The sequence below is a fragment of the Devosia ginsengisoli genome, from assembly GCF_024707105.1.
Classification (GTDB): domain Bacteria; phylum Pseudomonadota; class Alphaproteobacteria; order Rhizobiales; family Devosiaceae; genus Devosia; species Devosia ginsengisoli_A.
In genome coordinates, this window is the sequence record NZ_JANQAJ010000006.1 from 56,301 (window position 1) to 113,794 (window position 57,494).

Here is a 57,494-nt window from a genome sequence, read left to right on the forward strand (position 1 = left end):
GAGCTGTCGGATAGTCGTGGATCGGTCATTTCTTAGCCCTTGAGGCCGGCCAGCATGACGCCGCGCACGATGAAGCGCTGCAGGGCCAGGAAGACGAGAAGCGTGGGGATGGTGCCGATGGCGGCGCCGGTCATGATCAGCTCCCATTGAATGGAAGCCTCGGCCGAGAAGCTCGAAATGCCCACGGGCAGCGTATAGAGCTCCTTGGAGGTGGTGACGATCAGCGGCCAGAAGAAGGCGGTCCAGTTCCCCAGGAAGGTGAAGATGGCGAGCGCCGAGATGGCGGGCACCACCATGGGCATGGCGATCTTCCACCAGATGGTGAATTCGTTGAGCCCGTCGACCCGCGCGGCTTCCAGGAAGTCGTTGGGCACGCCCTCGAAGAACTGCTTCATCAGGAAGGTGCCGAAGGCCGTCATCATGCCGGGGAACATGATGCCCCAGTAGGAATTGAGCCAACCCAGCTGGCTGGACATCAGATACCACGGGATAACAAGCATTTCGGTGGGGATCATCAGCGTCGAGAGGATCGCCAGGAAGATGAAGTAGCGACCGCGGAACTCGAACTTGGCCAGCGTATAGCCCACGAGGCTGTCGAAGAACACGTTGGACGCCGTCACCGTGATGGCAATGAAGGTCGAGTTGAGGAACCACTGCATGAAGCGGCCGTCACCCAGGACCTTGATGTAATTGTCCAGGGTCGGCGCGGCCGGGATGAGCTTGAGGTCATAGACCTGCCCCGCCGTCTTGAGCGAGGTCGAGAACATGAACAGCAGCGGCGTCACCATGATCAGCCCGCCGATCAGCAGCAGGGTCCAGGTGATGATGCGGCCGGGGCGGATGTCGCGGCGGTTAGCCGCCAGCTCGGTAGCCGAGGTGGTGGTGGCGGTCATTTCTTTTCCCTCAGCACATAGAGCTGGAGCAGGGACACGATGAGCAGGATGGTGAAGAGCACCACGGTCTGCGCAGCGGCATAGCCCATCTGGTAGGACGAAAAGGCCGTCTGGTAGATCATGAGCACCAGCGGCTTGGTCGCATTGAGCGGTCCGCCGGGATCATTGGTGGTCATGTTGTAGACCTGATCGAAGATGCGCAGGAAGCCGATGGACGAGAACACGACCAGAAAGACGGTGGTGGGCTTGAGCAGCGGAATGGTGATCTTGCGCAGGATGGCCCAGTCGCCCAGCCCGTCGATGCGGGCAGCCTCGTAGAAGGTGCCGGGAATGGCGCGCAGACCCGCCATGAAAATGATGATCTGGAAGCCGAGCCCGGCCCAGATGGCCGGCACGAGGACGGCTGGCAGAGCCTGTGTCGTCGAGCGCAGGAAGGGCTGCTGCTCGATGCCGATGGTGCTCAGCACGCTATTGATCACGCCGATCGGTACGGGTTGGTAGAACCAGCGCCAGACCCAGCCCATGGCCGCGGCCGTGGTCAGGAAGGGCAAGAAATAGAGCGCGCGGATAAAGCCATGCATGAAGCGGACGCGATCGAGATAATAGGCGATCACGAAGGAGATCAGCAGGCTGAGCGGGGTGCCGACAAGCAGATAGAGAAAGGTGTTCTGGAACACTTTCCAGAAGATCGGATCGGCGAACATCTTCTGATAGTTCGCCAGGCCGATGAACTGGGCCGGACGCAGCAGGTCCCAGTTGGTCAGCGACAGCCAGAAGGCCTGAAATGTCGGATAGAAGCGGATGCCCGTATAAAACAGGATGGGCAGGGCCAGGAAGGTCCAGGCCCAGATGACGCGCTTGGTGCTGATGTTCAGGCGGTCCCAGAAGCGAACCCGTCCCGTTTGCTGATATGCGTGCACTGACGCCATTTTCGCTCCTGCGATTTCAATCGGCCGGTGGCAGAATATCCGCCACCGGCCGCGTCGAGGGAAGGCTTTCGATTACTGACGCGCAGCGTCGATGATGGCCTGCTCGGCTTCAGCAGCCTGCTTCACCGAGTCCTCGATGACCTGACCTTCGAGCAGCACACGGTTGACCATATCGATGGCAACCTGGCGCTGGCCGGCTTCGTCATAGAACTGCGTGGTATGCGCATATTCGAGACCGCTGAGGAAGGGAGCAAGGATCGGATCGGCGAGGTTCGCCTCGGTCAGGGCCACATCGCGGCGAGCCGGGAGCTCACCGACGGTTTCAAGCCAGATTTCCATCGCTTCGGGCGAGGAGATGTAGGCCAGGAACTTCTGGGCGGCTTCCAGCTCTTCGCCTTCGGCAGTGGCGCCGATGGCGTTGGCGAAATAGCTCGAATAGTTCGACTTGACGCCTTCGGCATTGGCCGGAAGCTCGACCACGCCCCATTCGAACGGGTTCGAGGCAAAGGCACCCAGACGGAACGTGCCGTCGATGGTCATCGCCGCCAGGCCAGCGCGGAATGCCGCCTGACCTTCGTCCATGAAGCCCAGCAGGCCGACATTATGCTCGGTCTGGAGGTCGGTATAGAATTTGAGGCCGGCAGCGCCCGCCTCGGAATCGTAGGCCACATTGCCTTCGGCGTCGTAGGGTTCGCCGCCGAACTGGCGCACGAGGTTCTCACGCCACCAGTGGTGGTCCTGCCCGGCCATGTCCATGGTGATACCGGCCGAGGTGATGTTGCCGGCGCCATCGCGCTTGGTGGTGGCTTCGGCCGCGGCAAGCAGCTCGTCCAGAGTGGTCGGCGGCTCGATGCCGGCTTCGGCGAAGATGGCCTTGTTGTAGAACAGGGCCAGCGAGCGCACGGCGGTGGGCAGGCCGTAATAGTCGTCACCGCGCTTCATTGCCGAAACGATGGGGAAGAAGTCCGATTCGATTGCGTCATGCGGGAACACCGCGGGATCGAGCGGCCGGATGAGGCCGCCAGCCACGAACTGGTCGAGCCAGCCGTAGAAAAGCTGGACCACATCGGGGCCCTGGCCGGCAACCTTGGCCGCGACGACGCGGGTCTGGTAGTCCGCATAGGGGAAGGTGGTCTGCTTGACGGTAATGTCAGGATTTGCGGCTTCGAAATTCTCGATCAGCTTGTCCATCGCCTGGACGCGGCTGTCGAACACATACTGCCAGTACTCGATTTCTACGGCCTGGGCGGAACCCAGCGCCAGAAAGCTAATGCCGGCAGCGAGCCCGGCCAACTTTGCCTTGGTGAACATCAATATCCTCCGTTGAGCCGTCGGCTGTCCGACGGCCATATCTGGTGCGAGACGGGCGCACGACCGCCAATCCACGCTTAGCGTCGGATATGTGACGCTGGCTTGTCAATAAAATAATCTACTTGAGTTATTCTGTTCGCTCGCTAGTCTGAGTTGTCCATGTCGTGTAAGCAAATGGATTGGAGGGCCGCCGATCGTGAACAGCCGCAGCAAGCGAATTCTGCGCCAGCGCGTTGCCATCGGCTCCAATCCTGAGCGCAACCGGGCGCACAATCGCCGCGTCGTGCTGGAAGTCATCCGCATGCACGAGCATCTGGGACGCACCGAAATTGCGCGCCGGGCCCATCTGACCCCACAAGCCGTCGCCAACATCGTCGAGGAGCTGCTCGAAGAGGGCCTGCTCATCGAGCTTGGCAGGCTGCGCTCCGGCCGCGGCCAGCCGCCCATCCAGTTTGCCGTCAACCCCAATGGCCCGCTGACGGCAGGCATCGAAGTGGCGGCGGACCATATGGTGACGGTGCTGCTGGATCTGTCCGGCGGCGTAAGGGGCCAGTCGATCGTGTCCCTCGATGAACCCGGGCCGGACGTGGTGCCGGACCTGGCGGCCAGCGAAGTACGCAAGTTGCAGGACGCTCTGGGCGCCGACAGCAGCAAGCTTTTAGGCCTCGGCGTCGTGATGCCCGGTCCGTTCGAGATCGAGGGCATGAGCTCGGTGGGCCCGGCGACCCTGCCGGGCTGGACCGGAGTGGACCCTGCCCCGCTCTTTGCCACGGCGACCGGCCAGCATGTCGTGGTGGAAAACGACGCCACGGCGGCAGTGGTCGGCGAGCGCCTCTACGGTGCCGGCCGGCAATTGGGCAGTTTCTGCTACCTCTATTTCGGCGTCGGCCTGGGCCTGGGCGTGATCCAGGACGGGCGGCCGATGCGGGGGGCTTTCGGCAATGCCGGCGAAATCGGCCATGTCGGCCTGACACCCCGCAAGGGCAAGGGCGTCTATGGCCCCGCCGGAGCGCTCGAACGGTTCGTTTCCGTCTTCGCCCTGCGCGAACGACTGGCCATGGCCGGCATCTATGTCGCGACCGTCGAGGACATCCAGCACCTGCATGATGAGAACAACCAGACCCTCAGGGACTGGATCGCCATGGCCGCCGATTATCTGGCGCCCACCGTGGCCATGCTGGAAAACATCTTCGACCCGGAAACCGTGATTTTCGGAGGCGGCCTGCCTGACTCAGTGCTGGACGCGGTCATCGCCGCACTGGACCCCCTGCCCGTCTCGGTCGCAACCCGTCTGCAGCGCCCGCTACCTCGCGTGCTGCGCGGACAGACCGGGCAATTGACCGCGGCATTGGGTGCGGCCGCCCTGCCCCTGCTCGATACGGTATCGCCTCATCTCAGCGTGGCCGATCCGGCCAGCTGATCTTTCAATTCGATTCGGAAATTTGCCGATGCTTACCACTCGCGAACGGCTGCGCCGCCAGGCCGCCAATCCCCACCTCATCGCCCTGCACAATGCCCTCGGACGGCTCGGCTCCCCGCTGACCGCCATGAATACCGGCGCGCATCCGGATGACGAGCACAATGGCATGTTGGCCACCTTGCGCCACCAATATGGCATGCGCATCGTGGTGGCCTGCTCAACGCGCGGCGAAGGCGGCCAGAACATTCTCGGTCCCGAACGTGGCGGCACCCTAGGCGTGCTGCGCTCGCGCGAGATGGAGGAAGCGGCGCGGGTGATCGACGCCGACATTGCCTGGCTCGGTCATGGCCCTGATGATCCGGTGTATGATTTCGGCTTCTCGAAATCGGGGCCTGATACGCTGGCGCGCTGGGGCGAAGACCGCACGATCGAGCGGCTGGTGCGTGCCTATCGGCAGTTCCGGCCCGATATCGTCATTCCCACCTTTCTCGACGTGCCGGGGCAGCACGGACACCACCGCGCGATGACCCAGGCGGCGGAGGCGGCACTGGCCCTGGCCGCCGATCCGGCTGCCTTCCCCGAACATGGCTCCGAGGGCCTGCTGCCCTGGCGGGTCGCCAAATATTACCTGCCGGCCTGGTCGGGCGGCGGCAATGGCTATTATGACGACGAGGTGCCCCCGCCCGCGGCCACGACAAGCATAGTCGCCAACAGCCTGGACGCTGCGACCGGCCTTGCCTATGACCGGCTGGGCGAAGTGTCCCGCGCCAATCACGCCAGCCAGAACATGGGCCATTGGCGCCATCCCGGTGAACAATCCTGGGCACTACACCTGGTTGGCGGCGCGACCGAGGCCGACATCACGACGGGCCTGCCCACAAGGCTCGCCGACCTGGCCGAGCTCGATGAGCTGGCCCAGGCCGATGCCGCCATGGCGGCGGCCAAAGCGGCCTTCCCCAATGGTCCGGCAGTGCTGAAGCACCTCATCTCCGCCCGCGCCGCCATCCGTGCCGCCGAAGGCCGCCTGACGGAAACCGCTCGAACCCTCCATGGCCATCGCCTCACTCGCAAGCTCGCGGAGATCGACGCCGCCATGGCGCTGGCAGCCAATATCAGCGTGCTGGCCAGCCTCTCTTCCGCCGATGTCGTACCCGGCGCCTCCCTCGACCTGATCGTCGAGGTCGAACCGGGCCTTGCCGACAGCATCGAGGTCGAACCGGTCACCGGCCCAATCCTCGACCCGGTTGCTGCCCGACGCGTGACCGAGGCAAAAACCATCCTGCCCCTGCAGCTCCGCACCAATGCCCCCGCTAGCAATGCCTTCGCCCCCGATTGGCAGACCCTGGGTGGCAATGGCGCCCTGTCCCTGCTCGTGCATGCCGATATTGCCGGCGAGCGCCTGTCGTTTCGGGTCGATACCGAGGAGCCCTTGCAGGTGGCGCCGCCCCATCCGCTGCAACTGACGCCCGAAGCACTCATCCTGCCGCTACCCGCCCATGGCCGGCACAGCATCGCCCTCAAGCCCGAAATCGACCCGGGGCGGCTGGCCATGGCAATGCCACCCGGACTGGCATTGGAGCGAGGCGACTCCGGACTCACGCTGGCAGCAGGCCCCGACCTGAAAGCGGGCCGCCACAGCCTGCCCCTCAGCGTCGATGGCCAGCCGGCCCATATCGTGACGCCGATCGCCTATCCACATATCGGGCGCACCCGCTTCGTGCAGCCCTTGACGCTCGATGTGCTGGCGCTCGACCTGACCCTGCCCACATCCCGTGTCGGCTATATCGGCGGCGGCAGCGATGGCGTGGGGCAGTGGCTGGCGCGCATGGGCGCCGATCCCATCATGCTCGATGCCGAAGCCCTTTCCGGTCCGCTGTCCGGATTGGACACGATCGTGGTCGGCATTTTCGCCTACGGCACCAGGCCCGACCTTGCCGCCGCCAATCCCCGGCTACGCGAATGGGTCGAAGCCGGCGGGCATCTGGTGACGCTCTACCACCGCCCCAGCGATGGCTGGGACCCCGACTCGACGCCGCCGCGTCATCTCGTTATCGGCTCGCCCTCCCTGCGCTGGCGCGTCACAAATCCGGCCGCACCGGTCACCATGCTGCTGCCCGATCACCCGCTGCTCGCCGGTCCGAACCGGATCACGGCAGAAGACTTTTCCGGGTGGGACAAGGAGCGCGGCCTCTATTTCGCCGCCGACTGGGACAAGGCCTATGAACCGCTGCTGTCGATGAGTGATGCAGACGAAACGCCGCTACTCGGCTCGCTCGTCTCGGCCCCTATCGGCAAGGGCCGCCACACCCATACCAGCCTCGTTCTCCACCACCAGCTCGACCGCCTGGTGCCGGGGGCCTTCCGTCTCATGGCCAATCTGCTGCAACCCGCCTGACATGCCTGATAACACCGCGCCTGGTATCGGCATGGCCTGGCTCATGGGAGACATGGTACTGGTCACCGTGATGACCGTGCTGGTCAAGCTCGGCGGGGCCGACTATCCCGCCGTGCAGATGGTGTTCATCCGCTCGCTGGTGGGCCTGGTCAGTGTCCTGCCCCTCGCCTGGCGGCACCGGCAGGCGCTGCGCCAGACCAAGCATTGGGGCCGCCACGCCTTCCGCGTCTTCTGCAATACGGCGGCGCTCAACGCCAATTTCGCCGCCCTGACCGCCCTGCCGCTGGCGCTCGCCAATGCCATCGGCTTCATGCGGCCGCTGGTGGTATTGGCGCTGGCCACATTCATGCTGGGCGAACGATCCGGCCCCTGGCGCTGGGTCGGCGCCGGCATCGGTTTTGCCGGTGTGCTGCTGATGGTTGCGCCGGGCGAAATCGCCTGGAATGCCGGCATCCTGGCCGCCCTGGCGGCCGTCGCCTTCGGCTCGCTGGCCACGGTGCAGACAAGGGCGCTCAAAGGCGAAAACACCACCATTCTCATGGTCTTCTACACTGTCGGGCTCACACTCTTCACCGCGATTCCTGCCGCCATCACCTGGCAGCCCGTCGCCCTGTCCGCCTGGCCGCTGCTGCTCGGCATCGGGGTGCTCGCCCAGATCGGGCAATATTGCTACCTGCGTGCCTATCAGGCGACACCGGCTAATGTGCTGGCGCCACTGGGTTATCTCTCCATCGTGCTGGCCAGCATTGCGGGCTATCTCGCCTTCGGAGAAATACCGGCCTGGACCACCGTGGCAGGCATCGTCATCATCCTCTTCGCCCTCGTCCTCACCGCGCGCCTCGACCGGCGGCATTCATCCAGGGAAGCCCCAGCAAATGCCCCAGACATTTGATGTCGCCGTCATCGGCCTCGGCGCCATGGGCAGCGCCGCGCTGTACCAATTGGCCCGGCGCGGCGCCCGGGTCGTGGGTATCGACCGCTATCATCCCCCGCACAGCCACGGCTCCACCCACGGCGAGACACACATTACCCGCCGCGGCATTGGCGAGGGCGAGGCTTATGTGCCCCTGGCCACCCGCTCGCACGAAATCTGGCGCCAGTTGGAGGCCGAAACCGGACGGGCCCTGTTCCACGAAGTGGGCAGCATCGTCATCTCCGAACATGACGACAATGTCGCCCGCCCCGGCCGCACCGGCTTTATCCGCCGGTCGTTGGCCGCCGCCGAGCGCTATGGCATTCCCCATGAGATTCTCGATGCCGACGAGATCCGCCGCCGCTTCCCCAATCTGGCGCCGGAAGATAGCGAGACCGGCTATTACGAACCGGGCGGCGGTTATCTGGTTCCCGAGAACTGTGTGGCCGCACAGCTCGACCGCGCGGAAAAACTGGGCGCCACAATGCAGCTCGGCCAGACAGTGACCGGCATCGACGCCAGCCCTTCGGGGGCGAGTATTCGCCTCGCTGACGGCTCGACCCTGTTCGCCGGCGAAGTTATCGTGTCGGCCGGCCCTTGGGCTCCTGGTCTGCTCGGCGCACCATTCGACCGCATCCTCAAGCCCACCCGCCAGGTGATGCACTGGTTCGCCCTCGCTCCCGACGCCACCCCCGCCTGGCAGGCTTCACCCGTCTTCATGTGGCCGCATGGCGAAAGCGAAGACGGCTTCTTCTACGGTTTCCCCTCGCTCGACGGGCTTTCCGTCAAGACGGCAGATGAATTCTATGGCGCAGCCAGCGACCCCGACCATATCGAGCGCCAGGTTCCCGAAAGCGACAGCCGCCGCATGTTCGACGCACATCTGCGCGGCCGGCTGGTGGATGTAACGCCCCGCCCAATCCGCACCGCGACCTGCATCTATACGGCCACGCCGGACAGCATGTTCCTCATCGACCGGCATCCGGAACACGGCAATATCCTGGTCGTCTCGCCCTGTTCGGGCCATGGCTTCAAGCATTCGGCCGCCATTGGCGAAAGCGTCGCGCAATGGGCGCTGGACGGAAGCTCGGCCATCGACCTGGGCAGCTTCTCGCTGTCCCGCCTGGTCTGATTCATCGACAAAAAGAAGCCTCCGACCGGGGGCGGTCGGAGGCTCTGCCGCCGTCGATGCGCGGCGCAAGCGGCCCGCGATGGGAGGATCGCGAGCCGGAGGGGTGGATCAGCGCTTGGCTGGCTGGATCAGGTTGGCCATGATCCGGAATGCACCGGGGGTCAGCTTGTCGAGCTGATGGTGCAGCACCAGGCTGGTATGGGTGTGGCGGCCTTCGCCGATCTCGGCCGAGAGCAGTGCCCCGGTCAAAGGCTCCTCGCCCGCATCGCTCATGGCGACCAGGGGCTTATAGACCTCGTCCCATTCCGACGCGAAATAGAGACCGCGTTCCTTGTCCCAATTGGCCCAGTCGTCCTCGGTGATGACGTTGGGATAATTGAACAGCGGGTGGTCGGGCTCCAGCACCGTCACCGGCGCCGCCGCGTCGGTCACGCGATAGCGGATCGAAGGCGAGCCGATCTTGAGATAGGCCAGCGGCACAGTATCGGTGTTCCAGCCATCCGAAGGACGGTGATAGAGCGTCACCAGGTGGCCGCCATTCTTCACCCATTCATGGATGCCCGGCAGCGCCGCGACGAGGTCGGTACGGCGTCCGAAGGCATAGATGCCCACCACCAGCGTATCGAGATCGCGATAGGCACCGGCCTCCATATCCGACGCGCTCAACTCCTTGAGATCGACGCCCAGACGCTTCAGCCAGATGCCGACATTGTCGTTGTTGCCGCCGATATAGCCAATCTTGCCTTCCGGAATGATCGCCCCGACCGACTGCACCGGCACGGCCACTTCCGTGGGCACGACCGAGCGGCCGATATGGGGATAGGAGAAGACATTGATGGCATAGGCCGGTTGGTCGAGCAGCTTGGGTGCGATGGTGATGCGGGCGGTGCCCAGGTCATCGGGCGGTGCCAGCTCGAACGTGCCGGCTTCGGCACCCATCTCGCCCTTTGCCGTCATCGACCAGCCCTCGGGCAGGTTGAAGTCGAGATCGGCGGTGGTTGCCCCCGAAACGACGGCGGTCATTTCCACCGGCACGATGTCCTTTTCGGTGTTGAACACCACCGCATCGGGCTGCAGCTCAAGCGAGGCGTCGGGCAACACGCGCAGAGCGTCCTCAAGGTCGATGTCGAGCACCGCCTTGTAGCCGGAAATATCGGCCGTCAGGCGCACGAAGGCATCGCCATTGCCGCCCAGGGGATCGAACTGCTCGTTGAGCGGGTTGGTGAGATCGGCATCGTCGGCCACGATGACCTTGACCCCGTCTTCGGTCGGCTCGCTGGTAATGCCCTCACGGGACACTACGGCCACGCTATCCACGGTCACGGCGTCGGGCGCATCGACCACGGTCTTGACCACGATATCCTGGCCCGGACGCAGGTCACCACCATCGGTGAAGGCGCGGACCTGCATGCCGGCGGCCGTTGCCAGCGCCAGGTTCACTTCCTTGATCTTGCGATCGAGGCGGTGGCCGGCATCCAGCTCCAGCTCTTCAGGCAGGCTGGCGCGGGCTTCGGCGATGGCCTTGCCGATTTCCACCAGCTTGCCCGAGACCACGGCAGGATCGCCATAGTCGGCAATAGCTTCGTCGATCAGGCCCTGGGCATTGCGCAGGGCATCGGCCGCAGCTGATGGCATGCCGTCGAGTTCGGCAATGTGACCCACCGTGGCGATCAGGCCGTCGCGGATGTCCTCTTCCTGCCTGCCGGCTTCGCCATTGGCGGCCCAGCTCAGGTTCAGTGGCCATTCGGTCTGCGGATCGGGACGCCAGGAACCCATGCCCTGCGTTTGGTGGCACACGCGGGACCATTCGCCCATCTGCGGGAAGGTGGCGCCGGAAATCGGATCGCGCTCGGGCGCGCGGATCACCAGCGTCTGCGGCGGGGGCGGGGTTTCGTCGTCATAGACGCCGCCACCGCCACCCCATGCCGGCTGATAGATCTTGGGAACGCTCCAGGGCTTCAGGCCCGCGGCGATCTGGTTGGGGAATTCTTCCGCATTGCCGGAAATCTCGGCCGTGACGAAGGTAGCGACGTTGGCTGCGCGGTGATGGCCGTGCTGGCCGCCCACATCGAGGAAGCAGTTCATGATCACGTCGGGGCGGTAATAGCGGAACGCCCAGGTCATGCGCTCGATGACGCGATCGCGGCCCCAGCGGTCGATGGTCTGGTTCGGGTCCTTGGAGAAACCGAAATCATGCACCGGATCGTGGTGGCCCTGGCCGCCAAAGGCCAGCGAAGCATCGAGCGCGCGCGAGGCTTCCGTCATTTCGCGCGTGCGCAGCACGCCGAGTACCGAGCCGCGTTCGGGACCGATGGCATTCTGCCCGCCTTCGCCGCGGGTGATGCAATAGAGAACCGGGCGAATGCCGTAGACGTGCCGCAGGGCCGCCAGCATGCCGCTGGGCTCATCGTCCGGATGCGCGCCCGTGGTCATCAGGGTCACCGTCGATGTCAGGCGTTCAAGCTGACGATACAGCTTGACGATGGCGGGCTCGCCCTTCTGGGCCGCGATCAGATCCCGGTCGGCCGCCGGAGCCGCCCAGGCTGGAATCTGCGTGGCCGCCAGCAAGGGCGGAACGGAGGCGATAAAGGTTCGCCGAGTCAAACGAGTCATTGGTCTTTTCCTCTCCAGAGACCGTCCGCAGCCTGACCCTCCACGGCCATTTGCGACAGTCGCATGAAGGACTATGCGAGCCTCATTAACTTAACTCAAGTGTGTTAATCAGATTTTTGCCCGCTTCTGGAAAATCGGTGCAAAATCCGCCGGGCAATGCCACGACGGATTGGCGCCTGGCTCAGAGCCGGCGCTACATAGATGGGAAATTCAGGAGTGGCAGCCGGTTAACGCGCGCGGCACAGATCGGCTATGCCGATAATTCCGGCGTCGCCGCCCAAGGCTGCCGGCCTGATCGCCGGACGCAGATGGTCAGGCTCCAGTAACAGCCTGGCGACCAGGCGGTCGCGAAATTGCGGCAGCATGCCGATGCCGCCACCCAGCACGACGACGTCAGGATCGACCAGTCTTTGCAAGTCGCCCAGCCCCACGGCCAGGTCCTCGATCGCCTTGTCGAGCAGCGCGACAGCCCAGGGCAGGCCATTTTCAACCGCCGCAAAGATCTCATGCGTCGTGGCGGTATGGCCAAGAGCGGAAGCGGAAGCTGCCATGCCGAAACCCGAAGCACGCGTCTCAAGGCGCTCGGCCTTCGGCGCGCCCCTGCTCTGGCCGAGGCTGCCCGCAAGGCCATTGGCGCCCTGTAGCAGCCTGCCCTGCAACACGATCCCGCCGCCGATGCCGGATGACACGGTCACGAACACCATGTCCTGCGCGCGCCCGGCCCCATGGCGATACTCGCCCCAGGCCGCGGCCTGCGCGTCGTTCAGCGCGATGGCCGGCACGCCGAACAGCGCCGTCAGCCGCTGCACCAGCGGCGTGCGATCAGGAATGGCCAGCGTGCGCGGATTGAGCGCCGACCAGTGACCGTCCTGCACGACGCCAGTCACGGCGGCGCCGACGGCGTCGTAGCGCCCCTGCCAGTCGGTGGCCAGCGCGCCGATCGTGGCGAACCACGTATCGGTGCCGACGCCCTGCGGCGTCGGTATCGCCTGCCGTTCGAGAATGCCCCCATTGCGGACCAGCGCCGCCAGCGTCTTGGTCCCGCCCACATCGAGTGCCAGCACCGTGGCGCTGCTGTTTCTGGCCGCATCATCCACCGCGGTGCGGAACCATTCGGTGACATGCTCGGTGCGCGTAATGGCCGAACCGACACAGACAGCAGAGGCGCCCGCCGCGATGGCCGAGGCTGCCGCTGCAGGCGTATTGTAGCGCCCTTCCGCCACAACCACCCCGCCCAGGCGGCGGCAGGCAGCCACGAAGTCGAGGTCGGGCTCGGCCGGAACGGGCCCGCCGGTGTAGCCGGACATGGTGGTGCCGAGAATGTCGAAACCGAGCTGTTTGGCGAGCCTGGCTTCCGCTTCCGTCGCCAGGTCGGCCATGGCCAGGCACCCGGCGGCATGAATGGCGGCCAGCAGGTCGGCGACCGACACCGGGCGGACCCGGTCGGTGCCGTCGACGGCGATCACGGTTGCCCCGGCTGCGGCCAGCGCCTCCACGTCAGCGATGAACGGGGTGATGCGCACCGGACTATCGGGCAGGTCGCGCTTGATGATGCCGATGATCGGCAGGTCGCAGGCCTTGGCCACCGCCGCCACATTGTCCGCCCCTTCGATGCGCAGGGCACGCGCGCCGCCATTGCTTGCGGCCTGGGCGAAGGCGACGATAGCGGGGATGGTGTCGAGCGGCCCGTCATCGACCGGCTGGCAGGAAACGATCAGGCCACCCTGGAGGTCGGTCAGGAATTGGGCATTGTGCGGCACGGATCGCTGTCCTCAGAGAATGTCGTCGCGGATGCAGGCGCGCAGATGCCCCGGCGCCACTTCGCGCAGAGCCGGAACGTCGCCGGCACAGGCCTCGACGGCAAACGGACAGCGGGTGCGGAACACGCAACCGGAGGGCGGATTGGCGGGGCTGGGAATATCGCCGGTCAGGATCTGCCGTTGCGGGCGCGTTGCCGGGTCGGGCGAGGGAATGGCCGAGAGCAGCGCGCGCGTATAGGGGTGGCTGGGTCTGGCATAGAGATCGGCGGCGGGCGCCATCTCCATGATGCGGCCAAGATAGAGCACGATCACCGTGTCGCAGATATATTCCACCACCGCCAGGTCGTGGGAAATGAACAGCATGGTCAGGCCGAGACGCACCTGCAAATCCCGCAGCAGGTTGATGACCTGCGCCTGGATCGACACATCGAGCGCCGATACCGGCTCGTCGGCGACGATGAATTCGGGGTCGAGCGTCAACGCGCGGGCAATGCCGATGCGCTGGCGCTGCCCGCCGGAGAATTCATGGGCGTATCGGTCGAAGGCGTCGACCGGCAGTTCCACCGCGACCAGCGCCTTTTTCCGCGCGGGCACGCCGTTCGGCCCGCGTGCCGATGCCCTGGATATCGAGCCCTTCGGTCAGGACCTGCCCAATGGTCATGCGCGGCGACAGGCTCGCGAACGGGTCCTGGAAAATATATTGCATCTTGCGCCGTTGCCGGCGCAATTGGTCGCCCGAGAGCGTGGTGATATCGACGCCATCCAGCATGATCTCGCCGCTGGTCGGCTCGATCAGGCGCAGCACCGAGCGGCCGATCGTGGTCTTGCCCGAGCCGGATTCCCCGACAAGGCCGACCACCTGGCCGCGGGGAATATCGAAGGAAATATCCTGCAGCGCCTTGACGACCGGCCCGCGGGAAAAGGCGGCCGGCTTGAAATGCTTGGAGAGGTTTCTGACCGATAGGTAGGGCTGTTGCGTCATCAGAGTTCCTGCCAGCGGATGCAGCGGCTTTTCTGCGACGGCGTCGTCTCGACCAAGGCGGGCATGGCGGCGCTGCAGGCGGCGATGGCATAGTCGCAGCGATTGGCGAAGGCGCAGCCCTTGGGCAGATTGCGCAGCGAGGGCACATTTCCGCGAATGGTGGGCAGGGGCGTGCCGGCGCGCTTGAGTTCGACCGCCTGGCCCAGCCTCGGCACCGAGCGCAGCAGGCCCTTGGTATAGGGGTGACGCGGATGGGCGAAGACCTCCGCCACGGGTCCGGACTCGACGATCCGGCCAGCATACATCACCACGACACGGTCGGCGATCTCGGCGACGACACCCAGATTATGGGTGACGAACAGGATGCCCATGCCGCGCTCGCGCTGCAATTTCTGCAACAGGTCGAGAATCTGCGCCTGGATGGTGACATCAAGGGCAGTGGTCGGCTCGTCGGCAATCAGCATGCGCGGGTCACAGGCCAGGGCCATGGCGATGGTCACGCGCTGGCGCATGCCGCCCGAAAGTTCGTGCGGATATTGCTGCGCCCGGCGGGCGGGGTCGGGAATGCCGACATCGGCCAGCAGGCGCACGGCATCGGCGGCGGCGTCACGATGCGACTTGCCCAGATGGATGCGGATCGGCTCGGCGATCTGCTCGCCAACCGTATAGACGGGATTGAGGCTCGTCATCGGCTCCTGGAACACCATGCCGATGTCATTGCCCCGGATCTCGCGCAGGCGTTCGTCAGGCATGGTGGCAAGGTCGACGACCTCACCGCTTTTTCGCGACAGCATGACCTTGCCTGCAGCAATGCGGCCCACCCGCCTGGGCAGCAGGCCCATCACCGACAGGCTGGTCACCGATTTCCCCGAGCCGGACTCGCCGACCAGCGCCACGGTCTCGCCCGCCGCAATGGTCAGTTCCATGTCCTCGACGGCGGCAATTTCGGCGCCGCCGATCCGGAACACGGTACGCAGGCCAGCAATGTCGAGGATCGGGGCGCCCATGGTCAGCCAAGCAATCCGACGGATTTGAGCACTGCATCGACCTTGACGGTTTCCTCGTCATTGAGGTGACGCTGCGGCCGGGCCATGGTGTTGTTGGCAATGATGCCCAGTTGGCGCATCGCCGTCTTGAAGGCGCCGACGCCGGCCGAACCGGCACTGGTGCGGGCCGTCGAAATCCAGACGATTTCGAACAGCTTGCAGAGCCGTTCCTGCTCGGCGCGCGCGCCGGCGAAATCGCCGGCCTGCACCAGGTTCCACAACTTCACATAACCATGCGGATCGACATTGGCGAGGCCCGGCACGACGCCGTGGGCGCCCATGGCCAGCACGCTGTCGACCACGATTTCCGAGCCGGTCATGCCGAAGAAATCGGCATCGTCCTTCATGTCGGCCAGCACATAGCGCAGGTTGCCGTCGTCGCCGCTCGAATCCTTGAGGCCGACGATGGCGCCTTCTTTGGCCAGCGTCACCGTGGTCTTGCGCTCCAGCTTCAGCCCGACGCAGACGGGAATGTCATAGGCGATGACGGGCAGGTCCACCGCATCCCTGATATAGCGGAAGTGGTCCACCGTCTCGGCCTGGTTGGTGCGCGTATAGAAGGGCGCGGTGACCACCACGGCATCGGCGCCGGCCGCCTTGGCGATGCGCGAGTGGTTGATGACGCGGTCGGTAGTGGGGTCGATCGTGCCGACCAGCACCGGCACCCGGCCATTGGTGATCTTGATGGCATGGTCGACAATGGCCTTGCGGGTCTCTGCATCGTGGAACACCACTTCACTGGTCGAGCCGAGCACGAACAGGCCGTGGACACCGGCGTCGATCATGTTTTCGAGCACGCGGGTGAAGGACGCATAGTCCACGGTGAAATCGGCGTGGAGTGGCGTTACGACAGGAGGGACGACGCCGGTAAACAAGGGCATTTCAGAAAACCTTCAGGGTCAGTTGAGAGCGGAGCGAGGGTCGAACGCGTCGCGCAGGCCGTCGCCGATGAAATTGATGGCCAGCACGGTCAGCACCAGCGCCGCGCCGGGGAACATCCATTGCCAGGGATATTGTTCGAGCACGACGGTGGAGCGCGCCAGGTTGAGCATGTTGCCCCAGCTGGCCTCGGGCGGCGCGATACCGAGCCCGAGGAAGGACAGCCCGGCCTCGAGCAGGATGGCATTGGCGACCTGCAAGGTGGCGTAGACCACCAGGATGTCGATGCAATTGGGCAGGCCGTGCTTGAACAGCAGGTGGGGCACGCTGGCGCCCATGCCGCGTGCGGCCACCACGAAATCGCGCTCGCGCAGTTCGAGCAGGCGGGCGCGGACCATGCGCGACAGGGTCGGCCAGGACAGCAGCGAGATCACCAGGATCGTCGGCATGATGCCGGTACCGGCAATCGAGGCGAGCACCAGCAGGAAGATCACTGGCGGCAGGGTCATGGCCAGGTCCACGAGCCGCATGAGCGAGGCATCGACGACCCGGCCGCCAAAGCTGGCAAAGGCGCCGACGAGGAAGCCGATGACGATGGAAATCGCCACCGAGACGACGGCCACGATCAGCGAGACCCGGCCGCCTTGCAGCAGCCGCGCCATCACGTCACGGCCGACGCCGTCGCTGCCCATCCAGTGTGCGGCTGAGGGCCCCTTGTTGAGCGCGCGCAGGTCGATGGCATTGGGCCCCAGCCCCCACCACCAGTCATAGGTGACGATGGCAATAAGAATGGGCACGAAGATCGCCAGCCCGACCAGGGCCGCGCGGTTGCCGAAGAAGCGCTCGATGGAACGGCGGGTCGGACCCTTGGTCCGTTCGATGGGGGCGGTCGCTGCATCACTCATGTCAGGCCACCTGGATGCGCGGATCGACCGCGGCGTAAGTGATGTCGGTCAGCAGGTTCACCGCGATCACGCAGGCGCCGACAATCAGGGTGGCGCACATGATGACGGGGTAGTCGCGCGTGTTGACCGCATTGACCAGCAGCAGGCCCATGCCCGGCCAGTTGAAGACGCTTTCGAGGAAGATGGCGCCGCCCACGGCAATGCCGATGGTTGAGCCGATCAGGGTGACCACGGGCAGCAGGGCATTGCGCGTGGCATGCTTGATGATGACCCAGAATTCTCGGACGCCCTTGGCGCGCGCCGTGCGCACATAGTCCTGGTTGAGCACTTCGAGCAGCGAGGAGCGCATATAGCGCATGATCAGCGCGGCATGGCCGATGGACAGCAGGAAGGCCGGCAGGATGAGATGCGACAGCAGGTCGGCGATCGAGAATGGAGCACCCGGCGTCAGCATGCCGCCCGAAGGGGCCCAGCGCAGCTGCACCGAGAAGAAGTAGAGACCGAGCAGCGCCGTCAGGAAGGCGGGGCTCGATATGCCGATGGAGGAGGTGACGGAGAGCGCAACGTCGGTCACCGAATTGCGCCGCACGGCGCTGATGATGCCGGCGGCGATGCCCAGCACGATGGCGATCAGCATGCCGGTGCCCATCAGCAGCACCGTCGGCCCGATACGCTCGAGCACCAGCGGCAGCACGGATACCCCGGCGCGCTGGGTGGAGAAGCCGAAATCGCCCGATATGGCGGCGCGCAGCCAGCCGAAATATTGCACCGGCAGCGGCTGGTCGAGGCCGAGCCGGGCGCGGAGCGCGGCAAGCTCATCCATCGAGAGCGGCGCGGCAGGATTGATATAGGCGTCGATCGCATCACCCGGCGCCAGGCGCAGCAGCATGAAGACGAGGACGCTGAGGGCAATCAGCATCAACAGTCCAATGCCGATACGGCGTGCGATGTAATTCAACATGGCCAGGTCCGGTGTGGAAGCGGGTGGGCGGCGCGGAGTGACCGCGCCGCCGAAGCGCAGGGGAGAGCCGCGCTTACTTGATATCCCAAAGCTCGGGATGGGCGGCGTAGGGGCCACCGGCCGGCGCCGGCGTCCAGACGAAGTCGACCAGGTTGGCGGATGCCACGCCGTAGCGGTTGGCGACCCACATCGTGGCCCAGGGCAGCTCCTCGTTCATCACCTTGCAGACATCCTGCCAGCGGGCATCGACCTGGCTGGCATCGGTCTCGCCGATGGCCGCGTCGAAGGCGGCGCTCAGATCGTCGAACTCGATGCGCATGATATTGGCACCAGCCGGCGGCAACTGCGACTTGTTGAGGCCGACATTGATACCCGCCGGATTGGGCCCGTTCTGCAGGCCGGCATAGATCAGCGAGAATTCGTTCCAGTCGGGGTTGTTCTCCTGATAGACGGTGCCGTTATAGGTCGGCACGTCGACGACGCGCGGCACGACATTGACGCCGACCTGGGCCAGCATGGCCTGCACGGCGGCCATCACATTGGTGGCCTGGGGCGAGCCGTAATAGGTCAGCCAGGTAATCGGCTTGTCGCCGTTGATGTCGGCCCAGCCGGCTTCGTCGAGCAGCGCCTTGGCCTTTTCCGGGTCATAGGCGTAGTCGTTGAGGCCCTCGGGCACCAGGTGCGGTGCGACATAGCCGCAATTGGCCAGCTTGGCAGCGCCGCCATAGAGGCTTTCGACGATCGCGGCGCGGTCAATGGCATACATGAAGGCCTGGCGAACGCGAACGTCCTTCCACAGATCGACCTTCTGGTTGAAGCCAATATAGTTGACCACATAGGAGTCGCCTTCGATGACCGTGAAGCCATCGTTGCCGGCAAAGGTCGCAGCATCTTCGGGCTCGACATAGGTGAACTGGATTTCACCGGCGCGGAGCGCGGCCACGGCGGCAGCCGGGTTCTCGAAATAGCGGTTGATCAGCCGGTCGACCTTGGGCGCGCCGCGCCGGTAGTCCTCGTCGGCAGCCAGTTCGACATACTGGTCGGTGACATATTTGGTGAACTTGAACGGGCCGGTACCGATGGGCGTGGTCGACCACCAGGTGCTGGTGGCGATGCTCTCGGGCGCGATCGAGGCCAAAGCATGCTCGGGCAGGATCATGACCTGTGCCAGCACCGACAGCAGGCCGCCATCGGCCTCCGAAAGCGTCACGACGACAGTGCGGTCATCGGGCGTCTCGACATTGGCGATCTTGCCCAGGCGGCCGGTAAAGACGCTGCCCGAAGCGGCGTCGCGGATCAGGTCGAGGGTGAACTTGACATCGGCGGAGGTGAAGGCTTCGCCATCATGCCAGGTCTCTTCGGCCAGGTTGAACGTATAGGTCAGCATGTCGTCGCTGACGGTATAGTCGGTGGCCAGATCGCCCTCGATGGCGTTCAGTTCCGCATTGTAGATCACCAGCGGCTCGAAATAGGTGTTGAGCCAGGTAAAGCCACCGGTCGCGGCGAGCGGGTTGAAGTTCTTGGGGAATCCGCCCGGGCCGACGTCGAAGCCGCCGGTAATAGTCTTTACGTCCTGCGCGAAGGCGGGCGTGGTGAGTGCGGTTGCACCCAGCAGCAGGCCGCCAATGGCCAGAGCTCGCGTGATAGTCCTGATATGCATGGTTTTCCTCCCCGGAAAGATCAGGCTTTGGATGGTTCGGTGCGGTTCCTGGCAATGACCTGCTGGATTCCGCGGTAGTGATCGTCCAGGCGCTTGCGCGCCTGCTCTACGTCCTTGCGGGCAACCGCTTCGACGATTTCGTGATGGTCCCGCCACGTATCGAGCGGTTCGGGATTATCGAGATTGTTGAAGTTGGACGCCTTGTTGAAGGCCGTCCAAAAGATGTCGATCAACGCGCTCAACATGTGATTGTTCTGGCAGCGAAACAGCAGCTGGTGGAACCGCTGGTCTTCCTCGGCAAAGCTCTCCTGCCGCTCCGCCCGCACCTTCATCCGCGCCGTGACATCGCGCAAAGCGGCCAGATCCGCCTCGCTGATCATGGCGATGGTCTTGCCGATCAGCCCCGTTTCGAGAACGCGGCGGATTTCGCGCAATTCCTCGACGTCGCGCAGCGAGTCCTGCAGGCCATAGGCCAGGTTGTCGAGCAGCGGCTTGAACGAGAATTCCTTGACGAAGACACCGATGCCGCGCCGCGTCTCGAGGATGCCCAGCGATTCCAGCGCTTTGATCGCCTCGCGCATCGAATTGCGCCCGACGCCCAATTGCTGGGCCAGGAAGGTTTCCGGCGGCAGCGGGTCGCCGGCCTTGAGCTGGTTGGCCTCGATATATTCCTTGAGGCTCTCCTGCACGGTGACATGCAGGAGAGGGGCCCGGCTCAACGGCGTCATCGATTTCAAATTCGACATCGTGGTCCTCGTTTATCTGTTCCAGCTTTTTCTGGGCGGCACAGATCGACACCGTCAACGCTTGTTGTATAGCGACATATGGGATATCCTGCAAGTCGATATTGGACAGGTAACCAAAACATGAAGATTGCGTTGTTCGGAACCAGCCATTGGCACGCGGAAATGCACCTCGATGCGGGGCGTGCAGCCGGCGCGACAGTGGTTGGCGTTTGGGACGAAGATCCGGCCCATGCAGCCGGGTTTGGGGAAAAGCATGGGCTGCCGTCCGCAGCGAGTTTCAGTGACGGACTGGCCCTGGCGCCTGATCTCGTCGTGCTGATGGGGCACCCGTCCACCCTGCCGGCCCGCGCGCAGGCGCTGATCGAAACGGGCATTCCCCTGATTCTGGAAAAGCCCGCCGCCAGCAACACGGCTGTTATCGCGGAGCTGGCGCAACTCGCGCGGAAGCATGGCACCTTCGTCGGCGTGCCACTGCCCAACCGCTTCGGGCCGATCTTCGGCGCTTACGGACAATTGCAGGAAGCCGGTCGCGCCGGCAGGCTCGCCCATGCCAGCTTCCGGCTGGTGAATGGCCCTCCGGAACGCTATCGCCAGGATGCCGTCGGCTGGTTGCTCGATCCCGCCATTGGCGGTGGCGGCGCCTTGCGCAATCTGGGCATTCACGGCGTCGATGCCGTGCTGAGCCTGGCGCAGGGGCCGGTGACCCTGGTCTCAGCCAGCATCGGCAACCGCATCCATGACGAGGCCGTGGACGACCACGCCCTGCTGGTGCTGACCGACGCGGCTGGCACGCTATTCACCGTCGAGGCCGGCTACACCTATGCCTCCATGGCGCCGGGTGGCGAATTCGAATGGCGCATGGTGACGGCAAACGCCACGCTGGTAGATCGCGGCGACAGCGCCAGTTGCGTCACGCTCGACGACGCCAGCACGCGCGCCCTGCCGCCCGAACCGACAGCCACGCGCTATCGCCTCTTCATGGCCGATACGCTGCAGCGCCTCGGCGACGGCCGTCCGCCGGCAATCACTCTCAACGACTATCTCGCGGCGATGACCCTCATCGATGCCGCCTATGCAAAGGCAAGATCATGATTGGAATTGGTATCATCGGGGCCGGACATTTCGGCGCGGTGCATGCGAGGGCAATGGCCGAAGTCGATGGCGTGCAACTGGTCGCCAGTTGCCGCGAGGACCGGGCGGCCGCCGAGCAGTTCGCGCAGGAGCATGGCGGCAGTGCCTATTCCGACTGGCGCCAGCTTCTCGCCGATCCCAAGGTCGATACCGTCGTCATCGCCACGCCGCATCACCTGCATGAGGAAATCGCCATCGGCGCGGCCGAGGCCGGCAAGCATATTCTCCTCGAAAAGCCGATGGCGCCGACCACCCGCGCCTGCGACGCCATCAACGCCGCCGTCGCCAAAGCGGGTGTCCAGCTCATGGTCGGGCATGTGATGCATTTCGCCCTGCCCTGCCTCAAGGCCAAAGAGGTTCTCGATTCCGGCGTGATCGGCAAGCCGGTGCTGGGGTCGAGCTGGATGATCAAGCTGTGGATGGAGAGCAATCGCCGCGACTGGCACAAGAATACCGCCTCGGGCGGCGGCATGCTGATGACAGCCGGCATCCACGCGCTGGACCGGCTGGTCTGGCTGATGGGACAGGATGTGGTGGGCGTCAACGCCCTGGCCGGCACCTTCTTTCATGAGCAGCAGGCCGATGACAGCGCGCTGATCGGACTGCGCTTCGCCAATGGCGGCATCGGCCAGGTGCAGAGCGTCGGCTATCGCAACGGCGCGGTCGGCTTTGCGATGGACCTCGTCTGCGAAAGCGGCACGTTGCGCATCGATTTCGACCATGGTGTTTCGATCGGCCGCGATGCCGTCTGGACGCCGGTGCCGGATTCGATCGAGCCCGACTGGATGCACCACGCCGTGGCGCGCGAATGGCAGGCCATGCGCGACGCCATAACCGGAACGGCGCCGGTGGCCGTCAGCGGCGCCTATGCCCGCCAGATTGTCGGAATCATCGAAGCAGTGCATCAGGCTAATGCCGAAAAACGGGAAATCGAGATAAGCCATGCCTAGCCAGTCGACCGAACAACTCATCCAGGCCTATATCGCCGCCCATCGCGACCCGGTCAAGCCGGTACCGGCCGCCAGCCTGCAGGCGCTCGACGCCGCCGGCGCCATGGCCGTGCAGGGCGAAGTGCTGCGGCAATTGGGCGAGACCGCGTCGGTGGCCAAGGTCGCCGCGCCCGCCAGCGGCTTGGCCCTGGCCGCGCCGATCATCGACAGCTGGGTCACCAAAAGCGGCGGCACGCTGCAGCTGAATGGCCGCAACATGATGGGCCTCGAAATCGAGATCGCCGCCGTCCTCAAAAAGGATCTCACCCCGGAAATCGCCCGCCAGGGCAAGGCGGCCGTGCTCGCGGCGATCGATCATTTCATCGTCGGCCTCGAGCTGATCGGCACGCGCATCGACCAGCACAAGCAGGCCGGCCCGTTCGGCCCGCTTTCCGATTTCATGGTGACTTCAGGCTACGTGACCGGCCTCCAGGCCATCCCCACCCTGCCCGAAGTCGACGGCCTGCCGATCGTGCTGGAAACCGCTGCCGGAACCACCCAACTCGGACCGGCCAAACACCCCTTCGGTGGCGTTCTCGAGCCCATCATCGCCTATGCCAGCGCTCCCTTCGACCATTTCGGTGGCCTGCGCGCCGGCATGGTCGTCACGACAGGCTCCCTCTGCGCCCTCATCGAAGTCCCGCCAGCCGGCACGACAACACTGCGACTGGGCGAGTTCGACCCGGTTTCGCTAACCCTGTCCTGAGCCCCGGCGCAGCAATGGCTGACTGATTCATCCGCCAGGCCTTCATATGGCGGCGATGAGTTGGATCTCGACAGGCGCGTTGTCGGGCAAGGTGGCCACGCCCACGGCGGCGCGGCTGCCGATGCCGATGCCGGCGGCGCCGAGTTCGGATTGCAGAAACTCGGACGCAAAATCGGCCAGCCGCGAATGCGCGGTAAATCCGGCTTCGGCGGCGATATAGACGGTGAGGCTCGGGATGCCGGAAAGGCATTCGCCTTCTGCAAGCTGGGCGCGGGCCGCCGATAGCGCGTTGCGGCAGGCCAGTATGACTGCGTCGCGCCAATCGAGCGGATCCGCATCGGCGGTGACTGGCCCGACAAATTTCAGTACCCCATCCTGGCGTGGCGTCATGCCGGCCGTGAAGATCAGGGTCCCGTGCCGCACGGCCGGCCGGTAGAGACCCTGCGGGATCGGCATTGCCGCATCGACAGGAGCGCCGGTCATGCGCGATATCGCTCGACGAGGGCGACGAGGCGCTCACTCGCCGCCACGGCGGCGGCATGGTCCTGCGAGAAATTCAGCCGGACGCTGTTGCCGGAGAAGGGGCTGAACTCGGTGCCCGGTGTCACGATCACGTCGGCCTGAAGGCGCAGGATTCGGACGAAATCGGTGCCCGATACGACAAGTTCGGGAAGGCCGGGAAAGATGTAGCTTCCTGCCTCGCTCGTGCGCACGCTGATGTCGGCGGTGCCGCGGAACACGTTCAGCAGATCGTCGCGAATGCCCTGATGCTCGCGGATGCGCTGCGCCATCCAGCCTTCGGGTTCATTGAACCAGGTGTGCAGCACTGCCTGACTGTAGCCACCGGCGCGCAAGGACACGATGGCCTGGAGCTTTTCCATGCGGCTGATGATGCTGCGCGAACCGAAGGCGATGCCAAGGCGGTAACCGCTCAGGGACTCCGTCTTGGACGGCCCCATGATGGTGACGACATTTTCCGCGTCCACCGGCTGCGCCCGCAAATGGGTATAGGACGCCCCCGAATAGAGAAGCCGGGAATAGAGCTGGTCGACGATGACCGTTGCGCCATATTCAAGGGCAAGCGCGGCAATGGTCTCGATTTCCGCGCGGGAGTAGATGACGCCAACGGGATTGTTGGGGTTGGAGAAGAGCAGGACCTTGGCGCCGGCCTTGAACGCATCCTCCAATTGCCCGAGATCGAGCCCGGCATGGCCTTCGGCCGCCATATAGTCCAGTCGAACCGGCAGCATTTCCCCTTCGAGGAATTCCACCAGCTTGCGATTGGCAAAATAATCCGGCTGCACGATCGCGACCTTGTCGCCGCGCGAAACTGTCGAGGCAACCGCCAGGAACAAAGCGCCCTGGGTGCCGGGGGTGATGATCATCCCGTCGCGACCATCGACCGGCGCTCCGGTGAAGGTCGCGAGGCGCTCCGCAAGTTCCTCGCGAATGCCCATATCGCCCCGATATTCGGTATAGGCCTGCCTTCCGCCCGCCGCGACACCCGCCGAGAAGGCCTCGAACGATCCAGGGGTGGGCGTGAAGGCGTCGACATCGCCGTGGGAGAAATCGACCGGGCGCCCGGCGAGCTTGTCACCGCGAAGCAAGGTCTCGACACTGCCCGAGGCATGGCGCACCTCCTGCCCGGGCGCGTTATCGGTGCCGAGGCGGCTGAATTTGGTCTGGATGGTCATGGCGGGTTCCTGGTCGGCGCTTTCAGACAGCATTCTGCTTCGCATGATGTTCGGCAATGAAGTCAGCCGAGAACTTGCCGCTTTCGGTGTCCTGCCGCAACAGCTCGGCATCACGCGCCTGTTGCGGCCCATTCTGCGGGGGCAGACGTCATTCGCGAATGCTCGCTTCGAACCAGATGTCGCAGTTCCTTGGGCGACAATACGGCGTCAACGCCGAACCCACAGACCGGTGCAGCGCACGCCCTTGATGACGAACCTCTGTGAAGTGGCTCAGGCGTGCGCTTACAAAAGCGCCTGTTCGTTGCGACCCATGAAGCGGAAGGCGATGTAGACCGCACAGCCACTGAGCAGCAGCAGGATGGTGGACAGAGCCGCCGCGGTGCCGAAATCGCCATCGAGAATGAGCAGGTAAATGCGCACCGGCATGGTCATGGTGCTGCCGACATAGAGTACGAGTGACGACGACAATTCGTTGATGGCGGTTACGAAGCTCAACATGCCCCCGGCGATGATGCCCGGCACGATGAGCGGTACGGTAATGCGCAGGAACGCCTGGAACGGGCTGTAGCCGAGCGAAATCGCCGCCTCCTCCATGCTGGGTGAAATCTGGCGCAGCGAGGAGGCCGTGGTGCGCACCGTATAGGGCAGCCGGCGGATGAAGATCGACAGGATGATGATCATGGCCGTGCCGGTCAGCACGATGGCGCCGGTATTGAAAGCGGCGATGAAAGCGATGCCGATAACGATGCCCGGCATGACATAGGGCACCATGAAGGCGCCATCGAGCAAGGCGGTGTTGAAATTGGTGCGCCGGGCGACCAGCACCCCGACCACCGTGCCGACCATGACGATGAGCACCACTGCGGCGACCGAGAAAGTCAGCGAGTTGCGCACCACATCGCCGAGGTTGAACAGGATGCGCTCATAGCTTTGCAGCGCAAAGCCATCCTGGAACACCGGGCCACTGGTCTTGCGGAAGGAATAGATGACCGAGATGATGACCGGCATCGCCCCGCATAGCCCGATCAGGTAGACGGCGAAATGCGCCAGCCCGTTGCGCCAGCCCTTGAGCTGGATGCGCACCGGCTTGTTGATCATGTTGCCGTGGTAGACGTTGCGACGCGACATGTAGCGCTGCAGCATGACGAAAAACATGGAGACCAGGATCAGGATCACACTGATCGTGGTGGCCATGGACATGTTGGAGCCCACTTCGGCCGAGTAGAGCGTGAAGGCCTCGGTCGCCAGCACGTTGTAGCCGCGGCCCAGCAGGCGCGGCGTGCCGAAATCCGCGATGGCGTGGATCAACGCCAACAGACCGCCTGCCGTCAGTGCCGGGAAGACCATCGGGAAGGAAATCTTGAACGTGCGCTGCCAGGGCGTAAGGCCCAGCCCCTCCGCCGCTTCTTCGAGCGAGCGATTGACGTTACTGAGCGCGCCCGAGACCATGAGATAGACGTAAGGGTAGAACTTCAGCGAGAAGACCATGAGGATGCCGCCCAGCCCGTAAATGGGTGGCATGTTGATGCCCATATCGCGCAGAAAGCCGCGTACGACGCCACCCGCACCAAACAGCACGATCCACGAATAGGCGCCGATAAAGGGCGGCGACACCAGCGCCAGAATGGCCAGCAGCGATACAAAGCGGCCGCCCCGGATGACGAAGCGCGACACGCAGAAGGCCATGATCGAACCCAGCACCAGGGCGCCGAGCAACCCGCCGAAACCGACGACCAGCGTATTGACGAAAGCCTGATGGAAACGCGGTTCACCCAGGAATTTGAGATAATTGGCAAGGGTCGCATTGCCTTCCTGGTCGTAGAAGCTGGAGACAAGCACCGAGCCGACCGGGATGAAAAGCAGGACAAACAGCAGCACCCAGGTGAGGATCATCACCACGGTCCAGAAATTGAAGCGTGGCATGGCCGTCACCCTCCGATTCGGGCGTTGTCGGTGCCGAAGGCCATCGGCGCATCATGCGGCACCAGCACGGAAACGGCCTCACCCGCCTCGCGCGTTGCCGCCATCCCCGGATTGGCCACCTGCACGACGATGGGGCCGACCGGTGTCTCCACCTGCACATGGGCCTCGCGGCCGAGATAGGTATATTTCGTGACGGTACCGGGAAGGACGGCCGCACCATTGGCGGCGCTACCGGCTGCAGCGAGACCGAGGCGTTCCGGGCGTACCGCCCAACTTGCAGCGTCGGGAGCGGAGAGCCCGAGCTGGCCCAGCATGGCATCGAGCGCCTCGCCCGGCTTGAACGTATTGAGCGTGCCGACGAATTCGGCGACGAACCGCGTCTGCGGGTTGCCGTAAATCTCCTGCGGCGTGCCGACCTGCTCGATGCGGCCGGCATTCATCACGCAGATGCGGTCGGAAATGGCCAAAGCCTCTTCCTGATCGTGCGTCACATAGATGGTGGCGATATCGACCTGCTTCTGGATATCGCGGATTTCCTCGCGCAACTCGATACGCAGCTTGGCGTCGAGATTGCTGAGCGGCTCATCCATCAGCAGCAGGCGCGGATTGATGACCATGGCGCGGGCCAGCCCGATGCGCTGCTGCTGGCCGCCCGACATGGCGGCGGGCAGGCGCTCGGCCATGGCGCCCAGCCGCACGGCGTCGAGCGCCTGAGTGACGCGGGTCTTGATCTCCGCCGCTGGCACCTTGCGTGGCTTGAGGCCGAAGGCGACATTGTCGAACACGCTGAGATGGGGAAAAACAGCATAGTCCTGGAACACCATGCCGATATCGCGCTGATGCGGCGGCACCGCGCGCAGGTTGGAGCCATCGAGGGTGATCTCGCCCGAGCTGAGGTCGTTGAAGCCGGCAATCGCGCGTAGCAGCGTGGTCTTGCCGCAACCTGAAGGCCCGAGCAGCGTGAAGAACTCGCCACGCTCCACCGAGACCGAAACCCCGTTCAGCGCCATGAAGCTCTGCCCGAACTGCTTGGTGGCGTTGCTGACCGTCAGATAGCTCATGCGTCGTTCTCCCCCCTCGACATCAGTCATATGACACTGACAAACTTTCGTATTGCAACAATTTTTCACTCGGTACAGGATGATTTTGATCTCGGAATGATCAAAAACGAACGGGAGGATTCGCATGAACATTCGCAAACGTACATTTTTGGCCCTGTCTGCCGCCGCGCTGGTCGCCTCGACCAGCATGAGCACGATGGCCCTGGCGCAGGACGGTTCGGTGGTGATCTACACGGCGCACAAGTCGTCGATCGTGGATACGCTGCTGCCGATCTTCGAGCAGGAAACCGGGCTCAAGGCCGAAGTGGTCAAACTCGGCTCGGGCGATATCGCCAAGCGTGCACAGGCCGAAGCCGGTGCCCCGGCGGCCGACGTCATCTGGTCGATCTCGGGCAGCCAGCTCACCGAACTGGCCGACCTGCTCGAGCCATACGATCCGCCGGAAATGGACCAGATCGACCCGCAATATGGCCGCGACCCGAGCTGGACGCCCTATACGGCCGTGGTCTATGTGCTGGCCGTCAACACTGACCTGCAGCCGCTCGACAGCGCCCCCAAGACCTGGGCCGAACTCGCCGATCCGCAATGGGCTGGCCAGATTGCCTCGGCCCGCGCCGATGGTTCGGGCTCGGCCATGCAGCAGCTCCAAACCGTGCTCACCGTTTTCGGTGACGAGGGCTGGGACAAATATACCGAGATCGCCAAGAACTTCGTGTTCACCGACTCCTCGGGCGCCGTGCCGCGCTTCGTGGCTGACGGTGAAACCTCGATGGGCCTGACGCTCGAAGACAATGCGCTGGAATATGTGCTGGGCGGCGCCCCCATCTCCATCGTGCATCTGAGCGACGGCACCGCGGCAACGCCGGACGGCGTGGCCCTGGTCAAGGGTGGCCCCAATCCCGAAGGCGGCAAGGCCTTTATCGACTGGGCCATGTCCAAATCGACCCAGGAACGTCTGGCCAAGGATATCGGCCGCCGCTCGGTGCGTCTCGATGTGGCCGGCCCGGCCGGTACGCCGAACCTGGCCGACCTGACCCTTGTCGATGTGAAACCCCTCAGCGACTTCGGCGGTGCCGAGGCTGTGCTGGCCCAGTGGCGGACCGCCATCGGCGAATAAGCCGACGGTTCAATACAACACGACCAGAGCAGGACTAAATGAGGCAGCTTGAAGCGTTCACGCTAGGCAAGAAATTCGGCCATCCAGAGATGAACGAAGACAGCCTCGTGGTCATGCCCAATCTCGGTTACGCCGTCATCGACGGCGTAACCGACCGTAACGGCACCCGTTATGGCGGCATGCTGTCGGGGCAATACGCCTCGCGCACCGTCAAGCGCGCCATCGAAATATTCCTTTTGGCGCAGGGCCAGCCGGACAAGCCCGAACTGCAATTCCAAGGCGGGCAACATTTCATCGACTATCTGGGCCGCGCCATTCATGACGGCTATGTCGCCCATGGTGCGCTGGCCGCGGTCGAAGCCGACTGGAAATTGCGCGGCGGCTGTACAGTAATGGCCGCCATGCTGCTGGGCGACCGGCTTGAAGTCGTGGCGGTCGGCGACAGCGGCATCCGCATCAACGGCAGCGATACGCTGCAGGTGCTCAAGCCCCTGGACGACGTCACCGCCATCCTGCGACGGGAAACCTGGCGCTATTTCGAGGCGCTTGGCCGGCCGATCGAGGAGTGCGACAGGCATTCCGCCTCGATGACCTGGCAGGGCACCCGCAACCAGCCAGCGGGCAGCGTCACCGCCGCAGCCGAGGTGATTGCCGATATCGAACAACGGGCCATGCAGGCCTGCCGGCAACACCTGACCGATGTTCCGGAGCAGGAATTGCAGTTGCTGATCCAGCACGGCATTTCCCACGGCCAGGGCCATTTCCAAAATGTCACCAAGCCGGTGCTCGGCTATGGCGGCATCGACGGCTTTGCCGTGCCTGGCCGCTTCGTCGAAACCCGCAGCTACAGTCTGGCCGAGGTGGAAACGATAGAGCTATTCTCCGACGGTTACTTCAAGCAGGGCGAAGGATTCGGCGTCACCGCCTGGGAAACCGCTTTCCGGGAGGTGGAGGCCGAAGACCCCCACAAGATCGGCCGCTATATGAGCACCAAGGGCACCACCCCGTCGCAACTGACCGATGACCGCAGCTACCTGGGCATCCACCTGAAATGAGCGGGGAGACCATGCCCCGCCCGCGCGGCCTGCCCGATGCGGCGCCTGGTGAAAGTGGCCGGGCCGGCGAACGCCGGCAGGCCATATTGCAAGCGGTGCGCGCCAATGGCGCGGCCTCGGTGGCCGAACTGGCCGCCCGCTTTGACGTGACCTACCAGACCATCCGGCGCGACCTGCGCACGCTCGAAACGCAGGGCCTGCTGCAAAAGGCCTTTGGCGGCGCCTTCGCCTCACCCGGCGTGGCCCACCATACCCATGACGAACGCCACAGCATTCAGGTCTCGGTCAAGCGCCAGTTGGTCGCCGCACTGGAGGAATTCCTCGTGGCTGGCGCCACGATTTTCGTCGGACTGGGAACTACCTTCGACTCGCTGCATGAGGTGCTGGCGCGCCATCCGGGCGTGCTGATCGCCACGCCGAACCTGGAAGTAGCCCATTCCTGCGCGCTCAAGACCGACGCGACCGTTTATGTCTATGGCGGCTATGTGCGCAACAAGGACTCCTCGGTGCTGACCCTCGCCGATGACAGTCGGCAGCGCTTCAAGTTCGATCTCGCAATAATCGGCGCCAGCGCCATCGATCGCGAAGGGACGGTGCAGGAGTTTGACCCGATGGAAGTTGACCTGGTGCGCTCCATCCTGCCCCATTCGCGACAGGTAATCCTCGTCGCCCACGACGAGAAGTTCGAGCGCCATGCACCCCATGTCGTCACGCAGATGGCCGATGTGGACATCCTGATCACCAATGGCGACCCCACGCCACGGTTTGGCGACCCGGCAGTGCTTGGCAAAACGCGTATCATCGCTCTCACCTAGCCTGGCGAGGCAAGCCTTGGGGAAGCATTGGCGGCATCCGGGCGACCCACTTCTTTCTGGGCGCTGCCTCCAATAGCCGCCAGTCCGCATCCGGCCTCCTGCCCTGACCGACAACCTGCGCCCGGAAGGGCAATTGGCTTGGCGTATTGCTGACGATACCGCTGTTCGTACCCGTGTTCGCAAGCCAACCTTGACAGGACGGATGACTGATGTACGCTATTACAAACGTTTGCAATTTTGTCGCAAGCGTTTGCAACAATCGTTTTGGGAGGAACGATGGCGCCGCGCGGCAAGACGCTCAAAGAGCTCGCAGAGCATCTGGACGTTTCGATCACGACCGTATCGCGGGCGCTGGCGGACCATCCGACCATCGCACTCAAGACGCGCCAGCGCGTTGCCGAGGCCGCCAAAGCGCACGGTTATGTTCCCAACGTCGCCGCCCGCCAACTGGTGTCCGGTCGCAGTGGCTTCGTTGGCCTCATCCTGCCCATTCGCGGACCTAATTTCGTCGACAGCTATGTTGGCGAGTTCATTACCGGCTTAGGCGAGGGATTGGTTGCGCACGGGGTCGACCTGTTCCTGGCTACAGCGCAGCCGGGACAATCAGAGCTTTCAGTACTCAAGCATGTCGTCGAATCCGGTCGCGCCGACGGCATCGTCCTCCCCCGCATCGCGGAGGACGACGAGCGCGTCGCCTATCTGGTGCAGCGCGGCTTCCCCTTTGTTACCCACGGGCGCCTGCTCGACGAAACGCGTCCGGTGAACTGGCTGGATACCGACAGCGTTGCTGCTTTTGGCGAGGCCTTCGACCTGCTCTACGAACTGGGACACCGCCATTTTGGCCTTGTCAGCATCTCGGATCGCATGACCTTCCGCTATCTGCGCGAGCGCGGGCTGCGCGAAGCCATCGCCCGGCGGGGCGATCCCACGGTGACGCTCGATGTGGCGACGGCCCCGCGCTTCGACCGCGGCGCCAGCGTCGCCGCCATCAACGGTATGTTGCGTGGCGCCGCCCGTCCGACCGCCATTCTGGGCCTTTTCGACGAACTGGCGCTGACTGTGTTGGAAGAGGCCGCTCGCGCGGGCCTGTCGATCCCCCGGGATCTCTCCGTAGTCGGCTTCGACAACATCACCGCCGCCGCCTATGCGCCGCCGGGACTCACCACCTTCGAGGCCGGTACCCGCGCCGCCGGGCGCGAGATCGGCGGCATGCTCATCGATATCATCGAAACGCGGCCTGCCAAGCCGCTGACCCGGCTGATCAAGCCGACCTTCGTGCCGCGCGCCAGCCACGGACCGGCGCCTGTCGAAACCCACTAGACGTCAACAACAACCAAGGGAGGACTACCAATGAAAAAGACCTTTGCCGTGCTGGGCACGGCGGCCATTGCGCTGACACTTTCCGCCCACGCCGTGAGCGCCCAGGTGCTGTTCTGGTCGACCCAGGCGGCACCGATCGAGGAAACCCAGAAGATGCGCGAGCAGGTCCTGGCGGGCTTCGAGGGCGGCGTCGACTTCCAGCCGCAGGAGGTAGGTCCGTTCATCACCCGTCTCGAAGCCGAACTCCAGGCCGGCTCTGGCAGCATCGGCATCGTCGGCGCCCTCCATGGTGACCTATCCACCTATGCGGACAACTGGGTGGACCTCTCGGGTGTCGATCTGGCCGGCATCAATGTCAGCCCCGCCTTCCTGGAGTTGGGCAAGCTCGGCACCGACGAGCAACTTTACCTGCCCTGGATGCAAGCCAACTACGTGATGGCCGCCAACAAGCAGGCGCTCGAATACCTGCCCGAAGGCGCCGACATCAACGCGCTGACCTACGACCAATTGGTCGCCTGGGCCAAGACGCTGGCCGAGGAAACCGGTTCGCCCAAATTCGGCTTCCCGGCTGGCCCGCAGGGCCTCAAGCATCGCTTCTTCCAGGGCTTTCTGCTGCCCTCCTATGCCGGCTCCACCGTGACCAAGTTTGCCTCGGCGGAAGCCGAAGCCGGCTGGACCATGTTCAAGGACCTCTGGCAGTACACCAACCCCGCCTCGACCAATTATGCCTTCATGCAGGAACCCTTGCTGACCGGCGATGTCTGGGTGGCGTTCGATCACATCGCCCGCCTCGCCGACGCCTTCAACCAGCAACCGGAAAACTTCGTCGCCTTCCCGGCGCCGGCAGGTCCGATGGGACGCGGCTTCATGCCGGTTCTGGCAGGCATCGCGGTGCCCAAGGGTGCCCCGGACATGGACGCGTCCCTGGCGCTGGTCAAGTACATGATGCAGCCCGAGACCCAGGTCGCGACCCTGCTGGCAACGAGCTTCTACCCGGTCACCGACGCGCCGTTGCCGGCCGACCTGCCTGAGTCCGCGCGCGCCATCGGGCCGGCCATCACCGCCATGACCGCGGCCGAAGACGCCCTGCCGGCGCTGCTGCCGGTGGGCCTCGGCGATCTCGGTGGCCAGTTCAACCAGGTCTATACCGACACCTTCGAGCGCATCATCCTGGGCGGCCAGCCCATCCCGGACGTGCTCGAGCAGCAGGCCGCGACACTGCGCGACCTGATGGTGCAGGCCAATGCGCCTTGCTGGCTGCCGGATGCGGCCTCCGAAGGCCCCTGCCCCGTCGACTGAGTTCCTCCCGAGCTGCCGCCCGACGCTGCAATGGCGCCGGGCGGTGCCGATCCATGGATTGCACTGGAACCGCCATGTCGCCCAAGGCCCTGCCCTATCTGTTGCTGCTGCCGGCTACGGTCTTCCTGCTGGTGTTCTTCGTTTACCCGTTCGCGCAGATCGCGATACTCGCCTTCAGTAGCGAGAGCGGCCCGACGCTGCGGCATGTCCAGACCATGGCGAGTCACTGGAAGTTCGGCTCGGCGCTGGGTTGGACAGTGCTGCTTGCTGCGGTCGTAGTGCCTATCCAACTGGCGGTAGCCCTATCGATGGCCTCGATCGTCACCAAGCTCAAGAGCGGCCGTAACACCGTTCTCTATATCTTTTCGATCCCGCTGGGTCTGTCGGATCTGGCCGCCGGCATCGTCTGGCTGGCCATCTTCGAGCAGTCGGGGTTTCTCAATTCCATGCTGGTCGGGCTCGGCGTCGTCGAGCGGCCAATACTGTTTCTGAGCTACCAGAACGTCTGGGTGATCTTCCTCGCCGTCGTCCTGGCCGAGGTATGGCGGGCCACCGCCATCGTCATGGTCATCCTGGTCTCCGGCATGGGCCTGATTCCCAAGGAATATTACGAGGCAGCCGAGGTGTTCGGCGCCAGCCCGTGGAAGCGTTTTCTCAAGGTGACGCTGCCCATGCTCCGCCCCAGCCTGCAATCGGCACTCATCCTGCGCACGCTGGCCGCCTTCGAGGTGTTTGCCGTGGTCGTCACGCTGGGTGGGTCCACCCTGCCGGTGCTGATGGGCGAGACGTTCCAGTGGCAGTTCGCCCTGCAGGACCGCAATGTTGCTTCCGCCTATGCCCTGGTCATCCTCGGCATTTCGATCGCCGCCACCCTGTTCTTCCTGCGCGTGCTGCGCGTGCCCAAGGGAGCCACGATATGACCGCGATCACCACCGAGACCGATGTCCCCCGCACCGTCGAATCCGCGCGCTCTGCTGGAAAATTCCTGTTCATCGCGGCCATTGTCCTGATCTGCGCCTGGGTGCTGGTGCCGATCTACCTGCTGCTGGTCAATACGCTCTCCTCGCCATCCGAGGTCAGCGGTTTTCCCAAGACCGGCATTCCCTCCTTCGACTTCGGCTCTATCCAGTTCTTTCTCTCCTTTGCCGGCGTACTCAAGGCGCTGTGGAATTCGCTGCTGGTGGCTGTGCTGACCATGATCCTCTCGATCGGCATCGGCGCTCCGGCCGGCTATGCGCTGTCGCGGTTCGAGTTTCCCGGCAAGGAAATCTTCCGCATGCTGGTCATCATGACCCGCGCCTTCCCGCTGCCGCTGCTGGCGCTGCCGCTGGCGGTGTTCTTCATCCGCACCGGGCTCGACGACACCGCGCTGGGACTGGCCATCGTCCATACGGTGCTCGCCATTCCGTTCGCCGTACTCATCACCTTCTCGCTGTTTTCGGGCATTCCGATCGAACTCGAGGAGGCGGCCTGGACGCTGGGTTGCAATCGGCTGCAAGCCTTCCGCAAGGTGGTATTGCCGCTCGTACTGCCCGGCATCGCGGCCTCGGCGGTCTTTGCCTTCACCATTTCATGGAACGAGGTGTTTGCGGCCGCCGTCCTCACCATCGAGAACCGGACGCTCCCGGCCTTCCTAGTGCAGAGCCTCAACGTCTCCCCGCTCCATCTCAAATTCGCCGGCGGCGCGGCCATGGTCATTCCCGCCCTCATCTTCATCTTTGCCGTTCGCAAGTACCTGTTTGCGATGTGGGGCATCGCCAACCGCTAAAGCGTTCTCAGCAAAGTGGCCGCCGGTTTTGCGGCTCGAGAACGCGGCTAAAAAGGAGAGTCTCATGGCCGAAATCGTCATCAAGAATGTCGCCAAGAGCTTCGGCAGCTTCCAGGCGCTCCATTCGATCGACCTCACCATTGCCGACCAGGAGTTCATGGTACTGCTCGGCGCATCGGGCTGTGGCAAGACCACTTTGCTGCGCATCATCGCCGGGCTCGAAACCCCGACCCAGGGCGAGGTGTGGATCGGCGGCCGCCGCGTCGACAAGCTGCCGCCCCGCGAGCGCGGTATCGCCATGGTGTTCCAGAACTATGCGGTGTTCCCACACCTGACGGTGTTCGAGAACATCGCCTTCGGCCTGAGGATGAAAAAGCTGCCACAGCCCGAAATCGACCGGCGCGTCAACCGCACCGCCGAACTCATGCATATCGAGCAATTGCTCAAGCGCTATTCCGGCCAGCTCTCTGGCGGCCAGCGCCAGCGTGTTGCCGTGGCCCGCGCTTTGGCAATGGAGCCGGATGTCATCCTGATGGACGAGCCACTGTCCAATCTCGACGCATTGCTGCGCCTCGAGATGCGCGCGGAACTCAAGGGTGTGCTGGCCGGGAGCAAGACCACGACCATCTACGTGACCCATGATCAGGTGGAAGCCATGAGCCTCGCCGACCGCATCTCGGTGATGAATGGCGGCAAGATCGTGCAGGCGGCGAGCCCGGTGGAAGTCTACCGCAATCCCGCCGCCCGGTTCGTGGGCAGTTTCATAGGCAATCCACCGATGAACTTCATCCCCGCCACCCGCGCCGCAAACGGCCAATGGCAGGTGGCCGGCGTGACCCTTTCCGGTCCGGCGGGTCCCGACAAGCTCGATTTCGCCATCCGTCCCGAGGATCTGACCGTGGCACCTGGCGGTCTCAAGGCCACGGCACGCGTCATCGAGCCGCTGGGCGCCCATACGCTGGTCACCAGCGATGTCGATGGCCGCCTGTTCCGCGCCGTGCTGGATTCCGACATCACCGTCGCGCCGGGGGACGAGTTGAGCCTCGTGCCCAAGCCCGACCGCATCCGCTGGTTCGACCCCGAAACCAGCAACGCCGTCTGACCTGGAATGTCTACAATGACGCCGATACGCGAAGACATTGCCGACATCCGGCTCGAGACCAGCTCGCTCGTGCTGCGTCCCTGGGAAGACCGCGACCGTGAGGCCATGGCCGACATCCAGGGCGACCCGCATGTGCGCCGATATTTCCTGCGCCCTCTGACGCGGCAGGAGGCCTTCGACGACATCGATCTGGCACAGGCGCGCGCGCGAGAAAACGGCTTTCACTTCCAGGCCGCCGAACTCAAGGCGACTGGCGAACTGGTCGGACAGATCGGCATCGGCGTCGTGCCGGAGAAAACGCGCGCGGCCATTCCCAGCCACCCCCGCGTCGAGATCGGCTGGGTACTGGCACCGCGGTTCTGGGGACAGGGGCTGGCGCCGGAAGGCGCGCGGGCCTGGCTGGACTATGCCTGGTCCATTGGGCTCGACGAGATCGTCGCCTTCACCGCCAAAAAGAACCTGCCGAGCCAACGCGTCATGCAAAAAATCGGCATGCAGCGCGAGCCTTCGGACGACTACGAGCATCCCGCGATCCCGCCGGGTCACGCATTGCGCCCGCACATGGTTTTCCGCATCCGCAAGCCGGCACCAGCGGCAGGCGAGAAGTCATGAGTACCAATCCGAACCTGTCCGCCCGTGCCGTGGATATCCTGCGCGAGAACGATCGTGGTCACTATACCGTGCCCACCAAGGGCCTCTATCCCTTCCAATGGAACTGGGATTCCTGCTTCACAGCGCTGGGCCAGTCGCACTACGACCTGGACCGCGCCTGGACCGAGATCGAGACGCTGTTCGCCCATCAGTGGGACGACGGCATGGTGCCGCATATGGTGTTCCACGAACCGGCCCCGGCCTATTTCCCCGGCCCCGACGTCTGGGGCACGGGGCGCAAGGTGCCGACCTCGGGCATCACCCAATTGCCGATCGCCGGCTTTGCCATTCACCAGCTCTATCGTCGCAGCGGCGACGCCACACGCGCCCGGGCGCTGCTCAACGGCCTTGATCGCTGGCATGACTGGTTCTATCGCACCCGTGATCCCCGGCGCGAAGGTCTCGTTGCCGTCATCCACCCATGGGAATCGCGCGACAACACCATCGACTGGGACGAGGGCTTCGAGCGCGTCCCTACCGAGGGAGTCGCCCCCTACCAGCGCAACGACCTCAAGCATGCCGACCCGGCGACCCGCCCGACCAAGGCGCAATATGACCGCTACCTGTGGCTGGTGCAGCATTTCCGCGGCCTGGGCTGGGACTCGACCCGAACGCACGGAGCCTCGCCCTTCCAGATCGTCGATCCGGGCTTCAACGCCATCCTGATCCGCTCGTGCCTGGAGACCGCCGAACTGGCGGAGGCGCTCGATGAACCCGCCATTGCCGGACGCCATCGCGCCTGGGCCAGGGGCGGGCTCGCAGCGCTCGACGGACTTTGGAGCGAAGCGCGGGGCCAGTACCTCCCCTATGACCGGATCGGCGGCAGGCTGGTCGATAGCCCCTCCATCGGTGGCCTCATCCCCGCATTCGCCCCCATCCCGGCGCAGCGCGCCGCGGCGCTTGCCGAAACGCTCCGGGCCATCGGCGAAGAAGTGTCCTATCTTGTGCCCAGCCACGACCCGCGCGACGCCCGCTTCGACATGAAGCGCTACTGGCGCGGCCCGGTCTGGCTGGTCTGCAACTACATGATCGCCGACGGGATGCGCCGCGCCGGCGAAACAGAAATCGCCGATCGCATCGTGGCTGACAGCCTCAGACTGATCGAGCAGAGCGGCTTTGCCGAATACTATGACCCACACGACGGCACCCCGCTCGGCGGCGACCGCTTCAGTTGGACGGCCGCCATGGTGCTCGAATTCCTGGAGCCCCGCCCGTGACCAGCTTTGCCGAACGCTGGACCGGCCGGGCCAAGTCGCTCGCGACCTTCGGGGACTCGATCACCCAGGCCGTGCATATTCCGGTGCCGGAGGATCGCTGGTCGAACCGGCTGGCCGAACGTCTGGGCACCCGCCTCAGCAACCGCGGCATCAGTGGCACGGTCCTGCAATCGTCGCCCGACGCCAGCGGCAAGCCGCGTCCCGACAACGGGCACGGCCGCTACGCCCAGGACCTGCTCGGCGCCAGCCGTGCCGACGTCATCGCCATCCTCTATGGTACCAATGACGCGCGCTACACCGCCGCCCCGACAACCTTCACGCTCGAGGCATTCACCCACGACTATCGCGCCGTGCTGAACGGCCTCTTTGCGGCGGGTTATTCGCCAGACGCCATTGTCATCGGCAGCCCGCCCCATCTGCCCGACCAGGGCTTCGCCGTCGGTGCCGAGGATAGTTTTGCCGGTCAATCGCGCCAGCAATTCCAGCTCTATGTCGAAGCCGTCAAATCCATCGCCAGCGAGGCCGGCACGTTCTACGCCCCGGTCAACGAGCGCATGGCGGCCGAGGGCGGCGATGCGCTCATTCGCAACGACCACGTCCATCCCAATGAAGCCGGCCACGCCAGTATCGCCGAGATATTCGCAGCCGCGACACGCCCGGTGACGCCATGATCAACACCACCCTCGTCACCGGCGCCGCCATGGGCATCGGCCGCGCCGTCGCCGAAACCCTCGCCGCGGCCGGCCACAACCTCGTCCTGCTCGATCGCGACGCCGCCGCACTCGAGGCCACCGCCGCCGCTATCGGCGGCAACGCATTGCCGGTCGCCGGCTCGGTCGCCAGCCTCGAGGATTGCGAGCGCGCCGTTGCTCTGGGCGTCGAGCGCTTCGGCGGCCTCACCGGCCTCTCGCACAATGCCGGCATCCAGCGCTATGGTGATGCCGTAACCACTACCTCCGCCGGTTGGGCCGAGGTGATGGACGTCAATCTCACCGGCGCCTTCTACGCCGCCAAGGCTGCCCTGCCCCAACTGCGCCGATCACGCGGCGCCATCGTCTTCACTGCCTCGGTGCAGGGCATGGCGGCGCAGAAAGGCGCCCTTGCCTATGTCGTGGCCAAGCATGGCCTGGTCGGCCTGGTGACCGGCATGGCCATCGACGAGGCCGAACAAGGCGTGCGCGTCAACGGCGTCGCGCCGGGATCGGTGGATACGCCCATGCTCAAATGGGCGATCGACCTCGATCCCAACCCGGCCGCGCTGTCGGCCGAAGTGGACGCCATGCATCCGCTCGGCCGCCGTGCCCAACCCGCCGAGATCGCCTCGGTAATCGCCTTCCTGCTGTCGGCAGCCAGCAGCTTCATGACCGGGGAAACCGTGCGCGTCGATGGGGGGCTCTTGGCGCGCATCCCCGGTGCTCCCAAGTCGACCTGAACCTCAACCGAGAACACCCATGAACACCCTCGACCCAGCCAGCACCTACGACCACGCCCTCGAGGTGCTCAAGGAAAACGACCACGGCGACTACACCATTCCGACCAAGGGGCTCTATCCCTTCCAGTGGAACTGGGATTCCTGCCTCACCGCGCTTGGCCAGAGCCACTATGACGAAGCCCGCGCCTGGACCGAGATCGACACGCTCTTTGCGCATCAATGGCCCGACGGCATGGTGCCGCATATCGTCTTCCACGTATATTCCGACGGCTATTTCCCCGGACCCAATGTCTGGGCCACCAACCGGCCCACGCCGACCTCGGGCATCACCCAGCCACCGGTTGCCGGCTTTGCCGTCAAGCGCCTGTTCGACCGCGCCAGGGACAAGGCGTTGGCGACCGAGCGTGCCCGCGCATTGTTGCCCAAGATCGACGCCTGGCATCGCTGGTTCTACGCCGACCGGGACCCGCATGATGAGGGCCTGGTCGCCATCCTCCATCCCTGGGAGTCGGGCCGCGACAATTCGATCGACTGGGACGAAGCGTTCGAACGCGTGCCCACAGAGGGCGTCGAGCCCTATACCCGCCGCGACACCCAGCATGCCGACCCGGCCCATCGCCCCACCAAGGCACAATACGACCGCTACCTGTGGCTGGTGCAGCATTTCCGCGACCTGGACTGGGACAATTCCAGGCTCCACGACGCCTCCCCCTTCCAGGTCATCGACCCCGGTTTCAACGCCATCCTGATCCGCGCCTGCGCCGACCTGGCCGACCTCGCGGAAGCCTTGGGCGAAAACCAGATCGCCGCCGACAACCGCGCCCGCGCCGCCGCCGGCCTCAAGGCGATCGAGGGCCTGTGGAGCGATAGCCACGGCCAATATCTCTGCAAGGACCGCACCACGGATGCCCTGATCGACAGCGCCACTATCGGGGGTATCCTGCCGGTCTTCGCCGCCATCCCCAAGCCGCGCGCCCACGAAATCGCCCGCACCATCGAGCGCTGGGCCGACGCTGCCAAGTTCATCGTGCCCTCGCACGACCCACTCGACCCGCGCTTCGAGGCCAAGCGCTACTGGCGCGGGCCCGTCTGGCTGGTGATGAACTACATGATCGCCGACGGCCTGACCGTCATCGGCGAGACGGCGGTGGCCGAGCACATCATCCGTTCGAGCCTCGACCTCATCACCCAGTCCGGCTTTGCCGAATACTACGATCCCACCACCGGCGAGCCCTGTGGCGGCGGCCGCTTCACCTGGACGGCAGCCATGGTGATCGAGTTCCTCGACCTTATGGGCCGCTGAGACAGGCGGTGCGGCAGGTCAGCTCGGTCGGCAGTGGAACAGGCGGGACTGGTGCGGCCGCAGCGCCACGAATATGCCGTCGGCGGTGGCGGGAAGCGCAATACCGTCCTCCTCGATTGCCAACGGCGTGGCCATGCCGCAATCGGCCCAACCGATAAGGCGTTCGACCGCACGGTCGCCGGTATTGAAGAGGTTGAGCAGCACCGTGCCGTCCGGGCGCCGCAACCGCTGCAGCAGCACCGGATCGCCCTCGCTCACAGCCATCGGCAGGCCATTGGGCGCGGTTCCGAGGCGATAGCGCAGGGCGCCCTGCCCCAGCCATGGAAACTCACACTGGAATGGCGTGGCGTTGCCGGCCAGCTCCGCCAGCAGCGCCCGGCGTGGTTCGGGAACCTCGTCGAGGTGATCACTGGTCATCAGCACGCCGCCGGCGAGTCCGGCGAAGACGGCGAGCGAATGGATCTGGTCGTCGCTCAGGTCATGGAAGCGGTCGCGCAGCAGGATGCAGTCCGGATCGGCCTGCCAGAGGATGCCGTTGGCGAAATTGCGGGCGGTCTGGTCGCGCAGCAGGGATTCGGCGGAATAATGACCCAGCCAGCTCACGCCGATGTCGCGGCCGATGCGCATGGCATCGGCCAGGCCGACCGGTGCCCAGATCGGCGCGCCGCAGCACAGCCAGAGGGCATCGCCGATTTCTTCGCGGATCAGCCGCGCCATGATCATCCAAATGGCCATGCGCGAGAGGCCATCCCGATGCCAGACCGCCTCCTCGGGACCATAGAAACTGCCCAGATGCATGAAGTCGGTCTTGAAATAGCCGCAGCCCCAATCGCGAGCCCAGGTGCGGAAAACCTGGCGGATATAGGTTTCGGCATCGGGATGGGTGACGTCGAGGACGTAATATTCCTCGCTGCGCTTGTGCCAGCGGAATTCACCATAGAAGGTCATCGGCGCCAGCGGCTCGCCGGTCGCCCGGCTGCGCACCACCCAATCTGGATGTTCGGCGAAGAGACGCGAGCGGTTGCCGACCATGAAGGGGGCGATCCACAGGCCGGGGCGGAAGCCGGCCTTTGACGCCGCCTCGAGCGTAGACGCGACGCCGTCGGGAAAGACCGGTTTGGTTTCGAGCCAGTCGCCCATTTCGGGGGTGAAGCCATCGTCCACGAGGAAGATGTCGAACGGGGCTTTTTTGTCATCGCGGAAGCGGCGGGCGGCTTCGAGGTGTTCGCGCAGCACCGGCTCGCTCAGCGAGGCATAGAGGCTGTACCATGAGCACCAGCCGGTGAGGCGGCGCTCGGGAAGACGTGGCGGCAGGGGCGAGGCCTGGGCGACGAGACTTGCCCAGTGGCGCAGCGCCGGCTCGACCGCGTCGCCGGAGAAAAGCACGATTGTCTCGGTGCTGATCGAGCCGGCATGCGGGACCCCGTCGATCATGGTTTCGATCTCGATGGAGAGCGGGCCGGCCTCGAAGCCGAAACGCAGGCGGCTCTGGTAGCGATCGTGCCGGAGGAACCCGAGCACCGTGGCACCCGCCCCGCTATGCGGCAACAGGGCGGTCATGGCGTGGCCGGTCAGCAGCTTGGGGTCGGCTTTGGCGACATCGCGGGCGCTGGCCGGCTCGACGAAATAGCTGCCATCCCAGCTCATATATCCGTTGCGCAGATATTGCCGGACATTGCCGGCACGCCCGATGCGCAGCCCGAGCGAGGCAATACGCCGTTCCCCAGGGAACCCGGAGAGGGTGAGTGTCAGGTTCTGCCGTCCGGGCAAGTCTTGAATGGCGAGCGAGATGGTCGTGCCGTCACGCAGGGACCAGACGATGCCGGAGGGGTCGGCGGAAACGCCTTGGTGCGGCGGGACCGCGCCGTCTATTAGTGGGGCGAGGTCGGCGAGGGAGATGCCGTCGAGGTAGAAAGTGCCGGAGGACGGATCAAAGCTCATAGTGTGATCTCTCGCCGCGCTTCGGACGATTGGTGCGCGGCGAGGACGATGCGCAGCGTATCGGCGCCATCGGACAGAAGCACGCGGGGCGGCCGTTTGTGCGCAATGGCTTCCGCCAGGTCGGCGAGCTGGGCGACAAAGGGGTCCACCGTGCCGGCAACCCGCTCGACATGGGGCTCTGCAGTGGTGCTCACCAGTTCGGCGGTGTTGAAATCGGTGAAGATGCCGGTCATGCCGGCGGCAACAACCTGCCACTGCTTGGCCCAGCGACCCGGAACGGCGGCGTTGGAGGCGTGGAGCACGCCGACACGGCCATCGTCATAGCCCAAAATGATGGCGCTGACGTCCTCGCTGTCATAACCGGGCACATCGGTGTGGAAGAGATTGGCGGCGCGGGCATAGACGGTTTGCGGCATGCCCAGCATATGGCGGGCCAGGTCGGCGATGTGGATAAGCTGCTCCACCATCTGTCCGCCCGAAAGCGCCCGCTCACGCCACCAGGTGGCGTGCAGGGCGTTGCAGTGGAAGGAGCCGGAAAAATGCCCCGCCCGGCCCGTCTGCCCCCTCGCCGCAAGTTCATCCCAGCGGGTGACGGCAGCGCCGAAGCGGTACATGAAGCCGCAGGCGGCCGTGACATCGCGGCCAGCTTCGAGCATGGCGGTGGCGCGATCATTGTCGAGCGCAATGGGCTTTTCAACCAGCAGGTGGATGCCGGCTCGCGCGGCCGCCTCCACCTCCCCATTGTGAGCGTAGGGCGGCAGCGCCACGATCAACAGGTCCAGGTCGGCCCGGTCGAGCATGCGGGCGAAGTCGGTATAGGAACTGGCGCCGAAACGGGCGGCGAAAGCAGTGGTACGGTCCGCATCGCGGCCGCAGCAGGCCACGAGTTGCATGCGGTCATGCAATAGCGCGACGGCGGCTGCGTGGCGCGCGCCGATGCCGCCAGGACCGAGCAGACCAACACGCAACGTCATGGCTCGTCTCCGAAGCTGAGGACGGATTGGAGAATGGCCGGGTCGCCGGCATCGAGCCGGGCGAACAGCGCCGGCGCCTCGGTAAAGGGCACGGTATCGGTAATGAGCGGCAGCAGGTTCAGCCGCCCCTCGTGCTGTAGCCGCACCGCTGTCTGCCACAGGCGCAGCTTGCTCCAGCGATGGCTGCCCTCCGGGGCGACGCCCGAGATCTGGCTCGAGATCAACTCGATGCGGTTGTGGTGGAACTCGTCGCCGAGGAAGAGCCCACGCGCATCGCCCTGGAAGAAGCCCATGGCGACCACGCGGCTGGCATAGGCCACCGTGCGCATGGCTTCGGCCAATGCCGGGGCTGCGCCCGAGACTTCGATGCAGATATCGGCGCCGCGACCGCCGGTCTCGCCCTTGACGATATCGGCGACCGAATGCGCGGCCGGGTCGAGCGTGCGGTCGGCACCCAGTTGCTCGGCCATGGCCCGGCGGCTCGCGACCGGATCGACACCGATCACCGTGGCGCCCGAAGCCCGGGCCGCCTGCAGCACGATCTGTCCGGGCACGCCCAGGCCGAACACCACGACCAGGTCGCCCATTCGGATGCGGGCATCATGCACGCCGTTGAGCGCCACCGCGCCGATATGTGAAAAGATGCCCATGCGCGGATCGGCCCCGTCCGGAACGAGCCTGTCGGCGGCCTCGATCTCGGTCATCACATGGCCCGTACGGTGCCCCCATGTGCCGAACACGCGGTCACCCCTCCTGACACGGGTGACGGCGGTGCCGAGCTCCACCACCTCGCCGACCTCCTCATAACCCAGGTTGCGGACCGGGAAGGTCCAGCTCGGCATGTCGCTGTCGCGGAACATCCGGTTCTCAATGTCCCAGAGCCGGTTCATGAAGGGCGAGGAGCCGCGATACTGGCTGAGCTCGGTACCGGCGCTGATGCCAGAGTATAGCGTGCGCACCCGCACCTGCTCCTGCCGCAACGGCGCGAAGGTCAGGTTCTCGAACTCCAGCCTCCTCGCAGCCGTCAGCATCAACGCGCTGTCCTGCACTCCCGCCCTCCCTCGAGATTCAAATTGCAAACGTTTGCGAAGAACTACCGTATTTCCGCCATCCGATCCAGAGCGCCCAATCGGAGCGCGCGAAAAACTCCGGTGACGTAACGCTCCAATCCTGATCTTCACGGTGGAGGCGATCTGGATGGCGCGAATTTTGGCGCACTGCTCAGAACAAAACTGCGAGCACATATCATTGAAATCAATAGATGATTTCGTATCAGCTTGGGGCTGAAGTCGTCATCGACAGGTACATATCGAGGTAGACTCTCGGCAAACAATGTGGCCGCGACCGCTGTTCAAGTTGCCGGGCCGGGAGGCCGGGCTTGTATCTCAGAACCGGACATTGAAGCCGATCACCCCGCCATGGCTGCTCTGGCCACCCGAGAACAGGCCCGTATAGTCGGCTCGCAAGCTCGTGCCTTCGGAAATGTCCCAGGTTATGCCGGTGCCGAGCCGGATGCGGTCCCGATCGGGAACAGCGCCGCGGACTTCGAAGCTTGTGGGGCTGCCGGCAAAGGCGAGGGTCTGGCTGGGAACAGCATCAGCCAGGGCATGTTCCCAGACCGCTCGCCCTCGCAGCGTCACCATGCCTGTATCGGTGGGCATGCTGTGCTCGAGCGCCACGCCGATGCCAGTATCGAACCGCATCCAGCTTTCCGAAGCTCCGGAAAGGTCGGCGGCGCCGGCGCCGGTTTCGGTAAAGCCGCCATGGCCGGACCAGCTGGCATCCACTGTAACGAGCGGCGAGACGATCGTTGCGTCACCGATAGTCAGGCTATAGGCGGCCTCGCCGGAAAGACCCAGCGTATGTGTCCAGTAATCCGCTTCGGCCGTGCGCGCGAGACCGCCGGCAATAACCCTCCGCTCGGTCGCGATATGGTTTGTGCCATAGGCGAGCGATCCGGCCAGCGCCCAGCGACCGTCCTCCCAGGCGCCGTAGGTGCCGATAAAGAAACCATTGGCATCGAAACCGGACAGCCGCCCCTCGATAGTGCCATGGCCGCGCATATAACCCAGGCCGAAACCGGCAAGGGCATCGCCGCCGGCAGCATTGAAGCTGCCCTCGTAGCCTCCGGCAAGACCAGCATTCCACCAGTCAAGCTTGGCAGCGTTGCCGTCGCCGTCGATGGTCCCGCTGCTGCCGAGTGGCGCCAGCCAGACATTGGCCATCGGGGTGTTGGCATCGGCCGTTGCCGCAGCGATTGCCGCATTACCGGCCGACCCCGTCATCGGAGCATAAGCCAGTGGTGCAGCAATAGTCTGTCCATTGACCTCGCCACCCAACCCGGCAGTGCCCTGCTGGCGCAGGTTTGCGCCAAAAAGCGAGAAGGTCTGGTCGATAACTTGCTGGGCCGAAGCATGGACTTCGCCCGATGTCAGGTCGAACGCCATCCGCGCATCATCGGCCGAGAGCATCAGGATCTGGTTATAGACAGCCAGGGCATCCGAACCAGCAGTCTGGTCGAGGTCGTCGAGCCCGATTGCCGCCTGAGTCTGATTATGGGTCAGGGCCGCCTGCGTGAACAATCCCGTTGGCGGATTTGTCGGAATGCCCGGGGTCGTAGGATTGGTCGGGTTGGTGGGACCGGTCGGCGCCGTGTTCAGGGCGATGGTCAGCACCACGTCATTGGCGTCATAGGTCAGGGTCGGGGTGATGAAGGCCGATAGCGGCACTGCCCCTTCAAATGCCCCGCTGACGCCGCCGGCTGCCGTAAGGATCGTATAGGCTTGCCCATTCTGGAGCGCGACAACCGAGACCGTACCGCCGTCGAGCCTGGCCGTTCCGCCTATGGCGAACAGGTCGTTGTGAACGCCCGGCGTACCGCCGCCGCCGGCAAGCTCGACTTCATAGATCGAACCGGTATCGAAGGTGACATCGCCGGCCGCCGTCAGCGTTCCTATCGAATTGCCCGGAGCAAGAACGCCGCCAGCGCCGATGTTCACACCCGAACCGAAGGTGCCAATGGTCCCCGAACCGCCGAGCTTGCCCAGGCCGGATACTTCGAAGCTGCCGCCCAGGCTGCCCACGCCATCGGCTCCGCCGATCAGCAGGGTTCCACCACTAACGCTTGTCGTGCCGGCAAAGCCGGAACTGTCGCCCGTCAGTAGTGTCGAACCCGCCGCATGCGTCACCACATGCGTTCCGCTGCCCGTGCTGACCAGACGCGCCGCCAGCGCGTAATCCTCGTCGGTGTGATTGAAGAACAGCGTTCCGCTGCCATGGCCAAACCTGATCTCAGGCGTGATCAGGGTGCCGGTTGCCGATGGCAGATAAGTCATACCGGTCGAGCCGATGAGCAAGGTGCCCCTGCTGCCGCCCAGCACGCCCAGTTCGATCAGGTCGGCGGCAAGGAGCGCATCGTCCTTGAGAGTCAGAACGCCCACGCTGTCGCCATTATAGCCGATACGAAGGCTGTTCTGGACGACCCAGCTCGAGCCTGCATCGGAAAGCTCCACCCTTCCCGAGCCGCCGGCTCTCCTGCCGATATAGCCGCCGCCGCTGGAAACCATTCCGCCATTTGAGATGGTGAGCTTGCCGGTACCGGCGCTGCCGACGTCAAGGATGCCGGTACTGCTCCAGTTCGACGCATAGCCGGTGCTATCGGTTCCGGAGACAGTAACGGTGCCGGTGCTTTCATTGCCGACATAGCCATGTGTGCTCGAGACCGAAGCACCGCCCCAGATATCCATCGTTCCCTGGCCGAGGTCGCCGACAAAAAGGCTGTCGGCGATGATCCATTTCGTGCCGGAACCACCGATACTCGCGGTGCCGCGTCCCGTGCCAACGACGCCTTTGAAGGATCCGAACCGCACATTGTGGCTTTCTACGATCCCACCCGCACTGATTTCCAGCCTGCCTGAGCCGACCTTGCCTATTTCGAGCTCGCCGGTAGTGAAGCGCGAGGCGTTGCCGGCAGCATCGGTGCCCCAGACCTGCACCGTCCCGGTGCTCCCATCTGTCCAGCCGATGACTGTTGCATCGGCGAGCGCCCTGCCGCCGTCTCCGACGATCAGTGTTCCGAAACCATAGGGACTGAATCCAACCGACAGGTAGCCGTCTACAATCCATGGGCTCTCCAGGTCATTGGGGTATTTTTTCGTGCCGTATACGCCAAAGACTCCATGATTTTCATTGGTGTCGATGACTTCGTCGGTTTTTGCAGGCGCGGACGTGGCCAGAATCAGAGCCAGCGCTGAAATGCCGCCGAGCGCTCTGGCAAAGACAGTACGAGCAGGACCGGGATGGGGCAAAAAATCGCTGTTCGACATAGAGGCAGACCTTCAAGGCAAAAAAACCGGGAGGGTCTATCCCCTGGATGAACAATCGCGCGCATCTCTCCCGGCACCGGGACTAGTGCCCGAGACATTGGCCCATGCATTGCGGCAGTCCGTCAGCGCGGCAAACAAATTCGCCGGTGCCGGCGCCAAAAGCGCCGACAGTGCAAAATACCTCGCCTAGAGTGCAAAATTCGGCCGGGAATGAATTCTGCAGGTTCAGAATTTATCCCCAGCAGCGGGGTGGGCGGCGCGCCCGCACCACGGGGTCACGGCCGGCCCGATCGAGGGCGCTATCGGGTTTGGAAAAACCAGTCATGCCAGCTATTTGCGCCGGGCCTTGCCCGGCTGGCCGAACTGCGTTCAAGGCCAAGTGCCTTCACCTCGCGCGGGCTCATCTCATAGGCGCGCCGGAAGGCCCGACTGAAGCTCGGATAGTGTCCAAAGCCATAGTCTTCGGCAATGCTGGCGACGCTTCTGTGCTGCAGGACGGGATTGACGATATCGGCGCGGATGTGATGCAGCCGCCGCTGCTGGACATAGGCCGCAAACCCGCCGAATGGCTGGAACAGATAATAGAGTTTGCGACGCGACAGGCCAAAGTGCGCAGCCACCGTTTCTGCACGAAGGCCAGGATCGCGAACCTGGTTCTCGATATGCCTGCGGATTTCCTGAGTCACCGCAAAACGAACTGCCCCGACATTCGTTTCCGAAACCTGCGCGTTGATAGCCGCGGCCACCAGTTCGAGCGTCGGCTTCATGATTGCTTCACCCTGGACGGCATTCAGGCCAGCGGCAAGGTGATAGACCGATGCGAGATGCGTGCGGAGCAATTGTGCAAGCGGGTTCTGGCCGGAAATGGCTCTCTGGTTCTGCTCATCGGGCAGCTCGAGCAACGGCGCCAGCAGATTCCGCTGCATGATTACAAACAGTACATCCAGGTCGCCCGCTTCAACCGCTTGCGGCTGTGACAGGTCCGTAATGAACACATCTCCGGGCGCTTCGGCCCGTGACTCACGATCGCCGCTCCGTTTCCCGATCGCTCCTCGCAGAACGATCTTCAAGCCATATTGGGAAAGCCGTCGCGGGCGATCCGATAGCGCGAGCGATCGATGCGTTGGGCGGGCGTACTGACCCTGCCAATCATGACCCCTCCGCAAAGATGGCTCTCGAACACACTTCGGAAATGCTCCCGGACATCACCGCATGGTTGAGAGTCCCAGTATGGAACGAGTTCCTCCTGCCAGAGATCAAACCCCGCCTTCCCAGTCAGATCGCCGGTATCGATGCGGAACGACTGAAGCGCCGGCCCAGTTTGAGCGTCACCGCGGTCGTTACTGTTCACGAAGCCCCCCGATCCACCAACGATGATCGCCAAACACCGACCAACGCTCAATTATTCGACCTACATTCATTGTTTTGTCAAATCGCCGCACAGGGGAACGAACGTCCGCTAATCGCTCAGTGGGCACACCCATCCCGAGCTCGCTGGTCTGGGAATACCGCCATACGCCATCTGTTAAGACGCTTGCCCCAATATGGATTTGGTGACGGGATGCGGAAGAATGCCGAAAAAGAAACAGAACTCGAACGCCATTGGCTGGGTAATCCTTGGGCTCATAGCGTTTGGCATTTTTCAGTTCGGGACCCGGGGAAACCCGGATCACCGCGCAAGTTCCACACCGCAATCATCCTCCGCCTCCACAACGCAATCGCATCCTGCATCGGCGCCGCTCACTACGCCGCGCTTTGTCAATGTCGCGTCGCTCAACGTTCGCCACTCTCCGAGCGCAACGGGTGAACTGATCATGACGCTGCCCCGTGGGACCCCGTTGAGGGTCCTGGACCGGCAGGATGGATGGCTTCTTGTAGATTTGAGCCCCACACTCGAAGGCTGGGTTACAGAGCACTTGACGACGACCCGGGGCCCGGCGCCGCGCTATATGCCGCCTGCACCAATGATGGGTTCGAGGTAGCCGATCGAAGCCGTTGCTGGCATCACGGTGCCCCGAGCGGACATATTCCGATAAACTTCAGATAGTTGGTGGCCGTCAGCGACCGATATTCAAGGATGACGTGACCTCAAGGCTCCGGTCCTCCCGTGCGGCACGGATATCGCCTTCACCAGCATGGCTCGCTAGCTTTGCGTCACGATCGCGGATCAACTGTGCGATCTCGGGCTGATACTGCCGCAGAATGGCGGTCAGCCAGCGATTGACCAGATAGGATGGCTTGGCGAGTTCCATGTCAAAGCGTGGCAATAGCGCGATGGTCGGCTCGGCATCGAGCCAGGTGTCGCCAACCACCCACTGGTTGACCGTGAACAGCCGATGGAGCTTGCCATAGGCGTCGACGCCGACGGCGATCAGATGATGCACCGGGCCTTGGGCGCCATCGGGCCGGACGAAGCAATGATAGTGCCCGTGCTCGATGTCGTCGGCAGGTGGCAGGTGGCAGTGGTAGTACCATTGCCCGCCACTTTCGGGATCGAAGACGTCGCCGGGCGGATAGTGCTCCCAGGCCGCGACAGGCGCATCGCGCAGGGTTTCCCGCAGGACGTTCTCGCCCGACTTGGCAAGAAGGCGCTCGCAAAAGGCCGCTTCCTGGGCTGCCCGCTCGCGTTCTGCGTCCATGCCAGCCTCCTATGGCGCCGGTGCCGCAGCCGCACAGGGCGCAGCGGCGGGGGCACCAGCAGCGCACGGATTCGCCGGGGCCGCAGCAGCGCAGGGACTGCCGGCGGCGCAAGGATTTGCCGGTGCACCAGCGGCGCAGGGATTGCCTGCCGCGCATGGGTTTGCGACCGGCGCAGCGGCCGCGCAGGGGTTGCCCGCAGCGCAAGGGTTGGCCGCAGCGCAGGGATTCGCGGCGGCGGCTGCCGCTGGGACCGGGGCCGGTGCCCGAACCGAGCTGCTAACGTGATCAGCGGCGACTGCGGCAGTCGCGACGAGAGCCGCCGCCCCGAAAAGCAAGGTATTGCGTGCGCTCATTTCCGCTTGAATCCATCAAGACCAAAGACCGGCCGAAGGGCGATGCCGCCAAGGCTGCCGACAAAGGCCGCGGCAAACCACAACCAGCCATGCACGCTGCCCGAGGCAATGCCACTGAACAGCGCACCGATATTGCAGCCGAAGCTGAGGCGCGCGCCATAGCCCATCAGCACGCCGCCAATGGCCGCGGCCAGCAGAGACAGAAAAGGCAAAGCCGCCTTGGGCGCAAATTTGCCGGCAAGACCCGCGGCAAGGGCGGCGCCGAGGATCAGGCCGAAATCCATGACCGAGGTGGAATCTTCCAACACGCTGGACTGCAAGGCCTGCGCCTGCGCTGGCCAGGTCCAGAATTCCCAGGTGGCGACCGGAACGCCGACAGCCTGGGCGATCTTGGCCCCCCAGAGGCCAAAGCCATAAGTGATCGACCAGGGATGGCCGGCGACCAACAAGGTCAGGATATTGAGCCCGGCCAGCGCGAGGCCAGCGCCCACCAATGGCCAGGGGCCGCGCAGCAGGCGCGCCCAACCGACAGCGGCCGGAGCCTTGATGGTTTCAAGCGCGCCATGCCGGCGACGTTCCACGAGCACGGTGATCAATGCCACGGCGCCGAGGCCGGCCAGCGTGACGAGCAGGGCCAGGGGCACGCCGAGACTGGTACCAAGTGCGATGGCAGGCAGCGAAGGCTGGGTCAGCCAGAAGGGCAGATGTGCTGTGCCCAGCAGCGCGCCGACGATGAAAAATGCGAGGGTCACCAGCATGCGGGAACTGCCGCCGCCGACGGTGAAGAGGGTACCCGAACCGCAACCACCGCCCAACTGCATGCCGAGGCCGAACATGGCTGCACCAAGCAGTACCGAAACGCCAACCGGCGCGGTGGCGCCGGCTAGCGGCTGGCCGAAGGGATTGCCCAGGGTCAGGAGAGGAATGAACGCCAACGCCGCCACACCGATCATCACCATCTGGGCGCGCATTGCATGACCGCGCCCTTCGACCACCATGCGGCGCCAGCCGCCGGTAAAACCGAAAGACGCGTGATAGAGCGTCAGGCCCATCAGGCTGCCGATCAGAAACAACGCGGCCTGTCGCAGGTCGACGAGCTGCCAGATGGCAAGAGTACCGAAGGCCAAGGCAAGGCTCGTGAACCATACCGGGCCGCGATCGAAGGGAATGGGTGCCGGACGCAACTGGCCGGCGGTCGTATCAGTCATCACACGCCTCGATGGAGAACGAATTGCCCGGGCTCAGCGCCCGGGCAAGCTTGTTATGGATATCTCAGATCAGTCAGTTGGTGACAACCGGGCGGCTCGGATCGGAGGTCCAGTCGGACATGGAACCATCATACAGCCGCACATTTGGCAGGCCTTCGACTTCCGACAGGCCGAACCAGGCGATCGACGCCAGATGGCCGGTATTGCAGAAGGCGATGAAGCCGTCGCTATCGGCCACGCCAGCATCCTTGGCCAGCTTTGCAATGATGTCGGCGCTGGCAAAGGCCGGCTTGTCGGCATCATAGAACTTGTCGAAGTTGATATTGATGGCCGACGGAATGTGACCCAGTGCCTGCACGGTATTGGTCTTTTCCTGGCCGATGAACTGGGCGACCGAGCGCGCATCGACAAGGTTGACGTCGCTTTCGATGGCTTCGTTCACTTCGGCCACTTCGGCACGCAGTTCCGGGCGGAATTCGGCGTCGAACGTGGCGGCCACCGGGGTCACGGCATCGGTCGAGAGTTCGCCATTGGCCTTGGCCCAGGCAGCATAGCCGCCATCGAGGATCGATACATTGTCATGTCCATAGACCTTGAAGGTCCAGTAGACACGGGTCGCGCCGCCGAAATCGGAGGCGCTTTCGCCACCGGTGAGGATGACGACATGGCTGTCATTGCTGACGCCGAGGCCCGAAACCAGCGTTTCGATGGCCTCTTCTGTGGGCAGCAGGCCAGGAACGTCGCCAACCTGGGCGCGCCACCCGGCAGCAGAATAGGGCGCGGCGACGGCGCCCGGCACGTGGCCGGCAGCATAAAGGTCGCCGGCATTGGTCGCATCGCGGATGTCCAGCACGACGAGGCTTTCATTGCCCAGGTGCTGGGCGAGCCAGGCGGCATCGACCAGTGGCTGGTCGGTCAGGCGCTCGGCATGGGCAGCGCCGGTCATCAGCAGGGCGGCGGCTATAGCGGTGCCAGCGAGTTTGAGATGCATTGGAGACTCCTTGCAGGCGAAATTTGAACTGGCAGCAATATCGCACGCTTGCCGGCCGAGCGCGGCCTAAGCAGTTCCAAAGCCTTGGCGGTGAAGAAAAAATCTATCTAACTGATCGAGATTAGTTCGAAGGAATGTTCTTCCCGCCTGCTGGGCAGCCAGCCAATGAGCGGCGATACTTGGTGCCATAACAGAGTGCAGCGGTATGACCCGAACCATGTTGACCCTTCCCCGCCTTGCCATTGCCGTGGTTCTCGCCCTCGCGCCGGTGCCAGGCTGGGCGCAGCAAGAAGCCGGGCCTGTTGCCGAGCAAGCGGCGCCACGAGCGAAGGTGCTGAGCTTCGAGACCGAAGCGCAGCTCAATACGCTCGCGGCAGAGGGCACGACAGTGGTGTTCTTTTATGCTGCCTGGTGCCCCAATTGCCGAGCCACCATCGCCGAGCTCAACGCGCGATGGGGCGAAGTGAACCCGGACCTGACGGTCGTCATTGCCGACTATGACGCGGAAACCGCGCTCAAGAGCAAGTTCGGCGTGACCTATCAGGACACCTTTGTCTTGCTCGACAGCGAAGGGAACTCCGTCAAGTCCTGGAATGCCGGCGGGGTCGATGGCCTCAACGCCAACAGTGCCGGCTAGACGCCGCACATGCTGCTGACCATAGGTTTTGCCTTTCTGGCCGGTGTGATCACCGTATTGTCGCCCTGCGTCCTGCCGCTGTTGCCGATCATCCTGAGTTTCGGCGCGCAAGAGGGGCGGGCGCGGCCCGTCGGGCTGATTGTGGGTTTCGTGGGCGCTTTCACAGCCGCTACGCTGGCTCTTAGCTACCTCGTACGTTCGCTCGGCGTGCCGCCCGATCTCAACCGCGTCCTGGCGGGTGCAGTGTTGATCGCGCTGGGGCTGGTGCTTGCCATTCCCTTCCTGCACCGGGGTTTTGAGCGGTTTGCCGGGGTAATCGTCAGCCGCACGCCCATGCCGCAGAACGGCTCGGGTTTTGGCGGCGGCCTGGTCATCGGCGCCGGCCTGGGCCTGGCGTGGAGCCCATGCGTCGGCCCCATCATGGCGTCCGTGATCACACTGGCGCTGAACCAGCAGGTGGATGCTGCGGCCGTGGCCGTCACCCTGGCGTTTTCGCTGGGTACCGCGCTGCCCATGGCCGCCATCATGCTTGGCGGCCGGCAATTGACGCGGCGACTGGGCTGGTTCCAGGCCAATGCCGGGCGCATTCAGCAGGTGCTGGGCGGTCTCCTGGTGCTGACCGGCCTCGCTATCTTCCTGGGTTGGGACCGCCAGATCCAGATATTGCTGCTGACCTGGTTTCCCGACTGGGAACTGGCCCTAACAGGCTGGGAGCCCCGCCCGGGTCTTTGAGCATTCTTTCGGCAGGCGGCTGGGCAAAAAATCCTGCCGCTTCACGTTGCAACAACGCAATCCTATCCGTTGAAATTGACGACCAATCAAGTCGAGTATCATCGGGTCGCCAAATCGGAAAGGATTGCCATCGTGGCCCAGCTTGGAAACCGCTCGCTTCTTACCACCGCTCTTGCCGCAATATCGCTTCACGCTCTCGCTTTGGGGGCGGCTCCCCTCGCCGTGGCACTCGTCACCGCTCCGAGCCAGGCACAGTCGGCAGCGGTCAACATCATCACCGGCCAGCCCGAATTCGAGAGCCTGTTGCATGACGGCGCCAAGCTCATCGACGTGCGCTCGGCTGCCGCCTATGCCGAAGGGCATGTGGCTGGCGCGATCAATCTGCCCTGGCAGGCGCTCAATGTCTCGGAGACCGATGGTATCCGCAATGAATTTGCCAGTGACGCGACTTTCGAAGAATTGCTGGGCAAGGCAGGGCTCAGCTATGACGACACCATCCTGATCTACGATACCAACGCCTTGCCCGGCCGCGCCTATGTCGCCTTTGTCTATGCGGGTTTCGACAAGGTCCATGTCCTCGATGGTGGCATAGAGTCTGGCAGGGCGAGCTCAGCACCGAGCCGGTCGAGGTCGCTGCGACGCCGTTCAGGCTCGAGCGCAAGAACGATATTCGCGTCTCCAAGGACTACGTGGCCAGCAAGGTCGGCGACCCCAATGCGGTGATCATCGATGGTCGAAACGGCGACGCCTATGCCGATGGCCACATCCCGGGCGCGCAGACGCTGCCGGCGTCGAGCCTTCTGACGCCCGCGGCAACACTGCAATCCGAGCCAGTATTGCTCGAGCTGCTCAACACTGCCGGCGTCAGCCCGGATCGGGAAGTCGTCTCCTACTGCGGCAGCGGCGTCGCGGCGGCCAACAATTATCTGGCGCTACGCAATCTGGGCTACCAGAACGTGGTGCTTTACGACGCAAGCTGGGACGAGTGGAGCCGCGATCCACGCTCGGGCCAACAGTTGGCCCTCGCCAACTACACATTCGAAGGCTCGGCCACTTCTGCGGATGTCGGTCCGCAATTCCTTGACGAAGCTGCGGTCAAGGCCCTGGCGCAGGATCCAAATGTCGTAGTGCTGGATGTTCGCGCGCCATCAGACTATGCGGCCGGCCATATCCCCGGCTCGATCAACCTGTTCTGGGACCAGACCCTCGATGCCGACCGCGTGCTGCTGCCGGTGGAACAGTTGCAAAAGCTTTATGCCGATGCCGGCGTGACACCCGACAAGCGCGTAGTGCTGTTTACGCGGGGCGGCCAGCAGCTCTCACACAGCTTCACCGTGCTGAGCATCCTGGGCTTCTCTGATGTGGATTTCTTCACGGGCAAGTTCGAAGGCTGGGAAAACGGCGCCTTCAAGCGCACGTAGCACATCGTGCATGGGCTGGCGCGTCAAACGCTTGCCCATGCACCTGCCGATAGGCCTAAATGGCCGAAGGAAAGTGCAGCGTCACGCAAAATTCCAGACAGCTATACCATCTAACCGCGGGGCCGTGGATTCGCGGGTCACCAGCCTCCCAACCAGGTCCAACCGCATCGGCGGCAGATCCCCGCCGACGCGCTGGGACATGGTTGCAACGGCGAAAACCGGGGCTAGTTCACATGCCCCACGCATATGCAATTTATTGATTTTAAATGATTTTTGGCGCACCCGACAGGATTCGAACCTGTGACCTCTGCCTTCGGAGAATGGATAATCGGTTCCGTCGAACCTATCCGTTTCTATCCGATTGCGCGCTATGCCACTGAAATCACAAAACAAATTTGAACCTCATCAGCGCCGACGGTACGACGGAGCGGTCAAAACCTCTCCCCCCGGTGCTTACGCATTGCTTACGCGGGGATTCTGCCAAGGAAACGCCCCCCGAATGACCAAACTGACCAAACGAACTGTCGATGCCACCGAGATCAAGTCCTCGGATTATGTCCTATGGGATGACGATCTTCCAGGGTTCGGACTACGCGTCTTCAAATCGGGGAAGCGAAGCTACGTCGTGCAGTATCGGACCGCCGGTCGTTCGCGCCGCTTCACGATTGGCCTGCACGGAGTCTGGACACCCGAAGAGGCTAGGCGCGAAGCGAAGGTATTGCTCGGCCAGGTCGCCAGAGGCGGAAACCCCGCCGAGGATCGCAAGCTCGACCGCGAGGCGATCACGGTCAAGGAACTCTGCACCCGCTACCTCGAAGATCTGAAGAATGGGCTTGTCCTGGGCAAACGAGGGCGGCCAAAGAAGGCCACGACGATCTCTACGGACGTCGGGCGCATCGAGCGCCACATTGTTCCTCTGCTCGGCAATCGACGAGTACGGGATCTTGCCAAGTCCGACATCACCCAAGCCATGAAGGACATCATGGCGGGCAAGACGCGAGCGAACATCAAGACGGACAAGTTGCGTGGCCGCGCGATCGTGCGTGGTGGCGCTGGCACGGCGGCCCGAACCATAGGTCTCTTTGGCGGCATCCTCACCTATGGGATAGAACTCGGCATCATCGACCAGAACCCTGTGCATGGT

Annotated in this window: 51 protein-coding genes and 1 pseudogene (2 of these 52 cut by a window edge); 26 read left to right on the forward strand and 26 right to left on the reverse strand. The window is 64.2% G+C overall.

Annotated elements, in window-relative coordinates; translation table 11 throughout:
• The 4 genes from argH to NVV79_RS03975 form a co-directional block, all read right to left on the reverse strand.
• Positions 1 to 29, reverse strand: the 5' portion of a protein-coding gene (gene argH, locus NVV79_RS03960; protein ID WP_303986523.1) for an argininosuccinate lyase. 1,480 nt of this gene lie to the left of the window's left edge; only the first 29 of its 1,509 coding nucleotides appear in the window; the start codon lies at positions 27 to 29; its stop codon lies beyond the left edge, outside the window.
• 3 nt (positions 30 to 32) lie between these two features.
• Positions 33 to 893 (reverse strand): carbohydrate ABC transporter permease, encoded by an 861-nt coding sequence (locus NVV79_RS03965; protein ID WP_303986525.1) that lies wholly within the window; start codon positions 891 to 893, stop codon positions 33 to 35.
• Positions 890 to 1,822, reverse strand: coding sequence for a carbohydrate ABC transporter permease (locus NVV79_RS03970; RefSeq protein WP_303986527.1), 933 nt, complete (start codon positions 1,820 to 1,822; stop codon positions 890 to 892). The genes NVV79_RS03965 and NVV79_RS03970 overlap by 4 nt, the downstream gene beginning before the upstream one ends.
• A gap of 72 nt (positions 1,823 to 1,894) precedes the next feature.
• Entirely contained in the window at positions 1,895 to 3,133 is a 1,239-nt protein-coding gene (locus tag NVV79_RS03975; RefSeq protein ID WP_303986529.1) for an extracellular solute-binding protein, read from the reverse strand.
• Positions 3,134 to 3,329: 196 nt separating this feature from the next.
• Between NVV79_RS03975 and NVV79_RS03980 the strand changes: the two genes are divergently transcribed.
• From NVV79_RS03980 to solA, 4 genes are read left to right on the forward strand one after another with little or no spacing between them, the layout of a single operon-like run.
• A complete protein-coding gene (locus NVV79_RS03980; protein ID WP_303986530.1) occupies positions 3,330 to 4,553 on the forward strand; it encodes an ROK family protein in 1,224 nt (407 codons plus the stop codon).
• Positions 4,554 to 4,581: 28 nt separating this feature from the next.
• The gene (locus NVV79_RS03985; protein WP_303986531.1) at positions 4,582 to 6,948 is read left to right on the forward strand and encodes a PIG-L family deacetylase; all 2,367 of its coding nucleotides are present in this window, start codon (positions 4,582 to 4,584) and stop codon (positions 6,946 to 6,948) included.
• 1 nt (position 6,949) lies between these two features.
• A complete protein-coding gene (locus NVV79_RS03990; protein WP_303986532.1) occupies positions 6,950 to 7,840 on the forward strand; it encodes a DMT family transporter in 891 nt (296 codons plus the stop codon).
• Entirely contained in the window at positions 7,824 to 8,993 is a 1,170-nt protein-coding gene (gene solA / locus NVV79_RS03995) for an N-methyl-L-tryptophan oxidase (RefSeq protein ID WP_303986533.1), read from the forward strand. The genes NVV79_RS03990 and solA overlap by 17 nt, the downstream gene beginning before the upstream one ends.
• Before the next feature lie 108 nt (positions 8,994 to 9,101).
• On the opposite strand, the gene NVV79_RS04000 is transcribed toward solA, so the two are convergent.
• The 9 genes and pseudogenes from NVV79_RS04000 to NVV79_RS04040 form a co-directional block, all read right to left on the reverse strand.
• A complete protein-coding gene (locus tag NVV79_RS04000) occupies positions 9,102 to 11,606 on the reverse strand; it encodes a PIG-L family deacetylase (protein ID WP_303986535.1) in 2,505 nt (834 codons plus the stop codon).
• A 227-nt stretch (positions 11,607 to 11,833) separates the two neighbouring features.
• Positions 11,834 to 13,366, reverse strand: a complete 1,533-nt coding sequence (locus NVV79_RS04005; RefSeq protein WP_303986537.1) for a putative N-acetylmannosamine-6-phosphate 2-epimerase — start codon at positions 13,364 to 13,366, stop codon at positions 11,834 to 11,836.
• A 12-nt stretch (positions 13,367 to 13,378) separates the two neighbouring features.
• Positions 13,379 to 14,348 (reverse strand): annotated as a pseudogene (locus NVV79_RS04010) (ABC transporter ATP-binding protein).
• The gene (locus NVV79_RS04015; protein WP_303986539.1) at positions 14,348 to 15,355 is read right to left on the reverse strand and encodes an ABC transporter ATP-binding protein; all 1,008 of its coding nucleotides are present in this window, start codon (positions 15,353 to 15,355) and stop codon (positions 14,348 to 14,350) included. Before NVV79_RS04015 ends, NVV79_RS04010 begins: the two are co-directional and overlap by 1 nt.
• A gap of 2 nt (positions 15,356 to 15,357) precedes the next feature.
• Positions 15,358 to 16,275 carry a dihydrodipicolinate synthase family protein gene (locus NVV79_RS04020; protein WP_303986541.1) on the reverse strand — a complete coding sequence of 306 codons (918 nt, stop codon included), beginning with the start codon at positions 16,273 to 16,275 and terminating at the stop codon, positions 15,358 to 15,360.
• A gap of 18 nt (positions 16,276 to 16,293) precedes the next feature.
• Positions 16,294 to 17,178, reverse strand: a complete 885-nt coding sequence (locus NVV79_RS04025; RefSeq protein WP_303986543.1) for an ABC transporter permease — start codon at positions 17,176 to 17,178, stop codon at positions 16,294 to 16,296.
• 1 nt (position 17,179) lies between these two features.
• The gene (locus NVV79_RS04030) at positions 17,180 to 18,139 is read right to left on the reverse strand and encodes an ABC transporter permease (protein WP_303986545.1); all 960 of its coding nucleotides are present in this window, start codon (positions 18,137 to 18,139) and stop codon (positions 17,180 to 17,182) included.
• A 73-nt stretch (positions 18,140 to 18,212) separates the two neighbouring features.
• The gene (locus NVV79_RS04035; protein ID WP_303986548.1) at positions 18,213 to 19,799 is read right to left on the reverse strand and encodes an ABC transporter substrate-binding protein; all 1,587 of its coding nucleotides are present in this window, start codon (positions 19,797 to 19,799) and stop codon (positions 18,213 to 18,215) included.
• 20 nt (positions 19,800 to 19,819) lie between these two features.
• A complete protein-coding gene (locus NVV79_RS04040) occupies positions 19,820 to 20,545 on the reverse strand; it encodes a FadR/GntR family transcriptional regulator (protein ID WP_303986549.1) in 726 nt (241 codons plus the stop codon).
• A 120-nt stretch (positions 20,546 to 20,665) separates the two neighbouring features.
• Here NVV79_RS04040 and NVV79_RS04045 point away from each other — a divergent pair, with 120 nt between their 5' ends.
• The 3 genes from NVV79_RS04045 to NVV79_RS04055 are packed head-to-tail and all read left to right on the forward strand — an operon-like array spanning position 20,666 to position 23,371.
• The gene (locus NVV79_RS04045; RefSeq protein ID WP_303986551.1) at positions 20,666 to 21,637 is read left to right on the forward strand and encodes a Gfo/Idh/MocA family protein; all 972 of its coding nucleotides are present in this window, start codon (positions 20,666 to 20,668) and stop codon (positions 21,635 to 21,637) included.
• Positions 21,634 to 22,626 carry a Gfo/Idh/MocA family protein gene (locus tag NVV79_RS04050; RefSeq protein ID WP_303986552.1) on the forward strand — a complete coding sequence of 331 codons (993 nt, stop codon included), beginning with the start codon at positions 21,634 to 21,636 and terminating at the stop codon, positions 22,624 to 22,626. The genes NVV79_RS04045 and NVV79_RS04050 overlap by 4 nt, the downstream gene beginning before the upstream one ends.
• Positions 22,619 to 23,371, forward strand: a complete 753-nt coding sequence (locus NVV79_RS04055) for a hypothetical protein (RefSeq protein WP_303986554.1) — start codon at positions 22,619 to 22,621, stop codon at positions 23,369 to 23,371. Before NVV79_RS04050 ends, NVV79_RS04055 begins: the two co-directional genes overlap by 8 nt.
• Positions 23,372 to 23,413: 42 nt before the next feature.
• Here NVV79_RS04055 and NVV79_RS04060 read toward each other — a convergent pair whose 3' ends face one another.
• The 4 genes from NVV79_RS04060 to NVV79_RS04075 all read right to left on the reverse strand — a co-directional run bounded on the left by NVV79_RS04060 (position 23,414) and on the right by NVV79_RS04075 (position 28,049).
• Entirely contained in the window at positions 23,414 to 23,854 is a 441-nt protein-coding gene (locus NVV79_RS04060; protein WP_303986556.1) for a RidA family protein, read from the reverse strand.
• A complete protein-coding gene (locus NVV79_RS04065) occupies positions 23,851 to 25,065 on the reverse strand; it encodes a pyridoxal phosphate-dependent aminotransferase (protein WP_303986558.1) in 1,215 nt (404 codons plus the stop codon). Before NVV79_RS04065 ends, NVV79_RS04060 begins: the two co-directional genes overlap by 4 nt.
• A 282-nt stretch (positions 25,066 to 25,347) precedes the next feature.
• Complete coding sequence (locus tag NVV79_RS04070; protein ID WP_303986560.1) at positions 25,348 to 26,988, reverse strand: iron ABC transporter permease; 1,641 nt, start codon at positions 26,986 to 26,988, stop codon at positions 25,348 to 25,350.
• A 5-nt stretch (positions 26,989 to 26,993) separates the two neighbouring features.
• Positions 26,994 to 28,049 carry an ABC transporter ATP-binding protein gene (locus NVV79_RS04075; protein WP_303986561.1) on the reverse strand — a complete coding sequence of 352 codons (1,056 nt, stop codon included), beginning with the start codon at positions 28,047 to 28,049 and terminating at the stop codon, positions 26,994 to 26,996.
• Positions 28,050 to 28,173: 124 nt separating this feature from the next.
• On the opposite strand from NVV79_RS04075, the gene NVV79_RS04080 reads away from it, so the two are divergent.
• From NVV79_RS04080 to NVV79_RS04140, 13 genes are all read left to right on the forward strand, one after another.
• A complete protein-coding gene (locus NVV79_RS04080) occupies positions 28,174 to 29,166 on the forward strand; it encodes an extracellular solute-binding protein (protein WP_303986563.1) in 993 nt (330 codons plus the stop codon).
• A 38-nt stretch (positions 29,167 to 29,204) separates the two neighbouring features.
• The gene (locus NVV79_RS04085; protein WP_303986565.1) at positions 29,205 to 30,221 is read left to right on the forward strand and encodes a hypothetical protein; all 1,017 of its coding nucleotides are present in this window, start codon (positions 29,205 to 29,207) and stop codon (positions 30,219 to 30,221) included.
• A gap of 11 nt (positions 30,222 to 30,232) precedes the next feature.
• Entirely contained in the window at positions 30,233 to 31,036 is an 804-nt protein-coding gene (locus NVV79_RS04090; protein WP_303986566.1) for a DeoR/GlpR family DNA-binding transcription regulator, read from the forward strand.
• Positions 31,037 to 31,312: 276 nt separating this feature from the next.
• Positions 31,313 to 32,356 (forward strand): LacI family DNA-binding transcriptional regulator, encoded by a 1,044-nt coding sequence (locus NVV79_RS04095; protein ID WP_303986568.1) that lies wholly within the window; start codon positions 31,313 to 31,315, stop codon positions 32,354 to 32,356.
• A gap of 30 nt (positions 32,357 to 32,386) precedes the next feature.
• The gene (locus tag NVV79_RS04100; protein WP_303986570.1) at positions 32,387 to 33,655 is read left to right on the forward strand and encodes an ABC transporter substrate-binding protein; all 1,269 of its coding nucleotides are present in this window, start codon (positions 32,387 to 32,389) and stop codon (positions 33,653 to 33,655) included.
• Between the two features lie 74 nt (positions 33,656 to 33,729).
• Positions 33,730 to 34,575 carry a carbohydrate ABC transporter permease gene (locus tag NVV79_RS04105; protein WP_303986572.1) on the forward strand — a complete coding sequence of 282 codons (846 nt, stop codon included), beginning with the start codon at positions 33,730 to 33,732 and terminating at the stop codon, positions 34,573 to 34,575.
• Positions 34,572 to 35,423 carry a carbohydrate ABC transporter permease gene (locus NVV79_RS04110; RefSeq protein WP_303986574.1) on the forward strand — a complete coding sequence of 284 codons (852 nt, stop codon included), beginning with the start codon at positions 34,572 to 34,574 and terminating at the stop codon, positions 35,421 to 35,423. Before NVV79_RS04105 ends, NVV79_RS04110 begins: the two co-directional genes overlap by 4 nt.
• 64 nt (positions 35,424 to 35,487) lie before the next feature.
• A complete protein-coding gene (locus NVV79_RS04115) occupies positions 35,488 to 36,525 on the forward strand; it encodes an ABC transporter ATP-binding protein (RefSeq protein WP_303986576.1) in 1,038 nt (345 codons plus the stop codon).
• Positions 36,526 to 36,540: 15 nt separating this feature from the next.
• On the forward strand, positions 36,541 to 37,137 hold the full coding sequence (locus NVV79_RS04120) for a GNAT family N-acetyltransferase (RefSeq protein WP_303986578.1): 597 nt from the start codon (positions 36,541 to 36,543) through the stop codon (positions 37,135 to 37,137).
• Positions 37,134 to 38,393 (forward strand): amylo-alpha-1,6-glucosidase, encoded by a 1,260-nt coding sequence (locus NVV79_RS04125; RefSeq protein WP_303986580.1) that lies wholly within the window; start codon positions 37,134 to 37,136, stop codon positions 38,391 to 38,393. The genes NVV79_RS04120 and NVV79_RS04125 overlap by 4 nt, the downstream gene beginning before the upstream one ends.
• Positions 38,390 to 39,064 carry an SGNH/GDSL hydrolase family protein gene (locus tag NVV79_RS04130; RefSeq protein WP_303986582.1) on the forward strand — a complete coding sequence of 225 codons (675 nt, stop codon included), beginning with the start codon at positions 38,390 to 38,392 and terminating at the stop codon, positions 39,062 to 39,064. Before NVV79_RS04125 ends, NVV79_RS04130 begins: the two co-directional genes overlap by 4 nt.
• Positions 39,061 to 39,825, forward strand: coding sequence for an SDR family NAD(P)-dependent oxidoreductase (locus tag NVV79_RS04135; RefSeq protein ID WP_303986584.1), 765 nt, complete (start codon positions 39,061 to 39,063; stop codon positions 39,823 to 39,825). Before NVV79_RS04130 ends, NVV79_RS04135 begins: the two co-directional genes overlap by 4 nt.
• Before the next feature lie 19 nt (positions 39,826 to 39,844).
• Entirely contained in the window at positions 39,845 to 41,128 is a 1,284-nt protein-coding gene (locus tag NVV79_RS04140) for a trehalase family glycosidase (RefSeq protein WP_303986586.1), read from the forward strand.
• A gap of 18 nt (positions 41,129 to 41,146) precedes the next feature.
• On the opposite strand, the gene NVV79_RS04145 is transcribed toward NVV79_RS04140, so the two are convergent.
• The 6 genes from NVV79_RS04145 to NVV79_RS04170 form a co-directional block, all read right to left on the reverse strand.
• Positions 41,147 to 43,069 carry a glycoside hydrolase family 36 protein gene (locus tag NVV79_RS04145; protein ID WP_303986588.1) on the reverse strand — a complete coding sequence of 641 codons (1,923 nt, stop codon included), beginning with the start codon at positions 43,067 to 43,069 and terminating at the stop codon, positions 41,147 to 41,149.
• Positions 43,066 to 44,043 carry a Gfo/Idh/MocA family protein gene (locus tag NVV79_RS04150; protein WP_303986590.1) on the reverse strand — a complete coding sequence of 326 codons (978 nt, stop codon included), beginning with the start codon at positions 44,041 to 44,043 and terminating at the stop codon, positions 43,066 to 43,068. The genes NVV79_RS04145 and NVV79_RS04150 overlap by 4 nt, the downstream gene beginning before the upstream one ends.
• Positions 44,040 to 45,074: a zinc-binding dehydrogenase gene (locus tag NVV79_RS04155; RefSeq protein WP_303986592.1), complete on the reverse strand. Its 1,035-nt coding sequence runs from the start codon at positions 45,072 to 45,074 to the stop codon at positions 44,040 to 44,042. The genes NVV79_RS04150 and NVV79_RS04155 overlap by 4 nt, the downstream gene beginning before the upstream one ends.
• 354 nt (positions 45,075 to 45,428) lie before the next feature.
• Complete coding sequence (locus NVV79_RS04160) at positions 45,429 to 48,368, reverse strand: autotransporter domain-containing protein (RefSeq protein ID WP_303986593.1); 2,940 nt, start codon at positions 48,366 to 48,368, stop codon at positions 45,429 to 45,431.
• A gap of 299 nt (positions 48,369 to 48,667) precedes the next feature.
• Entirely contained in the window at positions 48,668 to 49,438 is a 771-nt protein-coding gene (locus tag NVV79_RS04165) for a helix-turn-helix domain-containing protein (RefSeq protein WP_303986595.1), read from the reverse strand.
• A complete protein-coding gene (locus tag NVV79_RS04170; RefSeq protein ID WP_303986597.1) occupies positions 49,435 to 49,752 on the reverse strand; it encodes a hypothetical protein in 318 nt (105 codons plus the stop codon). The genes NVV79_RS04165 and NVV79_RS04170 overlap by 4 nt, the downstream gene beginning before the upstream one ends.
• 187 nt (positions 49,753 to 49,939) lie before the next feature.
• Between NVV79_RS04170 and NVV79_RS22520 the strand changes: the two genes are divergently transcribed.
• On the forward strand, positions 49,940 to 50,350 hold the full coding sequence (locus tag NVV79_RS22520) for an SH3 domain-containing protein (protein WP_369684699.1): 411 nt from the start codon (positions 49,940 to 49,942) through the stop codon (positions 50,348 to 50,350).
• Between the two features lie 75 nt (positions 50,351 to 50,425).
• On the opposite strand, the gene NVV79_RS04175 is transcribed toward NVV79_RS22520, so the two are convergent.
• The 3 genes from NVV79_RS04175 to NVV79_RS04185 all read right to left on the reverse strand — a co-directional run bounded on the left by NVV79_RS04175 (position 50,426) and on the right by NVV79_RS04185 (position 53,560).
• Positions 50,426 to 51,007 (reverse strand): hypothetical protein, encoded by a 582-nt coding sequence (locus NVV79_RS04175; protein ID WP_303986599.1) that lies wholly within the window; start codon positions 51,005 to 51,007, stop codon positions 50,426 to 50,428.
• 350 nt (positions 51,008 to 51,357) lie between these two features.
• Entirely contained in the window at positions 51,358 to 52,569 is a 1,212-nt protein-coding gene (locus NVV79_RS04180; protein WP_303986601.1) for a YeeE/YedE family protein, read from the reverse strand.
• Between the two features lie 73 nt (positions 52,570 to 52,642).
• Positions 52,643 to 53,560, reverse strand: coding sequence for a sulfurtransferase (locus NVV79_RS04185; RefSeq protein WP_303986603.1), 918 nt, complete (start codon positions 53,558 to 53,560; stop codon positions 52,643 to 52,645).
• A gap of 217 nt (positions 53,561 to 53,777) precedes the next feature.
• Here NVV79_RS04185 and NVV79_RS04190 point away from each other — a divergent pair, with 217 nt between their 5' ends.
• The 5 genes from NVV79_RS04190 to NVV79_RS04210 form a co-directional block, all read left to right on the forward strand.
• Positions 53,778 to 54,197, forward strand: coding sequence for a thioredoxin family protein (locus NVV79_RS04190; RefSeq protein WP_303986605.1), 420 nt, complete (start codon positions 53,778 to 53,780; stop codon positions 54,195 to 54,197).
• A gap of 9 nt (positions 54,198 to 54,206) precedes the next feature.
• Complete coding sequence (locus NVV79_RS04195) at positions 54,207 to 54,929, forward strand: cytochrome c biogenesis CcdA family protein (protein ID WP_303986606.1); 723 nt, start codon at positions 54,207 to 54,209, stop codon at positions 54,927 to 54,929.
• Between the two features lie 132 nt (positions 54,930 to 55,061).
• Positions 55,062 to 55,652, forward strand: coding sequence for a sulfurtransferase (locus NVV79_RS04200; protein WP_303986608.1), 591 nt, complete (start codon positions 55,062 to 55,064; stop codon positions 55,650 to 55,652).
• Positions 55,619 to 56,350, forward strand: coding sequence for a sulfurtransferase (locus NVV79_RS04205; RefSeq protein ID WP_303986610.1), 732 nt, complete (start codon positions 55,619 to 55,621; stop codon positions 56,348 to 56,350). Before NVV79_RS04200 ends, NVV79_RS04205 begins: the two co-directional genes overlap by 34 nt.
• 499 nt (positions 56,351 to 56,849) lie before the next feature.
• Positions 56,850 to 57,494 carry the 5' portion of a site-specific integrase gene (locus NVV79_RS04210; RefSeq protein WP_303986612.1) on the forward strand. 687 nt of this gene lie beyond the right edge of the window, so only the first 645 of its 1,332 coding nucleotides appear in the window; the start codon lies at positions 56,850 to 56,852; its stop codon lies beyond the right edge, outside the window.

Excerpts from the sequence above, each read along its gene's own strand:
- NVV79_RS03965 (WP_303986525.1), bottom strand. The coding sequence starts at position 893 with ATGACCGCCACCACCACCTCGGCTACCGAGCTGGCGGCTAACCGCCGC.
- NVV79_RS03970 (WP_303986527.1), bottom strand. The coding sequence starts at position 1,822 with ATGGCGTCAGTGCACGCATATCAGCAAACGGGACGGGTTCGCTTCTGG.
- NVV79_RS03975 (WP_303986529.1), bottom strand. The coding sequence starts at position 3,133 with ATGTTCACCAAGGCAAAGTTGGCCGGGCTCGCTGCCGGCATTAGCTTT.
- NVV79_RS03985 (WP_303986531.1), top strand. The coding sequence starts at position 4,582 with ATGCTTACCACTCGCGAACGGCTGCGCCGCCAGGCCGCCAATCCCCAC.
- NVV79_RS03990 (WP_303986532.1), top strand. The coding sequence starts at position 6,950 with ATGCCTGATAACACCGCGCCTGGTATCGGCATGGCCTGGCTCATGGGA.
- solA (WP_303986533.1), top strand. The coding sequence starts at position 7,824 with ATGCCCCAGACATTTGATGTCGCCGTCATCGGCCTCGGCGCCATGGGC.
- NVV79_RS04000 (WP_303986535.1), bottom strand. The coding sequence starts at position 11,606 with ATGACTCGTTTGACTCGGCGAACCTTTATCGCCTCCGTTCCGCCCTTG.
- NVV79_RS04015 (WP_303986539.1), bottom strand. The coding sequence starts at position 15,355 with ATGGGCGCCCCGATCCTCGACATTGCTGGCCTGCGTACCGTGTTCCGG.
- NVV79_RS04020 (WP_303986541.1), bottom strand. The coding sequence starts at position 16,275 with ATGCCCTTGTTTACCGGCGTCGTCCCTCCTGTCGTAACGCCACTCCAC.
- NVV79_RS04025 (WP_303986543.1), bottom strand. The coding sequence starts at position 17,178 with ATGAGTGATGCAGCGACCGCCCCCATCGAACGGACCAAGGGTCCGACC.
- NVV79_RS04030 (WP_303986545.1), bottom strand. The coding sequence starts at position 18,139 with ATGTTGAATTACATCGCACGCCGTATCGGCATTGGACTGTTGATGCTG.
- NVV79_RS04035 (WP_303986548.1), bottom strand. The coding sequence starts at position 19,799 with ATGCATATCAGGACTATCACGCGAGCTCTGGCCATTGGCGGCCTGCTG.
- NVV79_RS04040 (WP_303986549.1), bottom strand. The coding sequence starts at position 20,545 with ATGTCGAATTTGAAATCGATGACGCCGTTGAGCCGGGCCCCTCTCCTG.
- NVV79_RS04045 (WP_303986551.1), top strand. The coding sequence starts at position 20,666 with ATGAAGATTGCGTTGTTCGGAACCAGCCATTGGCACGCGGAAATGCAC.
- NVV79_RS04050 (WP_303986552.1), top strand. The coding sequence starts at position 21,634 with ATGATTGGAATTGGTATCATCGGGGCCGGACATTTCGGCGCGGTGCAT.
- NVV79_RS04055 (WP_303986554.1), top strand. The coding sequence starts at position 22,619 with ATGCCTAGCCAGTCGACCGAACAACTCATCCAGGCCTATATCGCCGCC.
- NVV79_RS04060 (WP_303986556.1), bottom strand. The coding sequence starts at position 23,854 with ATGACCGGCGCTCCTGTCGATGCGGCAATGCCGATCCCGCAGGGTCTC.
- NVV79_RS04065 (WP_303986558.1), bottom strand. The coding sequence starts at position 25,065 with ATGACCATCCAGACCAAATTCAGCCGCCTCGGCACCGATAACGCGCCC.
- NVV79_RS04070 (WP_303986560.1), bottom strand. The coding sequence starts at position 26,988 with ATGCCACGCTTCAATTTCTGGACCGTGGTGATGATCCTCACCTGGGTG.
- NVV79_RS04075 (WP_303986561.1), bottom strand. The coding sequence starts at position 28,049 with ATGAGCTATCTGACGGTCAGCAACGCCACCAAGCAGTTCGGGCAGAGC.
- NVV79_RS04080 (WP_303986563.1), top strand. The coding sequence starts at position 28,174 with ATGAACATTCGCAAACGTACATTTTTGGCCCTGTCTGCCGCCGCGCTG.
- NVV79_RS04085 (WP_303986565.1), top strand. The coding sequence starts at position 29,205 with ATGAGGCAGCTTGAAGCGTTCACGCTAGGCAAGAAATTCGGCCATCCA.
- NVV79_RS04090 (WP_303986566.1), top strand. The coding sequence starts at position 30,233 with ATGCCCCGCCCGCGCGGCCTGCCCGATGCGGCGCCTGGTGAAAGTGGC.
- NVV79_RS04095 (WP_303986568.1), top strand. The coding sequence starts at position 31,313 with ATGGCGCCGCGCGGCAAGACGCTCAAAGAGCTCGCAGAGCATCTGGAC.
- NVV79_RS04100 (WP_303986570.1), top strand. The coding sequence starts at position 32,387 with ATGAAAAAGACCTTTGCCGTGCTGGGCACGGCGGCCATTGCGCTGACA.
- NVV79_RS04105 (WP_303986572.1), top strand. The coding sequence starts at position 33,730 with ATGTCGCCCAAGGCCCTGCCCTATCTGTTGCTGCTGCCGGCTACGGTC.
- NVV79_RS04110 (WP_303986574.1), top strand. The coding sequence starts at position 34,572 with ATGACCGCGATCACCACCGAGACCGATGTCCCCCGCACCGTCGAATCC.
- NVV79_RS04115 (WP_303986576.1), top strand. The coding sequence starts at position 35,488 with ATGGCCGAAATCGTCATCAAGAATGTCGCCAAGAGCTTCGGCAGCTTC.
- NVV79_RS04120 (WP_303986578.1), top strand. The coding sequence starts at position 36,541 with ATGACGCCGATACGCGAAGACATTGCCGACATCCGGCTCGAGACCAGC.
- NVV79_RS04125 (WP_303986580.1), top strand. The coding sequence starts at position 37,134 with ATGAGTACCAATCCGAACCTGTCCGCCCGTGCCGTGGATATCCTGCGC.
- NVV79_RS04135 (WP_303986584.1), top strand. The coding sequence starts at position 39,061 with ATGATCAACACCACCCTCGTCACCGGCGCCGCCATGGGCATCGGCCGC.
- NVV79_RS04140 (WP_303986586.1), top strand. The coding sequence starts at position 39,845 with ATGAACACCCTCGACCCAGCCAGCACCTACGACCACGCCCTCGAGGTG.
- NVV79_RS04145 (WP_303986588.1), bottom strand. The coding sequence starts at position 43,069 with ATGAGCTTTGATCCGTCCTCCGGCACTTTCTACCTCGACGGCATCTCC.
- NVV79_RS04150 (WP_303986590.1), bottom strand. The coding sequence starts at position 44,043 with ATGACGTTGCGTGTTGGTCTGCTCGGTCCTGGCGGCATCGGCGCGCGC.
- NVV79_RS04155 (WP_303986592.1), bottom strand. The coding sequence starts at position 45,074 with ATGCTGACGGCTGCGAGGAGGCTGGAGTTCGAGAACCTGACCTTCGCG.
- NVV79_RS04160 (WP_303986593.1), bottom strand. The coding sequence starts at position 48,368 with ATGTCGAACAGCGATTTTTTGCCCCATCCCGGTCCTGCTCGTACTGTC.
- NVV79_RS22520 (WP_369684699.1), top strand. The coding sequence starts at position 49,940 with ATGCCGAAAAAGAAACAGAACTCGAACGCCATTGGCTGGGTAATCCTT.
- NVV79_RS04175 (WP_303986599.1), bottom strand. The coding sequence starts at position 51,007 with ATGGACGCAGAACGCGAGCGGGCAGCCCAGGAAGCGGCCTTTTGCGAG.
- NVV79_RS04180 (WP_303986601.1), bottom strand. The coding sequence starts at position 52,569 with ATGACTGATACGACCGCCGGCCAGTTGCGTCCGGCACCCATTCCCTTC.
- NVV79_RS04185 (WP_303986603.1), bottom strand. The coding sequence starts at position 53,560 with ATGCATCTCAAACTCGCTGGCACCGCTATAGCCGCCGCCCTGCTGATG.
- NVV79_RS04190 (WP_303986605.1), top strand. The coding sequence starts at position 53,778 with ATGTTGACCCTTCCCCGCCTTGCCATTGCCGTGGTTCTCGCCCTCGCG.
- NVV79_RS04195 (WP_303986606.1), top strand. The coding sequence starts at position 54,207 with ATGCTGCTGACCATAGGTTTTGCCTTTCTGGCCGGTGTGATCACCGTA.